We start from the raw sequence: 57,671 nt of genomic DNA, 5'->3' as shown, positions 1-57,671 counted from the left end.
TTGAGTGCTACGAAGCCAATATCTTCAAATGCACTTCCGATTTCATTTACAAATTTTTGTTTACGTTTCGGGTCGTCCGAAAGGAAATCACGCAAGTCAACACTAGGAATGTTTTGCATACTTTTAAATATTTTTTAATAACTTGAAGGTTAAAAACCTTGCAGATACAAATGTAAAGAATAATTTTATATCTGAATTTTAAAACTTATAAACAATATAAAAAAATATAACAAAATAACACTAAACTGTTATATTTTTTTATCTTTGAACCATACAATAAAATCGAAAAAATGACCTTTGACAGAAAAAATCTTACTGACGATCAATTATTAGATTTATACAAACGAATACTGAAACCAAGACTGATAGAAGAAAAAATGTTGATTCTTATCCGTCAGGGAAAAGTATCAAAATGGTTTTCTGGAATTGGCCAAGAGGCTATTTCTGTTGGCGTAACGGCAGTTTTAGATTCGGATGAGTACATTTTGCCAATGCATAGAAATCTTGGTGTTTTCACCGGAAGAGACATTCCGTTGTACCGCCTTTTTTCGCAATGGCAAGGCAAAGCCAATGGTTTTACCAAAGGTCGTGATCGCAGTTTTCACTTTGGAACACAGCAATACAAGATTATAGGAATGATTTCGCATTTAGGTCCGCAATTAGGAGTTGCTGACGGAATCGCTTTGGCCAATAAACTCAAGAAAAACGGAAAAGTTACTGCCGTTTTTACCGGCGAAGGCGCAACAAGCGAAGGTGATTTTCATGAAGCGTTGAATATTGCTTCGGTTTGGGAATTACCGGTTATGTTTGTGATAGAGAATAACGGTTATGGACTTTCGACTCCAACGAATGAACAATACCGTTGCGAAAACCTAGCCGATAAAGGAAAAGGATACGGAATGGAAAGTCATATTGTTGATGGAAATAATATTCTGGAAGTGTTTAATTTGTTATCTGAATTGAAAGCTTCGATGAAAGAAAATCCACGTCCTGTTTTATTGGAATTCAAAACCTTCAGAATGCGCGGGCATGAAGAGGCGAGTGGTACTAAATACGTTCCGCAAGAGTTAATGGATATGTGGGCGATTAAAGATCCGGTAGAAAATTATAGAAAATACTTAACCGAAAACGGAGTTCTTACTGCCGATTTTGACACGGCTTTGCATACTGAAATAAAGAAGGAAATTGATGAAAGTCTGGCTATTGCCAATGCGGAACCTGAGATTGAAGCTTATTTAAGTGAAGAACTAAATGATGTTTACAAACCGTATGCATTCGAGCAAGTTAACCCTTCAGAAGAAAAAGCAAATATTCGTTTTATAGATGCAATTTCTGCCAGTTTGAGACAATCAATGGAACGCCATGAAAACTCAGTAATCATGGGCCAGGATATCGCTGAATATGGCGGTGCTTTCAAAATTACAGATGGTTTTGTAGCGCAGTTTGGCAAAGAGCGTGTTATCAATACGCCAATTTGTGAAAGTGCAGTGGTTTCGGCAGGAATGGGATTGTCGATTAATGGATACAAAGCGATTGTGGAAATGCAGTTTGCCGATTTTGTTTCAACAGGATTTAATCCAATTGTGAATTTATTAGCTAAATCACATTATCGATGGTTAGAAAAAGCCGATGTTGTGGTCCGAATGCCATGCGGTGGCGGAACGCAAGCGGGACCTTTTCATTCGCAAACCAATGAAGCTTGGTTTACCAAAACACCAGGTTTAAAAGTGGTTTACCCGGCATTTCCGTATGATGCCAAAGGACTTTTGAATACTTCCATAAACGACCCGAATCCGGTATTATTCTTTGAGCACAAACAATTGTACAGAAGCGTTTACCAAGACGTCCCAACCGATTATTATACCATTCCATTAGGAAAAGCGGCTTTGTTGAAAGAAGGAAATGATGTTACAATTATTTCGTTTGGTGCTGCAGTACATTGGGCTTTGGATATTTTAGCAAAAAATCCTGAAATTTCGGCTGATTTATTGGATTTGAGAACCCTGCAACCTTTGGATACCGAAGCTATTTTTGCTTCTGTGAAGAAAACGGGAAGAGTGATTATTTATCAAGAAGACAGTATGTTTGGAGGAATAGCCAGTGATATTTCGGCAATGATAATGGAAAATTGTTTCAAATACTTAGATGCTCCCGTAAAACGTGTGGCAAGTTTAGATTCGCCGATTCCGTTTACAAAAGCATTGGAAGATCAATATTTGCCGAAAGGCAGATTCGAAAATGATCTGAAAGAACTCTTGGCATACTAATATAGAAATTATAATTAGGTTATTTTTAGAGTTTTAATTCTAAAAATAACCTAATATCCAATAGATAATTATAAATAATATAATTGTCCCAATGCAACCTCCGCCTAATTTTTTGGCTCCGTAACCTGCTAGTATTGTTTTAAAAAATCCGTTCATTATTTTAATTTTTAAGTATTCTTTAAAAGTAATGAATATTTTTTAAACGTAGTGTTTTAGTTTAATTCCAAAAATATTTTCTTAATCAAAGCTATTTCTTCGAGATATATTGTTTTTTTTCTGGTAGCGAAATAGAGCGTGTTTTTTAGTGGCGTTTTCCCTTCCCAAATCATTTTAATCGCACCATTGTCAATTTCTTTTCGGCAAAGAAAATCAGGAACCACAGCCAATCCCTTGCCACTGCTCAAACAACGGATTATTGAATTTAGATTTGGAACAATATAATTAGGTCTGAAATCAGGATGTTTATTGAAATTTAATTGCCAAAAACGACGTAAATGTTCCATATCCCCGGTAGTTCCATACCATTTTTGTTGTTTTAACCAAAGTTCGATTTCTTCTATGCTTTCCTTTTTTTCTATCAAATTGAATTCCAAATCGTCAATTTCGCTTCCGCCAACAAGTACAATAGTTTCTGATGAAAATGCCTGATATTCAATGGCGTTTTTAATCACCATTTGTGGTGTGATGATTAAATCAAGAATCCCTTTTTCTAAACTTTCGACCATTTCCGGATATTCACCAAATTGAATGATAACATTAAATGGCAAGGTTGAAATATACTGTTCCAGTGTAATTTGGAAAGTTTCAAAACACATTCCTACACTTATAGTTGGCGTATTTTTTTCGGTGCTTCTTTGAAAATTTTTTTCAGCTTCTTCCAGTTTGGTTAATGCTTCAATGATGAAATTGTAGAGCACTTTTCCTTTTTCGGTGGGAACCATTTTTCTTCCTGTCCGGTCAAATAATTTATAACCCACATAATTTTCCAATGAACTCAAATGCAGACTCACACCAGGTTGTGAAATAAATAATACTTCAGCTGCACTAGTTAATGTACCAGTTTTGTAAACCGCTTTAAACGTACGATACCATTCTAAATTGATCATAACTATTATAATTATGATACAAAGGTATGAATTAAGTTATTTTAATAATAGATTTTCTCGTTCTAACTTTGCACCATCAAATTAAAAATACAAATCATGACAAAAATATTTATAATCAATGGCGGACAAAAGTTTGGCCATTCTGGAGGACGATTTAATGAAACTATTTCGAATGAAACCTTGAATTTTTTCAAAAATAATACAGCTTTTGAAATAAAAACAACGAATATCAATGACGATTACAATCCTGTTGCTGAAGTTGAAAAATTTGTTTGGGCTGATGTGATCATTTACCACACGCCAATATGGTGGTTTCAATTGCCACACGGATTTAAAAAATACATTGATGTGGTTTTTACTGAAGGTCACGCCAAAGGGATTTACAAAAGTGACGGGCGTTCCGCAGAAAATCCAACCATTAATTATGGAACAGGAGGAATGCTTCACGGCAAAAAATATATGTTAACCACCTCTTGGAATGCACCAAAAGAAGCTTTTACTTTACCTGGAGAATTTTTTAATCAGCACAGTGTGGATGAAGGACCGTTATTTGGTTTTCATCGAATGAATGCTTTTACAGGCATGAAACCGTTACAAAGTATTCATTTTCATGATATTGAAAAAAATGCAGATGTTGAAAATGATCTTAAATTGTATCAAAATCACTTAACACAACTATTTTTAAATTAATTAGGTCAATACATCTAACAGTTATTCTAAAAAGTAAACCGGAAAGTGTGGAGATATTGAAATCTCTTTTACTGGATTTGGTTCAAAATTCGACTAAAGAAGCTGCTTGGAAGAAAAGAATTATAAGTTACAAAAAAGGAGGCTATTAGCCTCCTTTTTTATACAAAGTCTTATCGATTAATCAATTTGGCTTTTTCTTTAATAATGTCACTGATTTTTCGGTTCTCTATTTTGCTTTCGAGCCAAGAAATAATATCCAGATAAAGGAATGCCCTTTTTTCGTAGGTGTTTTTTTCCAATTCGATAAATCGTGCTCTCATTTTCACAAATTCCTTTTTGATATCTGTTGGATAAATGGAGTTTAGGTTTTTCAAAAACCGAATGATTTCTTTTTGCACTTCATGTAAATCATTCATTTTGATCAGGAATTTATAAGTGTTTTTTAACTGATTTTCCAGATAATAATCTTTACCTAATTCATAATGGGCAATCAAACACAGTATTCTGGCAAAACACATCAAATCTTCTCGCATGGAAAGATTTTTGTTATTTATGATTTTTTCTAAATAGAATATACATTCCGCATATTTTTCGTTCCCAAAATAAATAGAAGCAAATTTATAGTAAAACAACATTTCGTGATGTTCGTCAAGATGGTCCGTATGAATTTTTAATTTGTTTACTATTTCAGGAATTAAGTATTCGCTTTCGGCAAACGTACCTTCCAGAATATGATAATTCAACTTATTGTTATACAAATACAGGAATGATAATGATGCTATATTGTCATTCACCGGGAAACGAGGATCTTTTATAGTGTCCTCCAAAAGCAATAAATATCTTTTGAATTTTGATTTGTATTTAAGCATAAATAGGGATTCCAATAAATAATGGTTTCCTTTTAGGAAAAATACAGGATTTAAATAAATCATATTTGGGTTGTCATAAAAAAGTGTCACCCATTTTAAAGCGTATTTATAGCAGGAAAGAAAATCCTGCACTAAGAAACTTCGCCAGAGATTGGCATTATAAAACCAATATTTCTCTCTGAAACCAAACTTTTTCTCATCAAATTTAGAAATATGTTTATTGAAATAGTCGTCTATGTATTTATATTCTTCGTCACTTTTTACATAACCGGTTTTAAGCATAATACCATATAACTGCAGGGACAAATTAGATAATTTACTGGAAATGGTATTGCGGTAATTTAATTCTTTGGCCTGAATAACTAACTCATCAGCGCGTCCTTGAATACTTCGTGTTATGTATTGTGATTCAATAAGTTTTTCGAATTCTACAATTTCATAGGCCATGAGTTTTTCGTCATTCTCCAAGGCTAAAATCTTTGTTTTATCCAAGATTTTTAAACTCTGCTTGTATAATCCTTTATTGTACAATATGGCAGCAAAATCAATTTGTTCTCTAAGCTGATACCGAATGTTCTGGCTGGGAATATTCAATCGAATGCTCACTAAAATTTGTTTGTACAAATACGATTTAAGATTCGATAATTGCACTTTTTTAATGATGCCGCTTTTCAGAATCAGTTTCTCATCATAGACTTCTGATTTGTCTAAAATATTGAATAATTCGATGAATTTTGTATTGGAACTGGTTTCCAATCGGCTTGCAAAAATCTTGAATTGTCTTTTTTCAGATTTTGAAAGGGATTTTATTAATACAAATAAGAAATCTTTTTGATGGTTAGCCATTGTAAAATATAGTAGCTTAATGTGTTGTTTTTCAGTAGATTACAAAGTTATTGTTTGTTTTATAAGCAGTATATTTCATTAAATTGAGTTTTATATTAAAGTAATGAAAGATATTTTTGTTATCAAGTTGTGAAATTACATTAAATAAATGAAAATGAATAGAGAGAAAGTTCAAATTTTTGATACCACCTTAAGAGATGGCGAACAGGTCCCAGGATGTAAATTAGATACCAATCAAAAACTCGTTATAGCAAATCGACTGGACGAAATGGGTGTTGACATTATTGAAGCTGGTTTTCCTGTGTCTAGTCCAGGTGATTTTTTATCTGTTTCAGAAATAAGCAAGGTTGTTAAAAATGCAGTTGTCTGCGGATTAACAAGAGCGGTTAAAAATGATATTGATGTTGCTGCAGAAGCTTTAAAACATGCAAAAAGACCTCGTATACATACTGGAATAGGAACTTCAGATTCGCACATAATACATAAACTAAATACAACCAGAGAAGATATTATTGCCAGAGCAAAATTTGCCGTTTCACATGCTAAATCGTATGTAGAAGATGTGGAATTTTATGCTGAAGACGCTGGTAGAACGGATAATGAATTCTTGGCTCGAGTCTGTGAAGAAGTAATAAAATCAGGTGCTACCGTACTTAATATTCCGGATACAACGGGTTATTGTTTGCCGGAAGAATATGGTGCAAAAATTAAGTATTTAAAAGAAAACGTCAAAGGGATTGAAAACGTAATCTTGTCTTGTCATTGTCATAATGATTTAGGAATGGCAACAGCTAATTCAATAGCAGGAGCGGTAAATGGAGCCAGACAAATTGAATGTACCATAAACGGAATAGGCGAAAGAGCCGGAAATACAGCTCTGGAAGAAGTGGTGATGATTTTCAAACAACATCCGTATTTGAATTTGGATACCAATATCAATACACGTCAGCTGAATGAAATGAGCCGATTGGTTTCTGAAAGTATGGGAATGATGGTGCAACCCAATAAAGCGATTGTTGGTGCAAATGCTTTTGCGCACAGCTCCGGAATTCATCAAGATGGTGTGATAAAAAACAGAGCAACTTATGAAATCATGGATCCTTTAGAAGTAGGTGTCAATGAATCCTCTATAGTTCTTACCGCCAGAAGTGGAAGAGCAGCATTGGCTTACAGAGCCAAAAAAGTAGGGTACGAACTTACAAAAGTGCAATTAGATGTTGTTTATGTGGAGTTTTTGAAGTTTGCCGACATTAAAAAAGAAGTTCTCGATGACGATATTCATCAAATAATTGAAGCCTGTAAAATGAATAAGGAATTAATCCTTAACTAAAATATTTTGATTTCTATTAAAATCTAAATCTTACTATTATGAACTTAAAAATAGCAGTACTTTCAGGAGACGGAATAGGTCCGGAGGTAATCTTACAAGCAAAAAAAGCGTTGTATGCAATTGGTGTGGTTTTCGATCATGAGTTTGTTTTTGAAGACGCTCTTATTGGTGCTGTTGCTATTGAAAAAACAGGAAATCCTTTGCCGGAACAAACATTGAATCTTTGTTTGAACACTGATGCTATATTGTTTGGAGCTATTGATGATTCAAAATACGATACCAATTCAGATTCAAGATTACGTCCTATACAAGGATTATTAAAATTGAGACAAGCATTAGGATTGTATGCGAATATAAGACCTATAAAACCCTATAATGACTTATTGGATTTATCTCCTTTAAAAAGAAAAATAATTGAAGGCGTTGATTTTATAATCTTCAGAGAAATTTCGGGAGGATCTTATTTTAGTGAGAAAAAGATCAACGAACAAGGAACTTTAGCTTCTGATTTATGTGAATATTCCGAAGAAGAGATTATTCGAATCAGTCATTTAGCTTTTAGAACTGCTCAAAAAAGACAAAAAAAGGTGACTTTGGTTGACAAAGCCAGTATTCTTGAAACGTCACGATTATGGAGAAAAGTAGTGAAAGAAATTGGAGAAGGATATCCTGATGTAACCTTAGATTTTCTTTTTGTTGATAATGCTGCGATGCAAATAATCATTAATCCAAAACAATTTGATGTCATTTTGACTGAAAATTTATTTGGCGATATTTTATCTGATGAAGCAAGTGTAATTACGGGTTCAATAGGATTATTACCATCAGCATCTTTAGGAAATTCAAATGCTCTTTTTGAACCTATTCACGGTTCCTATCCGGAAGCAAAAAGAAAAAATATCGCTAATCCTATTGCTTCAATAGTATCGGCGGCGATGCTTTTGGAACATTTTGGTCTTCATATCGAATCGCAAAAAGTATACGAAGCAGTACAAAAAGCAATTGAATTGAATGTCGTCACGGCAGATTTGAATCCGTATTCAAAATTTGGAACAAATGAAGTGGGAGACTTTATTTCAAATTACATTTTAAGTAAAGACGATCTATATTTTAAAAGTGACAATGTCTATATAGGACAATCGACTATTGTTTAAGATATTTTGTTAAAGTTATGAAATTAATCACAAGAAGTGTTTGAAATGTTGAGATTTTGTTTTTTTAGTAGTATTAGTTTTTATACTTTTGCCACATCTAAAAAGAAAACATGAGAATTTCAATTATTATAACTTCTGTCATTAATGTCAATGTGATTATCACATATGCAGAGGGAATGGTATAAATATAATTGAAAAAATATTTAAAACCTCCCAATTATTTTGGGAGGTTTTTTTTTGGAATAAATTTAAAATACAGAAACAATCATATAATGGAATTAAATAAATACAGCAAGACTATTACTCAAGATCAAACGCAACCGGCAGCACAAGCGATGCTTTACGGAATTGGTTTAACTGAAGAGGATTTAAAAAAAGCACAGGTAGGAATCGTAAGCATGGGTTACGAAGGAAATACGTGTAACATGCACTTAAATGATCTTGCAAAAGATGTTAAACAAGGGGTTTGGAATGCTGATTTAGTCGGTTTGATTTTTAATACAATTGGTGTCAGTGACGGTATTTCGAATGGTACAGATGGTATGCGTTTTTCTTTAGTATCTCGTGATGTAATTGCGGATTCTATCGAGACAGTAATGGGAGCACAATGGTATGATAGTTTGATTGCAATTCCAGGTTGTGATAAAAATATGCCAGGAGCCTTAATCGCTATGGGCAGAGTAAATCGCCCAGCCATTATGGTATATGGAGGGTCAATTCACTCTGGAAAATGGAAAGGGGAATCTTTGAATATTGTGTCTGCTTTTGAAGCATTAGGAAAAAAATTCCAAAATACTATTTCAGATGAAGATTTTAAAGGAGTTATTCAAAATGCATGCCCAGGTGCTGGTGCTTGTGGCGGTATGTACACCGCAAATACCATGTCATCAGCTATCGAAGCACTGGGGATGAGTTTACCGTACAGTTCCTCGTATCCCGCTTTGAGCAAGGAAAAAAGACAAGAATGTCTTGAGGCTGGAAAAGCAATCAGGATACTATTAGAAAAAGATATTAAGCCAAGAGATATTATGACTCGTAAAGCTTTCGAGAATGCGATTACACTGGTAGCCGTTTTAGGAGGTTCTACAAATGCAGTAATGCACTTAATTGCAATGGCACATTCTGTTGATGTCGAAATTACTTTGGAAGATTTTCAAGCAATAAGTGATAAAACGCCTGTACTTGCTGATTTAAAACCGAGTGGTAAATACATGATGGAGGATTTACATGATGTTGGAGGTGTTCCTGCAGTAATGAAATATTTGTTAAAAGAAGGATTTATTCATGGAGACTGTTTAACCGTAACTGGAAAAACAGTTGCCGAAAATTTAGCTTCGGTTCCTGATTTGAATAATGGACAAGACGTAATTTATGAAATCCAAAAAGCATTAAAACCAACAGGAAATATTCAAATATTATATGGAAACCTTGCTTCAGAAGGAGCTGTAGCAAAAATAAGCGGTAAAGAAGGAGAATATTTTGAAGGAACCGCTGTTGTTTTTGAAAGTGAGTTCGATGTAATTCCAGGTATTCAAGCTGGAATGGTAAAACCAGGGGATGTAGTCGTCATCCGATATTGTGGGCCAAAAGGCGGTCCTGGGATGCCTGAAATGCTAAAACCTACATCAGCTATTATTGGAGCCGGATTAGGAAGTAGCGTTGCCCTGATTACAGATGGTAGGTTCTCTGGAGGTTCACATGGATTTGTGGTAGGTCACATAACACCGGAAGCTTATGATGGTGGTGGTATTGCTCTAGTTGAAAATGGTGATTTGATTACTATTGATGCGGTGAAAAACACTATCAATCTAAAAATATCTGACGCTGAATTTGCCAAAAGAAAAGCCAATTGGGTTCAACCAGCTTTGAAAGCGACAAAAGGAGTTTTGTTAAAATATGCCAGATCTGTTTCAAGTGCATCTACAGGATGTGTAACAGATAAATAAAAAGCAATAGCAATTTCAAAATTCAATATCAAAAAAAAACATTTTGATTGTTATTACCATTGAATTTTGAAATTGCCATTGATATTGAAATTGCTATTGCCATTGAATTTTTAAAAAGGCAGTTGCTAAAAAAAAATAAAAAATGAAAAATAATAAAATATCCGGCGCCGAAGCCGTTATTAGATGCTTATTAGAAGAAGGAGTAGACTTGGTTTATGGTTATCCTGGTGGAGCTATAATGCCAGTTTATGACGAATTATATAAATTTCAAGATCAATTGCAACATGTTTTAGTACGTCACGAACAAGGCGCAACTCATGCGGCTCAGGGATTTGCAAGAGCAACAGGAAAAGTGGGAGTTGCGATTGCAACTTCGGGTCCGGGAGCAACAAATTTAGTTACTGGAATTGCAGATGCGCAAATCGATTCGACTCCTATGGTTTGTATCACGGGACAAGTAGGGAAACATTTATTGGGATCTGATGCATTTCAAGAAACCGATATCATTGGAATTTCGACTCCGGTAACCAAATGGAATTACCAAATTACGGAAGCTTCAGAAATTCCTGAAATCATTGCAAAAGCATTTTATATTGCTAAATCTGGTCGGCCAGGTCCAGTATTAATTGACATTACAAAAAATGCTCAGTTTGACGAAATTGAATTCAGTTATAAAAAATGTACCAGTATTAGAAGTTACAATCCGAAGCCAACTTTAAATCTTGAAAAAGTGGCAGAAGCGGCGGAATTAATCAATAATGCCAAAAAACCGTACATTATTTTTGGTCAAGGAATTATTCTTAGCGAAGCGGAGGCCGAGTTAAAAGCGTTGGTGGAAAAATCAGGAATTCCGGCTGCTTGGACCATTTTAGGACTTTCAGCAATGCCTACAGATCATCCATTGAATGTAGGAATGGTAGGAATGCATGGAAATTACGGTCCTAATGTTTTGACTAATGAATGTGATGTTTTAATTGCACTTGGAATGCGTTTTGACGACCGTGTTACAGGAAATTTAGCCACGTATGCGAAACAAGCCAAAGTAATTCACCTTGAAATTGATCCTGCTGAAATAGACAAGAATGTAAAAACTACTGTGGCGGTTTTGGCTGATTTAAAAGAATCTTTAACAGCTTTGATTCCTTTAATCGAAAACAACACTCATGAATCTTGGCATAATGAATTCAAAGAGAAATACAAAATTGAATTAGAAGCGGTAATCAATGACGAGTTAAAACCAAAGAAAGAAGGAATTTCTATGGGAGAAACTATTGAAATGATTAACAAACATTCTAAAGGAGACGCCATTATGGTTTCGGATGTGGGACAACACCAAATGTTTGCTTGTCGCTACGCCAAATTTAATTCGACAAAAAGTAATGTGACTTCCGGTGGTTTAGGAACGATGGGATTTGCATTGCCTGCTGCGATTGGAGCCAAAATGGGAATGCCGGATCGTGAAGTCGTGGCTATTATTGGTGATGGAGGTTTTCAAATGACCATTCAGGAATTAGGAACTATTTTTCAAACCAAAGTTCCTGTGAAAATTGTGGTGCTAAACAATGAATTTTTAGGAATGGTACGTCAGTGGCAACAATTGTTTTTTGACAAAAGATATGCTTCTACGGAAATGATCAATCCTAATTTTATAGCCATTGCCGAAGGCTATTATATCAAAGCGAAAAAAGTAACCAAAAGAGAAGATTTAGATGCGGCTGTTGCCGAAATGATGGCTTCAAAAGAATCGTATTTCCTTGAAGTTATGGTAGAAAAAGAAAATAACGTATTCCCAATGATTCCAACAGGAGCATCGGTTTCTGATATCCGATTAAGTTAATATTATGGAAAATAAAACATTCACCATTTCTGTTTATTCAGAAAACAACGTTGGCTTATTAAACAGAATATCTGGAATATTCTTGAAACGCCACATCAATATTTTGAGTTTAAATGTATCCGAATCTGAAATTGAAAATGTTTCCAGATTTATCATTGTAGTGAATACAACCGAAAAATGGGTGCAAAATATAGTAGGACAAATCGAAAAACAAATCGAAGTCATCAAAGCATTTTATCATATTGATGAAGAAACTATTTTCTTGGAAAATGCACTATTCAAAATTGAATCGAGCTTACTTTTTGATGAAAAACAAATTCAGAATATAATTAAAGAAAGCCACTCCGAAATAGTTACGGTTGCGAGAGACTTTTTTGTGATTTCAAAATCAGGACAACGTGCTGAAATAGAATCGTTATACGAAAAATTAAAACCTTTTGGAATCATGCAATTTGTACGTTCCGGAAGAATATCAGTTTCCAAAGCAAAAATGGAAATTTCAACATTATTAGAAGAACTTAAACAGTAATTCGTTTAATTTTCAATTATTAAACCTATCAATTATTAAATTTTACAATCATTAAATAATAAAAAATGGCAAATTATTTCAATTCATTACCACTTAGATTACAATTAGAACAATTAGGCGTATGCGAATTCATGGATCAATCTGAATTTGTAGACGGAATTAAAGCTTTAGCAGGAAAAAAAGTAGTCATTGTAGGGTGTGGAGCACAAGGTTTGAACCAAGGTTTGAACATGAGAGATTCTGGTTTAGATATTTCTTATGCATTGCGTGCCGATGCAATTTCGGAAAAAAGAGCTTCGTTTAAAAATGCTTCTGATAATGGATTCAAAGTGGGAACGTATGAAGAATTAATCCCAACGGCTGATTTGGTTTGTAACCTTACACCAGACAAGCAACATACTGCTGTAGTAACGGCGATTATGCCTTTGATGAAAAACGGATCTACTTTAGCCTATTCTCATGGTTTCAATATCGTAGAGGAAGGAATGCAAATTCGTAAAGACATCACTGTAATTATGTGTGCTCCAAAATGTCCGGGATCTGAAGTACGTGAAGAATATAAAAGAGGTTTTGGTGTACCAACTTTGATTGCGGTTCACCCAGAAAATAATCCAAACGGAGAAGGATTTGAACAAGCAAAGGCGTATGCAGTTGCTACTGGTGGTCACAAAGCAGGAGTTTTAAACTCTTCATTTGTTGCCGAAGTAAAATCGGATTTAATGGGAGAACAAACCATTCTTTGCGGAATGTTACAAACGGGTTCTATCTTATGTTTCGACAAAATGGTTGAAAAAGGAATCGAGCCTGCGTATGCTTCTAAACTAATTCAATACGGTTGGGAAACAGTAACGGAAGCTTTGAAACACGGTGGAATTACAAACATGATGGATCGTTTGTCAAATCCTGCAAAAATTGAAGCGTATGAATTGGCAGATGAATTGAAAGACATCATGCGCCCATTGTTTCAAAAGCACATGGATGATATTATTTCTGGTGAATTTTCAAAAAATATGATGATTGACTGGGCTAATGATGATATCAATTTATTGACTTGGAGAGCTGCAACTGCAGAAACGAATTTTGAAAAAACAGCGCCAACAGCAGCACATATTTCAGAACAAGAATATTTTGACAATGGTGTTTTGATGATTGCCATGGTAAAAGCGGGTGTAGAATTAGCTTTCGAAACGATGACACAATCAGGAATTATTGAAGAATCGGCGTACTACGAATCTTTGCATGAATTGCCTTTAATTGCAAATACTGTGGCAAGAAAAAAATTATATGAAATGAACAGAATCATTTCGGACACGGCAGAATACGGTTGTTATTTATTTGATCATGCGTGTAAACCGTTACTGGCTGATTTCATGAAAAAAATTGAAACAAATGTTATTGGAAAACCTTTTTCAAAATCTAACGGTGTTGAAAATGCAGTGCTGATTGCGGTAAACAGTACTGTTCGTCAGCATCCAATTGAAGATGTAGGAGCGTGGTTGAGAGAATCAATGACGGCTATGAAAAAAATAGGATAATAAAATAGGAATTACCACACAAGAGGGTGTGTTGGGATTAGCACTATATCATTTGATTTCATAATATTTTGAATTAGTTAAAACTTATTAAAAAAGATAAATGGATATGGATGCTTTTACATTCACTCAACTTTAAACGAGCTTAAAGATGAGTGAAGTAATCCCTATGAAGCAGATGGGAAGTAGTAGCAATATCCATGTTTATTTTTTTTTTTTGAATAAATCAGTACAGAATATTTTAGTACTACGAGTTCTTGATTTGAACTGAATTATTTTGGTTAATTATAGTTTAAAAAATCATCGTTTATAGTCTTAAAATAATTGTTGTTAAATTTTGTTGATACAAAGGCGAGGTGGACTTAAATCTATCTTGCCTTTTTGTATTTTACTTATTTTGTAAAAAACGATAAGAATTAAACAGATTAACAGTAAAAGTGCTTTTTTATTTGATAATTCATTTTTTTTTGTAGGTATTTATAATTTAAATAATTTTAAGAATAGCGAGAGATTTAATACTTTTATAAAAAATTATAACATGAGCTACTATAAAATTCAAAATTTAGAACAATATTTTAAACATTATAATAAATCAGTTCGTGAACCAAGAAAATTTTGGGGAAAAATAGCAGAAGAAAACTTTACGTGGTACCAACAATGGGATAAAGTTGTTGATTTTAATATGGGGGAGGCCGAAGTGAAATGGTTTACTGAAGCAAAAGTAAATATCGTTAAAAACTGTATTGACAGGCATCTTGCAAAAAGAGGAGAAAAAACGGCCATTATTTTCGAACCCAATGATCCATCAGAAACAGCATTGCATATTACCTATAATGAATTACATCAGCGCGTTTGTAAAATGGCAAATGTACTGCGTGAACAAGGCATAAAAAAAGGAGATAGAGTTTGTATCTATTTACCTATGATTCCTGAATTAGCCATTACAACTTTGGCTTGTGCAAGAATTGGAGCAATACATTCCGTTGTTTTTGCAGGATTTTCGGCTTCAGCAGTGGCAACAAGAATAAATGACAGTGATTGTAAAATGGTTATCACATCTGATGGTGGCTATCGCGGTAATAAAACTATCGATTTAAAAGGAATAATTGACGAAGCACTGATAAACTGTTCTGGTGTTTCAACCGTATTGGTTGTCAAAAGAACGAATACTGCTATAAATATGCAAGAAGGTCGTGACCAATGGTTACAACCGCTTTTAGAGGAAGCTTCAGACAATAATGTAGCAGAAATTATGGATTCTGAGGATCCATTGTTTATTCTATATACTTCTGGTTCTACAGGAAAACCAAAAGGAATGGTGCATACCACAGCGGGTTATATGGTGTATACCGCTTATACCTTTAAAAATGTATTTAATTACGAAGAAAACGATATTTTTTGGTGTACCGCCGATATTGGTTGGATAACCGGACATTCTTACATTCTTTACGGGCCACTATTGAATGGTGCAACAACCGTAATTTTTGAAGGAGTTCCTTCCTATCCAGATTTTAGCCGTTTTTGGGAAACCATCGAAAAGCATAAAGTGACGCAGTTTTATACGGCGCCAACCGCTATCCGAGCCTTGGCAAAAGAGAGTTTAGATTATGTACAAAAATATCCTATGAAGTCTTTAAAAGTGATAGGATCTGTTGGAGAACCTATCAACGAAGAGGCATGGCATTGGTACAATGATCACGTAGGAGGAAAGCGATGCCCTGTTGTTGATACATGGTGGCAGACGGAAACCGGAGGAATAATGATTTCACCAATTGCTTTTGTAACCCCAACAAAACCTACTTATGCTTCCTTGCCATTACCGGGAATTCAACCTGTTCTTATGGATGATAAACGCAATGAAATAGAAGGCAATCAGGTTACGGGAAGTCTTTGTATTAAATTTCCTTGGCCTGGAATTGCCAGAACCATTTGGGGTGATCATCAACGCTATAAAGACACTTATTTCAGTGCTTTTCCAGGTAAATATTTCACTGGAGACGGTGCTTTGCGTGACGAAGTAGGTTATTACAGAATTACGGGACGCGTAGATGATGTGGTGATTGTTTCGGGTCATAATTTAGGAACTGCACCAATTGAAGATGCCATAAATGAGCATCCGGCCGTGGCAGAAAGTGCTATTGTAGGATTCCCGCACGACATAAAAGGAAATGCTTTATATGGTTTTGTTATTTTAAAAGAAACCGGTGAATATCGTGATAGAGAAAATCTAAGCAAGGAAATAAATCAACATATTTCAGATCACATTGGACCGATTGCCAAGTTAGACAAAATTCAGTTTGTTTCCGGTTTACCTAAAACCCGTTCCGGAAAAATCATGCGTAGAATTCTTCGCAAAATAGCCGAAGGGGATTATTCAAATTTTGGTGATATCTCAACACTTTTAAACCCTGAGATTGTAGAAGAAATTAAAGAAGGAAAATTATAAATTAATTAGGAGCCGTTTGTAACAAACGGCTTTTTTTTGAATAAGAATAGGAAAGTAGCGCTTATTTTATATCCAATAATTATGTAAGTTTTATATGAAATAATATAGCTGCATTCTCAAACAAATCCATAAATTTACTTCTCTATGAAAAACAATGAAGTTTTAATTATTGGTGGTGGTTTAGCAGGATTGACTGCGGCGATTCATTTGTCTAAAATTGGACTTCAGGTTACTGTAATTGAAAAAAACGAATTCCCAAAGCATAAGGTTTGCGGCGAATACATATCTAATGAGGTCTTGCCTTATTTCAATTGGTTGGATTTAAACATAGCCGATTTAAATCCCACAAATATCACAAAACTTGAGTTTTCAACAGCAAGCGGAAAAACAATTAAAAGTGTTTTACCTTTGGGTGGATTTGGAATTAGCCGTTATGCACTGGATGAGTATTTGTATAAAAAAGCAATTGCAAATGGTTGCGAAATTCTTCTGGATAGTGTTGAAACCGTAGTTTTTGATAAAAACGAGTTTACCATTACTACTTCAAATCAAACGATCTTAAAATCAGAAATTGTAATCGGTGCTTTCGGAAAACGTTCTAATATTGATCAGAAATTGAATCGCGATTTCATCCGGAAAAAGTCTCCTTGGTTAGCCATAAAGGCACATTATTCGGGAAGTTTTCCTAATGATTTGGTTGGTTTGCACAATTTTAAAGGAGGATATTGTGGTGTTTCTAAAGTCGAAAAGGACAGAATTAACATCTGTTATTTAGCAGATTACGAGACTTTCAAACAGTTTAAAAATATAGAGGAATATCAAAACAAGGTAGTTTTTCAAAATCCACATTTAAAAGCAATTTTCGAAAAAAGTAATTTGCTTTTTGAAAAACCTTTAACCATAAGCCAAATTTCTTTTGAGAAAAAACAAGCCGTTGAAAATCATATTTTAATGATTGGCGATACAGCAGGACTAATTCATCCTTTGTGTGGCAACGGAATGGCAATGGCTATCCACAGCGCCAAAATTGTTTCAGAATTAGTTACTAAATATTATACCAATGAAATTGAATACAGAAATGAACTAGAAGAAAAATACATTCAGGAATGGAATTTTAATTTCAAGAAAAGGCTTAAAACGGGCCGATTGTTATCGAATCTTTTGCAAAAACAAAAACTTTCAGTAACATTGATGTGTATATTAATTATATTTCCATTTTTATTATCCAAAATTATAAAGAAAACGCACGGAAATCCCATAACTTTAAATCTATAGATGTTTCTAAATACCAAATTCAGAACTGATACGCTTGAAACGATGGATAATTTTGCCATGGAAGGAGAAATCTTGCGTGATGCGTTGGATAAAATTGCCAAAATTAACCAACTTTTAGGAGGAAACCTCTTAACTTTACAAGGAGTTCAGGAATTGACAGCAAATATTCCTAAATCAAAAGGAATCACAATAGTAGATATAGGATGTGGAAATGGAGCTATGTTACGAACATTAGCCGATTATGGGTTAAAAAACAATTTGAATTTTCAATTAATTGGGGTTGATGCTAATAATTTTACCATTAATCATGCTCAGAAATTATCTGAAAATTATCCAACTATTAGTTACCGTTGTCAGGATATATTTGATAAACCTTTTGAGGAATTAAAATATGATATTGTACTTTGCACGTTAACGTTGCATCATTTTAAAGACAGTGAGATTATTGATTTATTGAATGTGTTTTATAAAAATTCGAATGTTGGAATTGTTATTAATGACTTGCATAGAAGCACCGTTGCATACCGATTATTTCAAGTACTATGTTTTGTGTTTAGATTGAATAGTGTACCGAGACAGGATGGATTAACTTCAATTCTAAGAGGTTTTAAAAAAGAAGAATTGGTTCTTTTTTCAGAAAAATTAAATTTTAAAAAATATAAAATTCAATGGAAATGGGCTTTCCGCTACCAATGGATTATATGGAAAGACTAAAAAGACAATAGACGAATAGATAATAGATTTTAAATTCGTGTTAATTTATATAATTCGGGGCTAAAAAATTATGAGTGTAAAAATAAAGTGTGTTACCAAACAATTACCCAAATATTCAAGGAATACAGACGAAATTATCCCATTTCTTGATGTTTGGCTCGAAGGTCAAGACGAGCGCTTTATCAGAAAAGTGAAGAAAATTTTTGAAGGCGCAACCGTTGATAAACGGTATTCTATTATGGATCCCATTGCGGTTTTTACTAAAACTTCTTTTGAAGAAAGAAACGATATTTATGTTCGTGAAGTAATTGATCTGGGAGAAAAAGTGTTGGATAAAGCGTTGCAAAAAGCCAATTGGAATCCTGAAGATTTAGATTACATCATTACTGTGAGCTGTACTGGAATTATGATTCCGTCATTAGATGCCTATTTAATCAATAAGTTGAAATTACGTCAGGATATTGTGCGTCTTCCGGTTACTGAAATGGGTTGTGCAGCAGGAATTTCGGGAATTATTTATGCTAAAAATTTCTTGCAGGCCAATCCGGGGAAACGGGCAGCAGTAATTGCAGTTGAAAGCCCGTCAGCAACGTTTCAATTGGATGATTTTTCGATGGCAAATATTGTTAGTGCGGCTATTTTTGGAGATGGAGCCGCTTGTGTGTTGCTTTCTTCCCATGAAAATGATGAAGGACCGGAAATTCTTGCTGAAGAAATGTATCATTTTTATGATAATATCCACATGATGGGTTTTAAACTAACGGATTCAGGTTTGCAAATGGTGTTGGATATTGAAGTTCCAGAAACTATTTCATCTCATTTCCCTGATATAATTCATCCGTTTTTAACAAAAAACAACTTAAAAATGGAGGATATCGACCATTTGATTTTTCATCCCGGTGGAAAGAAAATTGTCCAAACTGTAGAAAGCTTATTTTCTGATTTAGGAAAAAATATAAACGACACCAAAGAAGTTTTGCGTTTATACGGGAATATGTCGAGCGCTACTGTTTTGTATGTTTTGGAACGAATTATGGATGATAATCCAAAAAAAGGTGATAAAGGATTGATGCTGAGTTTTGGTCCCGGATTTTCGGCACAAAGAGTATTATTACAGTTTTAGACAGAAAAATGAGTAACGAAGAAATAATATCTCAATTACCGTATTCTAAACCCTTTTTATTTGTGGACGAAATCCTTCACATCAATGAAAATGAGGTTGAAGGAACGTATACTTTTGATGAAAATCTAGATTTTTATAAAGGACATTTTAAGGATATGCCAGTCACTCCAGGTGTGATTTTAACTGAGGTTATGGCGCAAATTGGATTGGTTTGTCTGGGAATATTTTTATTGGATGATTCATTTAATAAAACTGCTTCAATTGCTTTAACATCAACAGATATTGAATTTTTAAAACCTGTTTTTCCAAATGAAAAAGTAACCGTAATTTCGGAAAAAATATATTTTAGATTTGGGAAATTAAAATGTAAAGTCATCATGAAAAACGCAAAAGGTGAAGAAGTTTGTATGGGAACTATTGCGGGAATAATCCTCACCCCAACTCTCTCCAAAGGAGAGGGAGCTAAAACCGGATTAAAATAAATTAAGCAACAGTATAGTTGATTTTTTTCAATATTTTGTTACAATAGCACTTTATTTGAGTAGCATTAAAATTGAAATTATTTTTTTTTGCCATTGCCATTGCCATTATTATTGAAATTGTTATTGCCATTGAATATTATTTAACATTAAAAAATGAATAAAAGAGTAGTTATAACAGGTCTTGGTGTTGTTGCTCCAAATGGAGTAGGACTTGATGCGTTCATTCATGCCATCAAAAACGGAATTTCGGGAATCAAGTACGACGCTGAGTTGGAAAGATTGCAATTTTCCTGTCAGATTTCCGGAAAGCCTGAAATTTCTACTGAATTGTCATTGCAATACTTATCCGAATTAGAATTACGGAATTTTAACTCAACTGGTATTTTATACGGAGTAATTGCAGGAATAGACGCGTGGAAAGATGCAGGGTTATCGATGGAAATCAACGAGGAACCGGATTGGGACAGCGGAACTATTTTTGGAACAGCAACATCAGGAATCGATAAATTTCGAGAAAGCATCTACAAAATTGATGATTTACAAGTCCGAAAATTGGGAAGTACAGCTGTGGCACAAAGCATGAATAGTGGTGTTAGCGCTTATTTAGGAGGGAAATTAGGTTTAGGAAACCAAGTGACAACTAATTCCTCGGCTTGCACTACAGGAACCGAAAGTATATTGATGGGATATGAACGAATTAAAACAGGTCAGGCAAAAAGAATTTTAGCAGGAAGTACCAGTGATTCGGGACCTTATATTTGGGGCGGATTTGATGCGATGAAAGTCTGTACTTTTAAGCATAATGAAAATCCGGAACAAGGCTCAAGGCCAATGTCTGCTAGTGCTTCAGGATTTGTTCCTGGAAGTGGAGCAGGAGCTTTGGTAATGGAAGATTTAGAAACTGCGATTGCACGGGGCGCTACAATTTACGCAGAAGTTTTAGGTGGAAATGTAAATTCCGGTGGGCAACGCGGACTAGGAACAATGACAGCTCCAAATCCTATTGCTGTACAAAAATGCATCCAGAATGCTTTGAAAAACTCAGGAATTAACGCCAATGATGTCGATGCAATCAACGGACATTTAACAGCCACATCGAAAGACAGTTTAGAAATTCAGAATTGGAGTGAAGCTTTGGGTAGAAAAGGAAAAGAATTTCCATACATAAATTCCTTGAAATCAATGGTAGGTCATTGTTTGTCGGGAGCGGGAAGTATCGAAAGTGTGGCTTCGGTTTTGCAATTGCATCACGGATTTGTTTTCCCTAATATCAATTGTGCCGATTTACATCCTGAAATTACGGCAATAATTGATGAATCGAGAATACCACAACAACTGATTGAAAAAGAATTAAATATAATTGCAAAAGCCAGTTTTGGCTTTGGAGATGTGAATGGATGCGTAATTTTTAAGAAATTTAAATCTCTTCCCGAATCAAAGTGAGCCAAATCCGAAAATCAATAATTAACAACTGGAATTTAACTGTTAAAATATTGATTTTTAAGTTTTTTAATAACTGTAAACTAAATAACCAAGCAATATGAATAAAGAACAAACAATTGAAGAATTAAAAAATATAATAAAGCCGTATATCCAAAATCAAGAAGCTTTTGATGTGCTTACGGAAGATACTGATTTTATAAATGACTTAAAGATCAATTCTGCTAATTTAGTAGATGTTATTTTGGATATAGAAGAGAAATATGATATTGTAATTGACAATGAAGCTATGGAGCGCATGGTTAACGTAAAATCAGCATTGGAAATTATTGAAACCAAAATATCAGAAAAAAAATAGTGTATTTGCGGTAAAAAAGTCAGTAAAAAAATGATTGGAAACGACATAGTAGATTTGGCTTTGGCCAGAAAAGAAAGTAATTGGAAACGGAACCGGTTTTTAGACAAAATCTTTACTGTAAAAGAACAATTACTCATTGCTGATACCGAAAACTCTGAAATAATGGTTTGGAATTTATGGAGCAGAAAGGAAGCTGCTTATAAAATCTACAACAGAGAAACGGGAATTAGAGGGTATTTCCCTTTACAATTAGAATGTGTCTATGAAAATGAAATTTCAGGTTGGGTTTCAATAAAAGGGAATACGTATTTTACTAAAACTATAATTTCTAATGCATTTATACATACGATTGCCGTGGTGAAAAAAGAAAATTTTGATACTATAAAAAAATTAAATTCAAACGAGATAGTTAGTAAAGCTAATGGAATTCCTTTTATAATTGACGAGCAAACTAAAATAATTAAACCCGTTTCTATAAGCCATCACGGGCGATTTTGGGAAGGAATTACCTTGATTGATTAGAATAATATTATTTTATTCCCAGTTTTGATTTTAATTTTAAGAATAATAACGACGTTTTATAAGCATTTTCAGCAGAAGAATTTCGGTCACTTTTAGGAATATTATATACCGTACAAAGTTCATCAAGAGAAAATTGTTTATCATTAATATCATGCAGTTTTCTATGCATAATATCAACATCTAAAGCTTCGTTTTTTAATCTTCCACAGTCAAGTCTTTCTAATGCTGCGTTAATCATTTCAACATCAAAATCAATGTGATGACCCACTAAAACGGAATTCCCGATAAACTCTATCAATAATTTTATAGTATCGGGTTCGCCAAGTTTTTTCATTTTACTTTCCACCAAAAATTCATTTGAAAGACCATTATCATGAAGAAACTTGTATTGTAGCAATACCGCTTCAAAACTATCGCCAATAACAATACTGTCATCGATTACTGCAAATGAACCAATGGATAAAATAACATCTTTGACAGGATTCAAGCCGGAAGTTTCTGTTGATAAAACAACAAATCGGGTTGATTTCTTATCAAATTTAGAAAGATAGGTCTTCCAAAATTCGGGATATTCTTTATTAATGTTTTTTAACCAGTCTAACATAATTATGAAAATTGAGTAAGTTGAAATTTATTTTTTATTAATTCTTCCAATTCTCTCATAGGAGCTAAAGCATTTTTTAATTTTTCTTTATCAATTTTTGATAATTCTTCCAAATTTATAAATTGGCCTGAATTATCATTTTTTAAACCTTCCAATGTTCTAAATTTTGATAAAGTCAAAAAGGCTTCCGCAGAATTAAGATAAATTTCAGCATGTTTAGGATCTGCAATTGCTAACTGCTTGAATCTCTGAAAGGTGTTGTTGATTCCTCGTATGTCAAAACATAAGGTAAATAAACGGGCGCCATCAATCAATGGCATCAAAGCACGCGTTTTTATATCAAATTTATCTTTATTAGGGCCTTCTTCCTCAACATTGAATTTTTTGAAAAAACTTAAAGGAGAGTTTTTTCTCAACGCATCATTTCCTAAGAAATCAAAGAACAGGGTATTGTTTTTTGCATTTTTGAAGACTACGTTTCCAATGGCATCTTCAATTTTTTGTTCTCCAAAAATAATTTCATAATCAAAAAATATACTGCTCAAATCATTGCTGTTTTCACCAGGAGTATTCATCCAACTGTCGTATTGTTTAGACCAGTCTGTCAGTGATTTACACCAAAGCATGTTACTTCCCATGTGTCCGTTTGGACATAATTCATAACCAATTTTTTCAAGTGTTGCAGTTGTTCTTTTTCCAAGTTTAAGGAAGTAATCTTTGACCTCTCGATACTTGTCTGCCGAAACATCTTCGAAAATCAAGATGCTGTCCTGATCCGTTAACAATAACTGTTCTTTTCTTCCTTGGCTTCCAATACTCAACCAAGCAAAACGGGCAGGAGGGGAACCTAAATCTAAAATAGATAATTCTACAGAACGTTTGATAATGGCTAAATTAATTTCGCTGGCAATATTGAAAACGTGAGAAAGCGGTATGTTTTTAGAAATAGAGGTTTGAATCAAATCCGTTAAACGTTCTCGAATTTGTTTTAATTCCTTAGGGTTTTGTGAACGCTTAATCTCTTTAATTAAAACACCGGGATTATTTGCTTGGGCAACTATCAAATCATGTTCAGAAATGACTCCTTTTACATCAGATTTATCAGTTCCGTCTTGTGTTACGCATAAATGGGTTACATTATGCTTCAGCATTAGTAATTGAGCTTCAGCCAAGGAAACGTTCTCCACAACAGTAATAACTGGTGATGACATTATTTTGCCTACGGAAACTGTTACAGGAAATCGACCGGTTGCAATTTTGGAACGCATATCAGTGTCAGTCACAATTCCGATAGGAAAGTTATTGTCACAAATGATAATGTTGTTTTTTAATGTTTCAGTCATTTGCTGAGCAATATCTTGCACAACTGCTGTAATTGTTGCCTTTAATGGTGAAGTATTATAGGATAACGATTGAAAATACTGCATTTCAGATTGTTGGTCAGAATAGAAAACATTATCAGAGATAAGTTTACCTCTTAAATTTTCTTTGTCTTTTGGATTTCGCGTATTTGTTGCAAAACTCTCCAACAAAAAGTTCAAAACTTCTGAATTATTGACTACAAATGGGCGGAAAGTTGCGATTGGAATAGCGTAAACAATGCTTTCTTCTCTGGCTTTGGCCGTCATCATATAATTATTCTTGGCAAAAAATGGACGCAAACCAAAAATATCACCTTCATGACACTTATTTAATAACGTTTCTTCAGCATCTGAAATGACAGATAAATTGATAGTACCTGAAGCAACAACATAAAAACTGTCATGCAACACATCATTAATTTGAAATAATGTTTTATGTTTTTCTAAGTTTACAACGCGAATACTCACCGCTATTTGAGATAATTCTTCAAATGTCAAGTGATTAAATGGCGGATATTCCTTTAAAAAATCGGCAATGTGCTCAGCAATTGTATTCATAAGTTGGTCAAATAAATGGTGTATTGTTTGTAAAAATAATAAAATAATAAATTATAATGCTGTCATTATTGTAGTAAAACAACTAATTTATAAAGTTCTTAATTTTTTCTTAAAATTAAAGAGAATTATGCTAAATTAAATGAAGTTGTTTTATTTTTATAGGATAAACTAAATCATTTTAAATCATGAGATTACTAAAAAAAATACATCTTTTACTTATCGCATTTTTGATTGTAAATTCTTTAAATGCTCAAGAGAAACCTTCCAGTACAAAAGAGGTTGTTTCAGGGAAAATTAATGGCGCAACCATTAGTATCAATTATGGAAGTCCATCTGTCAGAGCCAGAGAAATCTGGGGTAAATTAGTGCCATTCAATCAAGTTTGGCGTGCTGGTGCAAACGACGCCACAACTTTCGAAACTGACAAAGAGCTAACTATTGACGGATCTAAATTACCTGCAGGTAAATATTCTTTCTTTATTATACCAAATGAAAAAGAATGTATTATCATCTTTAATAAAGAAGCTAAACAATGGGGAGCTTATAAATATAAAGAAAAAGAAGATCAGTTAAGAGTTACTGTTAAACAGCAAATTGCAAAATCAACAGCTGAAAAATTAGTTTATACAATTGATAAAAACAGTATTGCTTTAAGTTGGGATAACTGGAGCATACCAATTGCTGTACAATAAAATTATTTTTAAATTCTAAAAGGCATTACCAATAGGTGATGCTTTTTTGTTTTACTTAAATTGATTCTTTGGTTGTAATTAAAAAATCTATTTTACATAATATAAATTATAGTGCATTACTATATTTTACATTCCTGATAGTCAATTGTTTAACATTAATAATTATTATATGTTTAACACTGGCTTAATAGATTCGCTAAAAATACGAGTCAAGCTTGACAAAGTTCAGATACTCGACCAACGATTAATAACTGATTATATCGCTTATTATCCAAGCATACAGGAATTAGATAATGAAGGAATTGTAAACGAATATTTAGGCGATTCTTTTAGAAAAGCAGAACCATTTGTAAAAATAGTAAATGGTATAACTTACCGTATCTATATAAAAGCATTTATAGATGCAAAAAAAATGGCGCATGAATATGTAGTATTTCAAATTTCTGCTAAAATGCTGAAGCAAAATTATTTTGAGGGCATCACATATAAAAATTACGGTGCTATTGTTGACGATATAAATGATTTCGGTGTACTTAAAATATCCAAAAAAGATTTTTTACAGGGTCTAGTTTCAGACATTGACATATGTATTAATCAACTGATTGACTTAAAAAGCTTGAAAACGGCTTTTAGTTTTATTCTACAAAATCCAAATTCCGGAAAGCTTCCGCTCATTCATCACATTTCTCAATCGAACTCGCAAAAAAACACATTCAATTTAGGAATGGATTTTAATAAACGTGAAAAAGCTTCAAATACTGCCCCATACTGCAAAATCTATCACAAAGGTTTTGAATTGCTTTCAAAATCAATAGTTTTCTATAAAGCATACTTAGAACCTATGAAAACGTCAATAGTTGATAATTTGGTTCGATACGAATTTACCATTAAGGCACATAAACACAAAGAATATTTGATTAACAAAGGGTTTAAAGCTGACTTTAAAACCTTGTTTGATTTATTAAGTGCCAACCCCAAAGATTTAAAATTAATAGCGCAAAGTGGACTAAAACACTATATAGAACCAAAACAAAAGTCTAACGTAGATAAAGAACTAAGTCCTATGGATATAATGGTACAGTTTTATCAAGAAAATTTAATTAAACTCGGATTTGATGAGGAAAAACTTTTAGGATTTACTTATTTAATTGAGGATGCGAGTTCAAAGAGCAGAACAAAATCAAAAGCAAAAAAATTGATTGATGATTTAAAAAACAGAGATAAAAATTTAAAAGCAGAAATTCTGCAAAATGATAGAAGTGGTCATTTTTTGAAAAATCTTGGCGTATGAGTGATGTAAATATAGTTTTTAGTCCAAAAAATCAGATCTATAATTTTTCAAGGTTTTTAGTGTCAAAAAATACTTTACCAAAGTATATAACTCAAAAGAACGCAAATAAGGTTCTCTTAGCTATTAAAAATCAAAAAACAAATAAGATTACATTGAAATTTAGAAAGTACGGCAAAATTGAAATTTACTTAAAATAACTTAATAAAAAACTTAGGAACATGAAAAAATCAAAAACCATTAAACTACAAAATAAGCTAATTAGTAGCTATCAATTAATTTTTGAAATGGGGGTAAAAATGGAGGTAAAAAGCTCTTTTAATGAGGGTGATTTTACGGTAAGATTGGTACAAATAAATTGTCTCAGAAATCGCCTAAAATTATCACCTCCAAAATAGGCAAAATCCCGACTAATGATAGTCGGGATTCATTTAGCAGATTTGCTAATCTTAAATTTTAAAAACTATGACTGAAAAATGCGAAAATTGCTACTATTTCGATGGCTCAAAACACGAAAAAGATGCTCAAACGGCTCACGCTGGAATTTGCTCGAAATGGACGGAAATCGTCTTTAAATCGGAAACCTGCAAACAGTTCTTTTCAAATCAAAATAAAAGCGAAAAAGAGATTTTCATCCCTTTGGTAGATGTCTCAAAATTACCACCAATTAACCAACTAACATTATTTTAAATGACAAAACAAAAAATCAATGCTTTAATTTTTATTGCAATAACAATAATTGCAAGTATTACAATTCATCTTTTAACTCAATATCCATATAAATAAAAAGGGGAGTGTCCTACCACTCCCCTATTAAAAACCCCGAATCATGGCAGATACCAAAAATTACACGGATTATCAAAAATTATCATTCAAAGATATCGAATACCTACTGATTTCTATATCGGAAAGCACTGCAAAACAGTACTTAACGGACATTAAGAAGGAATACGGACTTAAAACCGTTCTTTTCTCCCACTTCAAACAATATTTTAAAATCACTTAAAATCTTCAAAAGTACCTAAAAATACTCAATAGTCTAAAAGCCGATATTCTCGGCTTTTATTATTTCAAAATTTGTGCCAATAATAATACTAATCAAATATGAAATAAACATGGAGTTATTCAATTCACAAGGTCAAAACGTAACGAAGTCCCCCGTATTACTTGTTACAAAATCAATCGGGGCTTTAATCATTTCCTCCACTCTAGATGTTGAAGCATTTACAACTGAGCAAATAAAAGTTGAAGTAGAAAAAGCAACAGGTAACGAAGAAATCACAAAAGGTTTCATGGGGTTAGCTGATTTCGTCTACTTGACCACTTTTAACGGGGATGCTGTGACATCAGACCCAATCTACAAAACAACGGCTGAATGTGAAATTTGCGAAGATGGGGCAATCCAACTGGGCGAAAAAGACGTTATCAAAATCCAATTGCAAGGTTTGAAAACTGCGGAAACGTATGTGATTAACGGTATTGAAATGCCCCAGACATCACACAAGACGCTTTCTTTCGAAAACAAGTCGATGGCTCAAGACGAAAAAAACAAAACATTTGAAGTGGTTGATTGCGATTTAGCTTTGCTTGACAATTCAAACACTATCGAAGAGGTTTCGTATACCTTTTTCAATGATGTGGTAGTAAAGTACACGTTGCATGAATTACGTGTGTTGTCTCGTTCAGTTGACCCAGTGGCGTATGTGAAACAAGACGGAACGATTAAAGGTGCCTTTGCTTCAAAATTACAACTTCCGTTGTTTGGTGTAAAAGCTATTGAAGTCAGAAAGATTCAAGGTGCTATCATCAACTTAATTGTAAGATTAGAAGCATAATGGGATTCTTTAAGAAATTAGGATCGGCGGTAAAAAAGGGAGTCAAGCAAATCTCCCTTAAAAACGTTGTCAAATTAGGTACTCCCCTATTGTCAATGATACCCATCGCAGGAGGATTAGCCCAGAATATAGTCGAGGGAGCAAGTGCTGCTCATGAGGCTAAAAAGCAGGCTAAATTAGCGGAACAACAAGGGAAACTTGAATTGGCACAAGCCTATGAAGCACAAGCTCAAGCATTAGCGCAACAATCGGGAGCGGTTGTAGGACAGCAAGCGGGAAGTGTTTTTAAAGCTTTTTCAAAAGGTGCTACTAATGAAATGATAGCTCAAACGTCACAAGCAACAAAAGAAGTAGCTGGAAACATTGGGGCTGAATTAGCTGACCAAAGTATTAAATCTTGGTTTAAAAAGCACATGACGGCTATCATAGTCGGAGGAGTCGCTTTAATAGGTTTAGCAGTAGTTTGGTTCAAAAAGTCAGGTCATCCAAGTCAAAAACGATGGAATATGCCTGTAAATAAGACAAGATGGTAAAGCCATTAATCGGAACGCTAGGAATCGGTTTAATAGAGGGGGTCCACAACATCCCCCCTGTTAACCAAACAACCGAAATAATAAAGATCGTTATACAAGTTATACTTGCAATTGGTACTTTATTTAAAATGTTTAAAAAACCAAAAGAGGTTATTAGTAACCAAAATGTACAACCAATAAATTAAAAAATATATGTCAACATATAAAGCAAGAATTACAAACGACCGTTTTGGGAACCCTTACCAAGTAATAGGCTGTAAAGACAAAAAGGGCACGGGATTTTCAAAAGGATACGTGGAATTAGGAGGGAAATTATACAAGCTTGAACCATCAAAAGCCACAAAAGATGGCGTTGAAGTTTGGATAAAAGTAACTGCTGTTAAGAAGCAGACACAGAGCTCAAGTATGTAAAATCACTATGCCCCTAAGGGGGCTTAGCAAAAAATCTCAATTATGAATAAAATCAACGGAATAGTAAACGGTCTAAAATTCGTTTTGAAATTTGGTGTTTACATCATGGCAATTGTCAAAATCGTCGAATTTGCAGTAGCTACACTGGAAGAACTGAAACCTCAAAAAAAGCTAGAAGATGAGTAAATCGTTTTTGAATAATCACACTGTCAGAGGCTTAAGAAACAACAACCCGGGTAACCTTAAAAGGACAAAAGATGCTTGGCAAGGTAAGATTCCTTTTCCTCAGAGTAAAGATAAAACCTTTGAACAGTTCAAAGATATAAAGCACGGTATTCGTGCCATGTTGAAAGACTTGATTCACGATATAAACAAAGGAAAAAACACCGTGAATGCTTTGATTAATGAATATGCCCCAACGTTCGAGAACGATACAAAGGCGTATATTCTAGCGGTTTGTAAAACATTAGGAGTACAACCAACTCAAAAGCTGACCACTATAAACAGTAAATTCCTTATCATTTTAGCCCGTGCAATTATGAAAGTCGAATTAGGTGCGTCACATACATTGGTGACCGATGCAGACATCGAAGAAGCTCTACAGTTGCTTGGTGAGGTTTCAACGCCTCAATTAACTGTAACCATTTCAAAAAGCAAATTGAAACCGCTAGTCCCTGTACTGGTTTTCTTAGGGGTTTTTTTTTGCTCAATTTATACACTAATCTAAAATCTAAAAAATCCAAATTATGGAAAAATTAAAAACATTCGCAATGGTGCATCAAGCACAAATTTTAGGAGTTTTAACTCTTGGTTTCTTAATCCTTGCTTACAAGGTTTTCGTTCCTCAAAAGCGCTAAAATGCCTTATTTATTACCACTATTAGCACTATGGCGGGAGATGAAGATTCTCTCGCTATTGGCTTTTTTAATCCTGTTGTATTTCGTTTCAAAACTATTCAAAGATGATAAAGAAAACCCAAAATAAAACCAATGTAGCAACTCAGGCAATCGAGTTTCTTAAAAAATACTGGCTATTCATTACGGCACTTTTGATAGGTATACCCTACTTGAAAAGATACATGGATGAACAGGCCGAAAAGACTAGGCAAGCTAAACTACAGTTACAAGTTGAGGGGAAAATTGCAAATGCTCAAGTAATTGTAGATAATAGACAGACAGAAAATCAAAATCCTTTAACTCAGGCACAAAAGAGATTGAAAATCACAGCTTCAAAAGAATTACATGCAGCTTCTCAAAAATTGGCTTCTGACTTTGGTTTTTTACAGCAGGCGAAGTTGGTTAATTGGTACGATTACCTCAATCCTTTAAACATTCAGACAGTTGCGGGTACTTTGTCCGAAAATGATATTGCAATTCGTGAAACTCTTGTTTTGTATCGCAATTATTTCGACAAACTAGAGAAATTATACTATGAGGTCGATACGAACAGTAGAAGTCTAAGGAAAGATATACTTCAATACTTAGATTCTAAAGAACTAAAATATTTACGTAAATACTTAAAAATTTAACTATGGTAACATTGGCTTACTTAACCCGAAATATGTCCTTAGAATTCATGCCTTTACCCGTTAAGGGTGAATGTGTGAGTTTGCCCGAGGATTTAATTTTTGTTGCTTACATGGATGGCACAACGATAGTAAAAGAACCTCTTGATTCGGTTCTTGAATTTTCAAAAGTCGAGCGTTTAATTATGGGGCTTTCAGCTTTTGATTTGTCATTTGTAAAAGATTCTGATTTCAGGAAACAAAACACAAAAATATGTCCTCGTCCTGTTGAAAAAGTAGCAATTCTCACAAATGTAAGTGTAACGGGTTTCACCCCCATTTTTCCTGCTGATGTTTCAAATAGAATGTATACTTGTTCGGGAATGTATAATCTTTCTATAAACAGGCAAAGATTCGATAATGGCTCAATTGTGGTCACTCCATTAGATTACTATTACGGAGGTCACTACGCTTTTCCTTTAAGTTTAGGTGATCAAATATGGATAACAGACAACTTAGGAGAATTTGAATATTCGGAAGTTCAGACTGTTTCTTAACCTTAAATGACTAAAGAAAATAATTTAACACAAATCAAAAAAATATGTATATTTGTCGTAACTTCAAGGAGAGATAATAAGTAGTGGAATACTTCTCTCGGCGATAAAAATCAAATATCATGTCAAAAATCATTAAGAACGCCTTAATAAAGGTAACTTTCGATAGAATATTAACTAACGGGAAAAACTTCTGTTGGTTCAAAGTAAAATCCACTTATCTAAGCTATATGGTAAAATATTGGCGCGGAAAAGTGGATTTTCGTTATTTAAAAATATACCCAAAAAATGAAGATGGCAGTTGCGGTTCTCAAATCGGATATATCACCCGAACAAAAGTAGAATTTTAGCACTAAATTATTAATTCGTTAACTGGCGTAGCCTATTGACCATGCGTAGCCGTTAACTTGCGTAGCTTCAAAAGCTTAACTATTAACCACAAAAAAAGAGGCTCAAACGCAGGTGGAACTGCTCGCCTCTCATTGATAAAAATCTATGGCAAATATACAAAAAAATCCTTTACATACTATAAATTATAGTGCAAAATAATAACATTATATTAAAGAATCAAAACCTCTGATTAGGATCTTAAATATTTACCTTTGCAAAATATTAAAAAAATTCATGACTGATACCGTAATGACAAAAACAAAATATATTAAATTAATTCTAATTTTAGGTTCACTGACTGCGCTCGGACCCTTTTCAATTGATATGTATTTACCTGGTTTTGCAGGAATTGCTAAAGATTTGAATACTTCTGTTGCTAATGTTTCCATGACTCTTTCCAGTTATTTCATTGGAATTTCTGCTGGACAATTGCTTTACGGACCATTATTAGACCGTTTTGGTCGAAAAAAGCCATTATTTATAGGTTTGTTAGTTTATATCTTGGCTTCATTAGGTTGTGTTTTTGTAACTGACATTGATACTTTTATTGGTTTACGATTCATTCAGGCTGTAGGCAGTTGTGCGGCAACTGTGGCTTCGGTTTCTATGGTTCGTGATTTATTTCCTGTAAAAGATATTCCTAAAGTATTCTCTTTATTGATGCTGGTTGTTGGGCTTTCGCCAATGTTAGCGCCAACTATTGGTGGTTATGTCACGGAAGATTATGGTTGGCATACTGTCTTTTTTATATTAATGTGCATTGGAATTGTCATTCTTTTAGCTGCTCAAATTGGTTTGCCAAATACGCACAAACCAGACACTTCAATTTCATTAAAACCCAGACCTATTATTTCCAATTTTATAAAAATTGTAAAAGAACCCCAGTTTTACACGTATGCTTTTACAGGATCTGTGGCTTTCTCCGGATTATTTACTTACGTAGCGGCCTCTCCCATTTTATTTATGGATATTTTCAAAGTAGACGCAAAAACCTACGGTTGGATATTTGCCTTTATGTCTTTGAGTTTTATTATTGCCAGTCAGCTAAATTCTGTATTGTTAAATAGATTCAAAAGTGAACAAATGATTTTTGGCGCTTTGATTACGCAGACAATTATCAGTGTTTTATTCCTCATATTGTCGATAAATGATCTTTTAGGCTTATATGAAACTATTGCTATGCTATTCTTATTTTTGGCTTGTTTAGGAATTTCAAATCCCAATACAGCAGGGCTTACCATGGCTCCTTTTGCTCGAAATGCAGGAAGTGCCTCAGCATTAATGGGTGCTATTCAATTAGGATTAGGAGCTTTAGCTTCATTTGCCGTTGGTGTTTTTGTAAAAAATTCTATTTTACCAATGGTTGTGATTATGACTGTTTCAACAATTTTGGCGTTAATCATTTTAATTCTTGGAAAACGAAACATAAAAAAAACTATTGTAACTTCTCACGATGAAGGAATTGCAATAGTTCATTAATTGTAGATTTGAATCTATTATTGTTTTGGTTCTGTTTTTACTTTTTTATCAGGTCTGATAATCATACGTAAAGATTGATCTTTTGCAAAATATGCAATCATCCAATTGAAGAATGTTTTCACCCTGTTGCGATACGTTATCAATGAAATGAGGTGAATGAAGAGCCATATTATCCAGGCAAAAAATCCTTTGAAATGCATTTTAGGTTTTGGTAAATCAACCACAGCCTTATTTTTACCAATTATAGCCATAGATCCTTTATCTTTATATTTAAAGGGTTTTAATGGCTTGTTTTGGTTTGTTAACTTAAAGTTATTCGCCAAATTTATTCCTTGTTGAATCGCAACTTGTGCCACTTGCGGATGACCATTAGGGAAATCGGAATCTGTAAGTTGAATACAAGTATCGCCGATTGCAAAAATATTTTCAGTACCATTAACTTTATTAAAAGCATCAGTTGCCATTCTTTTTCCACGACCATAACTTTCAGTTGGAATTCCTTCGAAAACTTTTGCAGAAACTCCCGCAGCCCAAATTAAATTTTTGGTTTGTATCGTTTCACCATCAGCAAAATATACCGTGTCATCGATATAATCCACAACAGTGGTATTTAATTTTACTACAACACCTAATTTTGTCAGCGCTTCAAGCGTATCTTCCTGTGAAGCTTTACTCATTGGAGATAATACGGCATTGGCACCATCAACTAGATAAATATTACTCGCTGTAGTACTTAATTCCGGGTATTCTTTCAGCAAAATATTTTTACGCATCTCAGCAAACATTCCCGAAACTTCAACACCTGTAGGTCCACCGCCGGCAACCACAATGGTTAACAATTTTCTGCGTTCGCGAATGTCTTTGCAAATGGCTGCCTTTTCTAAATTTTTAAGTAGTGTGTTACGCATTACAATGGCATCATTGAGCGTTTTCATTGGAATGGCATTTTTCTTTACGTTTTCCATTCCAAAATAACTGGTTTCAGCACCTGTGGCAAAAACCAAGTAATCGTATTCTAATTCTCCATTGTTAAGAATGATTTTATTTTCTGAAGAGTTTACTTTTAGTAAGTTTCCTAAACGGAATTGTAGATTTTTTTTACCCGAAAAAAACTTTCGAAATGGGTAACTGATACTTGAGGGTTCTAAAAAGGCAGTAGCAACCTGATATATTAGTGGTGGGAAGAAATTATAATTATTTTTGTCAACGAGTGTTACATTGATTCCTTTTTCATTTACTAGTTCTTTAGCAAGATTCAATCCTGCAAATCCTCCTCCTATTATTATAATTTCCATATCGTATTTTTATAGTCTAAAATAAAAAAAGCATCCATAAATATACACTATTTACGGATGCTGTTACAATATAAATTATTAAAAAAACTTTAAATATTAGTTCTTTTTTAGTTTTTTAACGGGCTTTTCTAAAGGTTCATTTTTGTTTTGAAGCATATAATTAGCCAATAATTTTTCAATTAATTCATCTTTAGTCAAATGATGAAAAACAGTTTTTATTTTTTCTTTTAATTCTGGAGCAACATCATGATTGGGTTTGGTTTTAAAAATTTGCTTGGCCCATAACAAGGTGTTATTTTCTTCGATGCTGGCAACCGTTGGTTTTTTGAACTGGGTGAATTTAATTCCTAATTCTTTTTCAAAATCAGCAATTTCCACTACTTCTTCGGGTTGTAAAACCGTCAAAGAAAGTCCCTTTGCTCCTGCCCTTGCGGTTCTTCCGCTACGATGTACATACGCTTCGTAAACATCCGGCAAATGATAATTAACTACATAAGAGATTTCTTTTACGTCAATTCCTCTTGCCGCTAAATCTGTCGCTACTAATATATTAATGTATCCTTCACGGAATTGCTCCATGATTCTGTCACGAATTCCTTGAGATAAACTACCGTGTAATGCGCCTGATGAAAATCGGTTGATGGCTAAGTTTTTGGCTAATTTATTGACCGCAGCTTTCGTTTTACAAAAGATAATTCCGCGTTCTCCTTCTTTAGAATTCAGGAAATGCATCAAAACATCCAGTTTTTCAATTGGATCCACCACAATATATTCATGGTCAATTCCTTGATTTCCTATCGTTTCCATGTTGGCACTAACTTGCACCACATTTTTATTCAAATAGTTCTGAATCAATTGTTTGATAGTTCCAGGCATGGTTGCCGAGAATAAAAAAGTATTATGATTTTTAGGTAATTCAGCTACAATTTCGTCTAAGCTTTCTTTTAAAATAGTCACCATTTCATCCGCTTCATCGAGCACAAGGAATTTGGTTTCTTTTAGATTTATGGCTTTGCGCTGCATCAAATCAATTAATCTTCCGGGAGTTGCCACAACGATATGTGTTGGCAATGAAAGTCTTTCGATTTGCGGTTTGATTGGAATTCCTCCACAAGTTACCGCAATGGAAACTTGAGGTAAATGTTTTGAAAAATCTTCTAAATTCCTGAAAATCTGGTGTCCTAATTCACGCGTTGGAACCAAAATAACAGCTTGTATAACTGGCAAATTAGTGTCAATTAATTGTAAAATAGGCAATCCAAAAGCTGCCGTTTTTCCTGTACCGGTTTTAGCAAGCCCAACCAAATCCGTAGTATTTGATAAAAGTAACGGAATCGTTTTTTGCTGAATCTCTGTGGGCACAACAATTTTCAATTCGGTAATCGCTTTTAGTATGGGTGCTGAAATTCCTAAATCAGAGAATTGTTTTGGCATTTTTTTGGATTTTATAATTTTATAAAAAAGTTGTTTTGTAAACGTAATTTTTAGCCCCGATAGCAGTGAAAATCCTTTTATTTTTTCTTTAAAAATAAAAGATTGTAACGAATAGCGGGATTAGCTCCTGGAAAAAAAAAATTAATCTTCATCCGGTTCGTTCATGATTTTTTCCCGATATTTTTTCCCGGTTAACAATACCAGTTTTAATTTGTAATCATCAACAAGCCACTCGCGGTAATTTTTACTGCATTGGCTCAGACATTTAGAATAGCGTTTGATGCGACAATCGATATCATCATCTAACAGTTTTCCTAATATTTTAGCTTCTTGTAAAGTTTCGGAATTATCAACACACATAGCAGCATGCTGATCCAATGATTTTTCCAGCACTTCTTTTGAACGTAAATTTTGTTTGATGATGAGTTTATGTTCTTCATCGACATCAAAAGTTACGACTTCCGTTTTACTGAATTTAGCACGTAATTCCGGTGGCATGCTGTATTTAAAATACAATTCAATTTCGGTATCATCACGTAAATTTTCTAAATAAAATTCAGGTGATTTGAAGATGTGTTGCCAGTTTACCGGCTCACTCCACAATCCAAATCGTGCAGCATTATTTCCTAAATCGATAACATTAAAAGTGTCTTTGTTAGGTAGTTTTCTGGAACCACGACCAATCATTTGATAATATAATGTCAACGATTTTGTTGCTCTGTTCAGGATAATGGTTTCTACGGTAGGTTCATCAAAACCTGTGGTAAGAATCCCAACTGATGTTAGAATGGCATCGGGCGTATGCTTGAACCAATGTAAAATATCCTTTCTTTCTTCGTTATTACTGGTGTTATCCAAATGACGAATCGCATAACCGGCTTCTCTAAACGTTTCATATACATATAATGATGTATTGATACCATTATTAAAAATCAAGGTTTTCTTTCCTAACGATTTCTCTGTATACGCATGCAATAATTTTTCCTGCATGGCCATATTAGTATATAAATCATCCGATGATTTCACGGTGTAATCACCATTGATACCAACTTTTAACGATGTCAAACCTACATCATAGCTATACGTGACTGCCTTTGCCAAAAATCCGTTTGCAATCAATGAACTAATGGTATCCCCTACGATTAATTCATCGTAGCTTTCGTGCATGGGTAATTTAATATTCGAACTTAAAGGCGTTGCTGTAACTCCTAATATAAAGGCATTCTTGAAAGAGCTTAATAATTTTCGGAAGGAGTTGTAATGCGCCTCATCGATAATTACCAGACCTACATTATCTAAATGTAATTTTTCGTCATTTATACGGTTTTTTAAGGTTTCTACCATGGCCACAAAACAAGAATAATCGTTTTGGTCCGGAAGTTCTTTTACTTTACTGTTGATAATTTTGTTTTTAACATCAAAACCCTTCAACATTTTTGAAGTTTGTTTACACAACTCAATTCGGTGTGTTAAAACAACTACTTTTTTATCGTGTTGTGATAAATAACGACGCACAATTTCTGAAAACACTACTGTTTTACCACCACCAGTAGGCAATTGGTATAACAAATGATGTTGCGGAGGTGCATTGTCTATGCGCTCAAAGATGGCGTCTATATCGCCTTTTTGGTACGCATAAAGTTCTTTTTTGTCTTCGATTTCTATTTCTAAAGTGTTTTGGGACATTGCTTATTGTTGGATTTTTGCAAAAATACACCTAAAAAACAGTTTAATTGTGAATTTTAATTAAAAAAAATACGATTGATTAAATAAAATTGAATTATGCAACTATTCAATATTCAAATCGCTCCATAATGGCATTAAACTCGGGTTCGTTGTACCACTTTTGTATAATGGTTTGATTATGTATGGCTATAATTCTTGGCTTGAAATCATTGAGTATTCCATTTGCAATCAGGAAAATTACAGCTTGCTCAAAAGAATTGAATATACTTTTAAAAAATAAGTCATTCTTTATAGTATTTTCAGATGAAAATGTTTGTGCAATTTCAATGTTATAGAGCATTACATCCGCAATTATAAAAGGATCCACGCCCAAAAGAAGAAAATGCTTGATGTATTTTTGGGCAACGGAACGCCTCATTTTTGGCTTGCTGCGTCTTCCTAATTTTTTTACCGGATAGTATTCATTTGAAATTTTGAGTTTGCATTCCTGCAAAAGTGTTTCTTCCTTTGGATTGAAAACAAAATTATAATAAACTTTTATGGGGGCAAATTTCTCGTACAATTCAATAATTTGTTCTTCGAGTTGCTCCTTATTAAGTTCGGCTAAATATTTTTTTAAATCGCGTTTGCTCATTATCAAGGTTTAGAGTTACAAAAGTAAATTAGTTTACGATGCAATACTTCAAAAATCAATGATAATACTTAATTTTGCTTAAAATCAAGGTTAGAGGTTAAAAGTTAGACGTTATACGTTTAGAAACGAAGTAACTATTAACTCTTGACTTTTAACTCTTAACGCTTAACTCCCAAAACATGCTTAAATTTTTCAAGGTTATCGCTTTACTCGAAGGAGTTTCTTATTTGGCTTTATTTTCGAATATGCTTTTTATAAAACCTACCAATCTCACTCTTTATAAAACATTATTATTCCCAATAGGAATGGCACACGGACTTTTGTTTGTTAGCTATATTATTTTGGCTGTAATGCTAAAATTTGAGCAAAATTGGGATTGGAAAAAATTTGGCATTATTTGTCTGGCATCAGTAGTTCCTTTTGGGACTTTTTATATAGAAAGAAAATATCTGAAAAATGTATAAATACATAGAAAAAATATTCAATTTTCTATATCCTGTATTCAGAAAATGGGGATTGGGAAGCAGTTTTGCTTCTTATCTGAGTCTGATTATAAATATTGTTGTGCTTTGCGTATTGGCGTATTTTATTTATGTGGTCTTTCGTCTTATTTTAGTAACGATTATGGCGGTAATCGCCCAAAAAACCAAAACTAAATTTGATGATTTATTGGTAACCAATAAAACGGCAAAATACATTGCACATTTAATTCCATTATTATTTATTTATAAATCAGTGCCAATAATCCTTGATAAATATGAATATTGGGAAGGCGTTTTTGGGAAGCTGGTCGGAATTTATATTGTAATGCTTGTTTTATGGATTATCCGCACTATTTTCAATGCATTACGTGATTATTTAAAACTAAAGCCCAGATACAGCGACAAACCTATTGACAGTTTCATTCAGGTAATCATGATTGTGCTTTGGGCTGTTGGGATTACGGTTATTATTTCTAAATTATTTGATATTGATCAAAAACAGCTCTTAACCATTTTAGGAGCTGTTTCAGCAGTGATAATCTTGATTTTCAGAGATACCATTTTAGGCTTTGTATCCAGTGTCCAAGTCTCTATAAATGATATGGTTCGCATCGGGGACTGGATTACGATGGATAAATTTGGTGCCGATGGTGATGTGATTGAAATCAATCTGGCTACCGTAAAAGTTCGAAATTTTGACAATACCACTACCACTATTCCAACGTACAGTTTAAGCTCCGATTCGTTTCAAAACTGGCGCGGAATGTTGAATTCAGATGGGCGACGTATCAAAAGACACATTCTTATTAAAACAAGCAGCATTCGATTTTTGGAAGAAGCAGAATTAAACGACTTGAACAAAATCCATCTGATATCGGATTATATTGACACCCGAAAATTAGAAATAGACAAATATAATTTCAGTAATAAAATTGACAAATCAATTGCTATTAACGGACGAAATTTGACAAATTTAGGTTTGTTTCGAAAGTATATTACGGAATACTTATTCAATTATCCCGGATTAAATAAAGAGATGCTGATGCTTTGTCGTCAATTGCAATCCACTTCACACGGTGTTCCGCTTGAAGTTTATGCCTTTTCGCATGACAAACGATTCGAGAATTACGAGTACATCATGTCAGATATATTCGATCATATAATTGCTTCAGTGCACTATTTTGATTTGGAAATTTTTGAAACTGTTTCAGAAAATGATTTTAAAGTATAAGAGCAACTTTTTGTTTTTACTTTCTTAAAAATGCAAGGAAAATTACAATCGGTCCTTTACAAATTCTATAGCTGTTTTTCCGTGTGCTTTTGGTTTTCCTTCAGCATCTAAATTTACCATTGTAGTGTGATCTATAGTGATAATTGTTTCGCGTGTCATCATATTTCTAGCTTCACATTTTAGCGTTAGCGAAGTATTTCCAAATTTTAAAACATCAATGCCAATTTCTATAATATCACCCTGTTTTGCTGAGCTTCTAAAGTTAATTTCTGACATGTGCTTAGTAACAATTCTGGTGTTCTCTAATTGGATAATGGTGTATAAAGCCAATTCTTCATCGATCCAAGCCAATAATTTACCTCCAAATAAAGTTCCGTTAGGGTTTAAATCTTCTGGTTTTACCCATTTTCTAGTGTGAAATCGCATAATTTTTCTTTATATATGCAAAAATAAACTTTTCTTATGGCTATTTTCTTTATTTTTAAAGAAAAAAACATGAACGAGCGTGATACTTTTTTAAAAGAATTCCGTGGACAGACCATAGGCTCTGTTACCACACAATCTTCTTCTGATGAATCGTTTCAAAATGAAGTGCTTAGACCAATATTGAAACTACAAAACGATTTTTTTGTGGCCTCTTTTATCAATTATATTGGTAAATACAAAGCTGATTTTTATACCCATACTGTTGAAAAAAAAATGTCGATAATAGAAAATGCGATCCAAAAAGACATCAAATTCAGGAATGCTTTAAAAGGAATGATAATCGGGTTATTTACCTCAGATGAATATGCTGTATACATACAAAACTCTTCCAGTCTCAACAAAAGAATGATGGGTATGCTCATTGAAAGACTAAAAAGTCAAGTACAATTATTTGAAATAAATGTGAATTCATAATTCTTTAAAATAATTACCTTTCAAAAGTAAAATTAAATTGATTCCTGACAGGAATAACGTATTCACAAATAAATGGAAGTCTTTTTAATACTATTATGAGCTTTTGACAAAGAAAACGATACAATATAAATGGCTGCATTTTGCTTATAATTTAAAAAAGGAGTGCTTATTTATGTAAATATTACAATTTCATTACTATTTAATAATCGGTATTGTTTTTTATAATAATTATTGGTTAACCTTGATTATTTATGTTTTTTGCTTAATTTTTTTCATTATAATTGTTAAAAATAAAGGCATGAAGGAAGAGTATTTCAAATGGCATTCACCCCACCTTAACAGGGATATTGAAATGTTAGTTTTTGGACACGCAGGATACCCTATTATTTTATTTCCTACTTCCATGGGCAGTTACCATGAAAATAAAGATATGGGATTGATTGACTCTGCAAGGTGGTATATTGAGCAGGGTTTAATCCAGATATTTTGTCCCGATAGTATTGACAAAGACAGTTTTTACAATAAAAATATTCATCCCATACATCGCATAGAAAATCACGTCAGATACGATAAAATGATTTGTCATGAAATCGTTGAAAAAGTGAAAAACAACACTTCTTCCGGAAAAGTTGTTGTGGCAGGTTGCAGTTTTGGCGGGTATCATGCCGCTAATTTTGCCTTTCGCCATCCGGGATATGTCAGCCATATGTTCTCGATGAGCGGTGCTTTCAATATCAAAAGTTTTATGGATGGTTTTCACAATGATGATGTGTTTTACAACAGTCCTGAAGATTATTTATACGGTCTAAATGATTATGAATTATGGAATATGGACATCGTTTTAGGAACTTCTAATTGGGATATTTGTTTCGATGCCAATCTAAAATTAAGCAAAATTCTAAGCGACAGGAACGTTCACCATTGGTTAGATATTCGTCAGGAACGCAAGCACGACTGGCCGGTCTGGAAAGAAATGTTTCCGCATTATTTATCAAGAATTAAATTTTTTTAAAATTACAAACGTATCAAGATGAAAAAAATTGGAATTTTATTTGGAATGGAAGACACCTTTCCGCAAGCATTTATTGATCGGGTTAACTCAAAAAACGAAAAAGGAATCATTGCGGAAGCGGTTGCTATTGATAAAGTAGTTCAAAATCAAGACGGAGAATATGCGGTAATTATTGACCGAATTTCCCAAGATGTCCCTTTTTACCGTGCTTATTTAAAAAATGCCGCTTTAACAGGAACCAATGTAATTAATAATCCTTTTTGGTGGAGTGCTGATGATAAATTTTTCAACAATGCTTTGGCAGATACTCTTGGAGTTCCGCTTCCTAATACGGTGATTCTTCCTTCGGCCGAACATCCTACTGATACCACCGAAAAATCTTTCCGAAATTTAAAATATCCAATGGAATGGCAAGGAATCTTTGATTACATTGGCTTTCCGGCTTATATGAAACCGTATGCTGGTGGCGGTTGGAAAAACGTGTATCGATTAGAAAACAAAGAAGAGTTTTGGGAAAAACATAAGGAAACGGGACAATTAGTGATGATGTTACAAGAAGAAATTGTTTTTACGGAGTATTTTAGGGTCTATTGTTTGGGTTGTAAAGCCGTGCGAATTATGCAATACGAACCAAGAAATCCGCATCATTTGCGGTATGTAATTGATGGACCTCTAGTTGATAAAAAATTATTAGCCACAGTAAAAGACTATACTTTACGTCTTTGTAAAGGTTTAGGATATGACTTTAATACGGTCGAATTCGCAGTTAGGGACGGAATTCCGTATGCCATTGATTTTGGAAATCCAGCACCAGATGCAGAGTTAACTTCGGTTGGTGCTGAGAACTTTGAATGGGTGGTGGAAGAAGCCGCAAAAATGGCTATCGCTGCCGCAAAAAAACAAAAACCAGGGAAAATAAATTTGACTTGGGGAACTTTTATAAAAGATGCCGCCGGAGGAAAGTAATCAGTATTCAGTTTGTCATTCCGAGGAACGAGGAATTTCAACCATAAGGAACAGCAAACAGAGATTCCTCGTTCCTCGGAATGACAAAGGGGAAGAAAAATGTAATTTTAAATAAAAGTTTTGTTGATTACGAAATGCCCTAGCCCCGATTAAAGTGAAAATCCTTTTTTGTCCTGAACTTTTTCAGGACAAAAAAGATTGCAACGGAAAGCGGGTCCCGATAGCTATCGGGATAGCTCCTAAAAAAATAAATTAATGAAAAAATTACCCGTTTTTACACTCGGTGTAGAAGAAGAATATCAAATTATAGATCCTGAAACAAGAGATTTGCGGTCGCATTTGTCAAAAATTGTGGATGGTGCAAAAATAATTTTAAATGAGCAGGTTAAAGCCGAAATGCACCAATCGGTGGTGGAAGTGGGTACTAATATCTGCAGTAATGTCAATGATGCCAAAAATGAGATTCGATTTTTACGGTCTAAAATTGTTGAATTAGCGGATAAACAAGATCTTATTGTTGGTGGAGCCGGGACGCATCCATTTTCAAAATGGCAGGATCAGCCCATAACTGACGATCCCAGATACCACGATATTGTCAATGAATTGCAGGATGCAGCACGTTCCAATTTGATTTTTGGAATGCATTGTCATGTGGGTATTGAAAACCGTGAAATTGGGTTGCAATTGATGAATCAAGCCACGTATTTCCTGCCTCACATATTTGCACTTTCAACAAATTCCCCTTTTTGGGAAGGCAGAAAAACAGGTTATAAGTCCTTTAGAACTAAAGTTTTTGACAAGTTTCCAAGAACGGGTTTGCCGGAATATTTTGATTCGGTAAGTTCCTATGAGAACTATTTAGATACTTTGGTAAAAACAAATTGTATTGATAATCCTAAGAAAATTTGGTGGGATTTACGCTTGCATCCGTTTTACAATACGATTGAATTCAGGATTTGTGATATGTGTTTAACGGTAGATGAAACCATTTGTATTGTAGCAATTATTCAGGCAATTGTGGCTAAACTTTACAAGCTTAACATGAATAATACGAGTTTTAATATCTATCGATTGGCATTGGTAAAGGAAAATAAATTTCGCGCGGCTCGTTATGGAATTGATAATAATATGATTGATTTTGGATTACAAAAAGAAGTGGAAACCAAAATGCTTATCTTGGAATTGTTAGACTTTGTCGATGATGTTGTTGATGAATTGGGAAGCCGCGAGGATATTAATTATGTTCATGAAATTTTGAAAAACGGAACCGGGGCAGACAAACAACTAACTGTTTTTGAAGAAACAGGGGATCTTTCCAAAGTGGTAGACTTTATAACTGGCGAATTTACCAAGGGATTATAAAATATAAATTAACTTTACGCATTATCTTTTTTTAAATAGTTATGTCGAATAAAATTATAAAAATAGCGCTTTTAGATATGTACAAAGGGGAACCTAATCAAGGGATGCGCTGTATAATTGATGTTGTAAACAGGTTTAGTCCAGTAGTTAGTTTTGAAATATTCGATGTTCGGGTAAAATGTGAATTGCCGGATATCAAAGAGTTTGATATTTACATTTCAACCGGAGGTCCAGGAAATCCATTAATTGGTGATGGAAATTGGGATGTGAAATATTATGCGTTTATAGATTCATTGCATAAATGGAATACTGAAAATGCAATTAAAAAGCATGTGTTGTTCATTTGTCATTCTTTTCAAATGGCTTGCTTGCATTTTGGGTTGGCCACGGTGACCCGAAGGAATGATACTTCTTTTGGTGTAATGACCATTCATAAAACCAAAGAAGGGCTTACGGATCCTTTATTTGAAGGGTTGGCAGATCCTTTTTATGGGATTGATTCCAGAGATTATCAAGTGGTACAGCCTAAGCTTAGTATTTTTTCTAAAAAAGGGGCTAAAATTATTTCGTTAGAAAAAATAAGGGATAATGTACAATACGAGCGTGCAATTATGGCGGTTCGTTTTACCGATTATTTTGTAGGGACACAATTTCACCCGGAAGCCGATCCGGTAAGCTTTATCTCGCATTTGAGAAACAAACAGGCGAAAGAAAAAATCAGGAATATGAAAGGGAAAAGAAAGTTTCGAAACATGCTGGAAGATTTATTGGATGATGATAAAATATACAGAACCAATGAAACTTTGATTCCTAATTTCCTTCGAATAGCGATTAATGACTTAATGAAAACCAAGAGAATGCTTTCTAATTAATACATTTATTTTAAGATGATTTCAAAATATCGGGAGTTATTTAATGCTCAATTTACAGAAAAAAAATATCAGGAATTTAAGGATGATATTGCTTCCGATTTTAATTACATGCCTACTTTTCGATTAGGTGAAACCCCTTTTTTTATTTCAAATGAGTTAAAAGCACAATTGATTGAAGGCTGTAATCAAGTTATAGCTTTTATTCAAAAAGAAGACTTTAAAATACTTACAAATAAATCATTAGAATTAAATCATAAAGTTCCAAATGAGGATGAACACACCACTTTTTTAGCAATTGATTTTGGGATTTGTGAAGAAGACGGAGCTGTTATTCCTAAACTAATTGAAGTACAGGGATTTCCTTCTTTGCATAACTATCAGATTAATTTGTATGAAAAATTCAAGAATCATTATCCTTTTCTTAGCGAGTTAACACCGTTTATCACCAATATTGAACCACAGGAATATTTCGATATTTTGGAAGAAGCGATTTGCAATAAGCATCCGAAAGAAAATGTTATTTTGCTTGAAATAGAACCCGAAAAACAAAACACCAAGATTGATTTTTATTATTGCAGAAGAGATATTGGTCTACCGATAGTTTGCGTTACTGAACTCCTAAAGAAAGACAAACAACTGTTCTATATAAACGAAAAAGGCGATGAAATTCGGGTAAAAAGAATCTATAATCGGGTTATTTTTGATGAATTGGATTTGCGAACCGATTTAAAGTTGAATTTCCATTTTTCAGATGAACTTGATGTAGAATGGGCTGGACATCCCAATTGGTTTTTTCGAATCAGTAAATTTATTTTACCTTTTCTAAAAGGAAAATATTTCATCGAAACTACTTTGTTGAGTGACTTAAAAGAAATCCCTCAGGATTTAGAAAATTATGTTTTAAAACCTCTATTTTCTTTCTCAGGAACAGGCGTTATTTTTCATGTTAAAAAAGAAGATATCGAAGCAGTAGTCGATAAAGAGCTTTATATTCTTCAAAAAAAGATAAACTACATTCCTATTGTACAATCTCCTGATGGGAAAGTAAAAGCCGAAGTGCGTGTGCTTTGTGTTTGGAAAAAAGAGGATGCAGCTCCTACTCTACTGTGCAACTTGGTACGATTGAGTCGTGGTGAAATGATTGGCGTTAAATTCAATAAAGATAAAGATTGGGTTGGCGGAACACTTGGATTATTTGAAAGGTAAATCCTTTTATTAAATCAAGTTTAAAACTTTCTAATGTGTACTTTTTTCAAAATTATTTTTTATTTGATTTCTAATTTAGAGTATAATTATTTAGCTTTTTATTCTATTTTTTTGAACTTTTATCCTATTGTAAACAAACACTACTTATTATTGTTGCAATACCGTATTTAGGTACACTAATTAAAATTCATTTTTAAGTTTAATTTTTGATAATAATGTCATTTTAACGCATTGGAGTACGAGAAAGTGAAAATTGAACACTTTTTTATAGCGTAATACGTGTTAAAAAATAATAAAGTTAGCTATAAAAATATCACTCACCTGAACTGTTATTTTTAAAATTTAAGTTTTTTCTTGTTTTAGCTGATTATGGATAGTGTTTAATGAATTTTTAAAACCTACACTCTTAATAATTTACAAATTATTTAATTCTATAATAATTTAACATTTAAAAAAATAATCTGTCTTTTTTTTATTTATTATTGTAAGGATGTAATTCAAAACTACTAAATATTTTAGCAAATGAATAGAAGAGAAGCACTTAAGAGCGTTGCGTATTTGATGGGAAGCGCAATTTCAGCAACTACGATGGGCGTTTTATTTGAAAATTTTACTTTGCCAGAAAAGGAGAAAAATAAAGTACCTTTTTCGGCTACTGATGAAGAAGTTTTAGCTGAATTTGCCGATATCATTATACCGACAACAGCATCTTCGCCAGGAGCAAAAGCTGCAGGACTTGGTGCTTTTATTCCCATGATAATTAGAGATTGTTATCCGGCAAAAATGCAGCAGATTTTTGCATCCGGAATGAAAGATATGCAAGCAAAATGTTTGAAAGACTTCAATAAAGATTTCATGACTATGACAATGGATGAGCGTCAGAGATTAATGGGAGAATTAAAAGACGAAGCAATTGCTACAGAAAAAGCACCTTCTTTCTTTTTGATTGCCAGAGATTTAACCATTCTTGGATATTTTTCATCAGAAATAGGTTGTACACAAGCTCGTGAATACCTACCCGTTCCCGGTAAATATGATGGAAACGTAGAGTATACCCCAGGTCAAAAAGCTTGGGCAACATAATGGTATTAACCCTTTTGACTTTAAAAATATCTTTAAAATATAAAAATACTACACGTGAATATAAATACCAATTTAAAAGAACAAAATACATATGATGCTATTGTGATAGGATCAGGAATTAGTGGTGGTTGGGCAGCAAAAGAACTTACTGAAAAAGGTTTAAAAGTTTTGATGTTAGAGCGAGGTATGAACATTGAGCATATTAAAGATTATGAATCTGCCATGAAAGCCCCATGGGAATTGGAGCATGCAGGCAAACTTACCGTAGAACAAAAAAGAACACATCCAGTACAAACTCGTGATTATCCATACAATGAAGCTACCGAAAAATGGTGGGTTAATGATTTGGAATGCCCGTATACAGAAGACAAGCGATTTGACTGGTACAGAGGATTTCATGTTGGAGGAAAATCTTTAATGTGGGGTCGTCAAAGTTACCGTTTTAGTGACCATAATTTTGAAGATAATGCTAAAGATGGGTATGGTAATGACTGGCCTATTCGTTATAAAGATCTTACGAAATGGTATGATTATGTAGAGAAATTTGCCGGAATTAGTGGGCAAGTCGAAAACTGGCCACTTTTACCGGATGGGAAATTTTTGCCTCCAATGGATTTAAATTGTGTAGAAAAATCAGTTAAAGAAAGATTAGAAAAACATTACAATAGAACCCGTATCCTTACTATTGGCCGTACGGCAAACTTAACGGTTCCTCATAAAGGTCGTGGTAGCTGTCAATATAGAAATTTATGCAGTCGTGGTTGTCCGTTTGGAGCCTATTTCAGCACGCAATCTTCTACATTACCTGCTGCTATGGCGACTAATAGATTAACGGTAAGACCCTACTCTATTGTGAATCATATCATTTATGACAAGGACACAAAAAAGGCAAAAGGGGTAATGGTAATTGATGCAGAAACCAATGAAACTATGGAGTTTTATGCTAAAATTGTTTTTGTAAATGGCTCCACTTTAGGATCAACTTTCATCTTATTGAATTCAACTTCTGAAGCGCATCCGGAAGGAATGGGTAACGCTAGTGGGCAATTGGGACATAATTTGATGGACCATCATTTCCGTTGTGGTGCTGAAGGAACTGCTGAAGGTTTTGAGGATAAATATACATACGGAAGAAGAGCCAATGGTATTTATATTCCAAGATACCAAAATGTAGGTAATGATAAACGAGATTATTTAAGAGGTTTTGGCTACCAAGGAGGTGCCAGTAGAGGATTATGGCATAAAGAAGTTGCCGAATTGGCTTTTGGTGGTGATTTCAAAGATACGATGTCACTTCCAGCAAATTCCTGGAGTATGGGATTGGGTGGCTTTGGAGAAATGTTGCCTTATTATGAAAATAAGGTTTATATCGACCATACCAAAAAAGATAAATGGGGACAACCCGTTTTGGCCATTGATTGCGAATATAAGGAGAATGAAGCCAAAATGCGAGAAGACATGATGAATGATGCCGCCGAAATGCTCGAAGCATCTGGAATCAAAAATGTAAAAACGTATGATAACGATTGTTATCCTGGCATGGCTATTCACGAAATGGGAACAGCCAGAATGGGTAACGACCCTAAAACTTCTGTTTTAAACAAATGGAATCAAATGCATGAAGTCAATAATGTATTTGTTACTGACGGTTCCTGTATGCCTTCGATTGCCTGCCAAAATCCATCATTGACATTTATGGCATTAACAGCACGTGCCTGTGATTATGCTGTCAAAGAATTGAAAAAAGGCAATATTTAGCACCAGAAAAGCATGAGAAAATTAAAAATGGGTATGGTTGGCGGTGGGCAGCATGCTTTTATCGGAGCGATTCATCGTATTGCAGCCAACATAGACGGATTAATTGAATTGCATTGTGGGGCTTTTAGTTCCAACCCAGAAACATCAAAAGAATCAGGAAAAGAGCTGTTTCTGCCGGAATCAAAATGTTACGGCTCTTATCAAGAAATGTTTGTAACCGAAAGTGGTCTTCCAAAAGAGCAACGGATGGATTTTGTAACCATTGTTACTCCTAATTTTGCTCATTTTGCTCCGGCAATGATGGCTTTAGAGTATGGTTTTCATGTTGTTATAGACAAACCGATGACGCTAAGTCTTGGTGAAGCCAAACAATTGCAACAAAAAGTGAAAGAAACCGGACTTATTTTGTGTCTTACACATACCTATTCCGGTTATCCAATGGTAAAACAAGCCCGAAAAATGGTGACTGACAACCAGTTTGGGAAAATTAGAAAAGTAATGGTAGAATACCCGCAAGGCTGGTTGAGTACCTTGACCGAAAGCGAGGGAAATAAACAAGCGCTTTGGCGTACCGACCCTTCAAAAAGTGGTATTAGCGGATGCATGGGAGATATTGGAACCCACGCAGCACAACTGGCAGAATACATCTCAGGATTGAAAATTTCTAAGTTGTGTGCAGACATCAATATTGTTGTTGAAGGAAGAAATCTGGATGATGACGGTAATGTATTACTCAAATTTGATAATGGTGCCAATGGAATTTTGGTGGCTTCACAAATTGCTTCCGGAGAAGAGAACAGCTTGAAAATTAAAATTTACGGCGAAAAAGGAGGTTTAGAATGGCATCAGATGAAACCCAATACCTTATTGGTAAAATGGCCGGATGCCCCAGCACAAATTTACCGTGCAGGCAATGGATATTTATCGAATATCGCCACATTTAATTCCCGTACACCTAGCGGTCACCCGGAAGGTTATCTGGAGGCTTTCGCTAATTTATACAAGAATTTTGCTTTGACATTACTATCAAAATCAGAAGGAAAAGAACCAACCGAGGAAATGCTTGATTTTCCAAATGCTGATGATGGAGTTCGGGGAATGGCTTTCATAGAGAATGTAATAGCTTCGGGGAAATCAGATCAAAAATGGTTTGATTTTAATATTTAAAAAAGAATAAATGACAACAATACAAGGTCCTGCGGTATTTTTAGCTCAATTTATTAGTGATGAAGCTCCTTTTAATTCCTTAGATGGAATTTGTAAATGGGCCGCTGATTTGGGATTTAAAGGTATTCAAATGCCAACATTAGATACTCGATTCATTGATTTACAAAAAGCAGCAGAAAGTAAAACGTATGCAGATGAATTAAAAGGTACAATTGCTTCTTACGGATTAGAAATCACAGAATTATCAACACATTTACAAGGTCAGTTGGTTGCGGTTCATCCTGCTTATGACGATTTTTTTGATGCCTTCGCTCCGGTAAACGTACATGGTAATTCTAAAGCAAGACAGGAATGGGCGGTACAACAGTTGAAATATGCAGCAAAAGCATCCCATAATTTAGGTTTAAATGCACATGCTACCTTTAGCGGTTCTTTACTTTGGCAATATTTTCATCCTTGGCCTCAAAGACCACCAGGTTTAGTTGAAGATGGTTTTGCTGAATTGGCTAAACGCTGGTTGCCTATCTTAAATGAATTTGATCAAAATGGGGTCGATCTGTGTTATGAAATTCATCCCGGCGAGGATTTATTTGATGGGGAAACTTATGAAATGTTCTTGAAAGCGGTGAACAATCATTCCAGAGCTTGTATTTTATATGATCCGTCACATTTTGTTTTGCAACAGTTGGATTATATACAATACATCGATTTTTATCATGAACGGATAAAAGCTTTTCACGTAAAAGATGCCGAGTTTAACCCCACAGGAAAACAAGGAACTTTTGGAGGATACCAAAGTTGGATAAACCGTGCGGGGCGTTATCGTTCTCCTGGAGATGGTCAAATTGATTTTAAAACTATTTTCAGCAAATTAGCACAATATGATTTCAAAGGTTGGGCCGTGATGGAATGGGAATGTTGTCTTAAAAATCAAGAAGATGGAGCACGAGAAGGGGCTGAATTTATAAAAAATCATATTATAAAAGTTACTGACAAAGCATTTGATGATTTTGCAGCTGTCGAAACTAATCAGGCTTTTAATAGAAAAAACTTAGGATTATAAAACTTAAATACAATGAAAATGAAATTAAAATATTTGCTTTTTTGGGCAGCATTAATTAGCTTAACCTCATTTACCAATGATACTTTAGATGCAAAATATAGCAAACCTACTAAAAAAACAAACGCCATTTTTCAAACATCAGATGGTGAAAAATTAATTGCTAAATCAGATTGTATTGGATGTCATAAATTAGATAAAAAACTTATAGGTCCCTCCTATTTAGATATTGCAAAAAAGTATCCTGTCAATGAGAAAAACGTTAGTTATTTATCTGGTAAAATAATTAAAGGAGGTTCTGGAGTTTGGGGAACAATCCCTATGGCAGCACATGGATCTCTAAAAAAAGAAGAAGCAAAATCAATGGCAAAATATATTTTGTCCATAAAAAAATAATATAAAAAAAATGTCTGTTTTTTCTGTTTCACTATAGAACATTTCAGAGCACCCCATTTGTTGATCTAATTTATTACTATTAACTAACCGTATTAAAAATAAATGAAACAAAAAGAAGAAGAAAATAAAATCACAAATAACCGTCGTGATTTTATAAAAACGACTGCTATTGCAGCTGCTGCCTTTATGATTGTTCCCCGTCATGTTTTAGGAAGAGGATTTGTTGCCCCTAGTGATCGTTTATCAATTGCCGGTATTGGTGTTGGTGGAAAAGGAAAGTCAGATATTGCTATGTTTGCCAGCAGTGGAAAAGCTGACATTTCATTTTTATGTGATGTAGATACCAGAAGAGCCGCTGGAAGTGTAAATGCATTTCCTAAAGCTAAATTTTACAAGGATTGGCGTGAAATGTTAGACAAAGAACATAAAAACTTCGATGCTGTTTCAGTGTCTACTCCGGATCATAATCATGCGATTCAAGCTCTCGCAGCCATGCAATTAGGGAAACATGTGTATGTTCAAAAACCAATGGCACATGACATTTACGAAGCTCGTATTTTGACTCAAGCAGCCAAGAAATACAAAGTGGTCACCCAAATGGGGAATCAAGGTGCCTCAAATGATGGTACCCGAATCATGAAAGAATGGTATGAAGCCGGTTTAATTGGTGATGTACACACTATTCATGCCTGGACAGACCGTCCGGTATGGCCACAAGGTATTCCTTGGTCAACTAATATAGCTGAAATTCCTATGGAATTAGATTGGGATTTATGGTTGGGTACAGCTCCAAAAAAAGAATACGTAAATAAATTAGTACCATTCAACTGGCGCGGATGGTGGGATTACGGAACTGGTGCCTTGGGTGATATGGGCTGTCATTTGCTTGAAGCTCCTTTTAGTGTATTAAACTTAAAATATGCAAAAGATGTTCAATGTAGTGTTGGTTCAGTTTATGTAGATGAATTCAAAAGAGGGTATTTCCCAGAAAGTTGCCCCCCTTCAAGCCATGTAACATTAACTTTTCCAAAAACAGAAAAAACAAATGGTGACGTAAAAGTACACTGGATGGATGGAGGAATTCAACCTGAAAGACCTGCTGAATTAGGTTCAAATGAAATTTTTGGAGACGGCGGAAATGGAACATTATTCACTGGTACGAAAGGGAAAATGATGTGTGATACCTATGGTTTGAATCCTCGTTTGCTTCCTCTTAGCAAAAATGAAAACCTTAAAATAGCTCAAAAATATGCCAGAGTAAAAGATGGTTCGAATGGACATTACAAGCAATGGGTTGAAGCGGCAATTGCAGGTTACGGAAAGAATGAGCTGAGTTCTCCATTTGAAATTGCAGGTCCTTTAACGGAAGCTTTATTAATGGCTAATTTAGCTATCAGAGGATATGATGTGATGAGAGAAGAGCTTGGAGAAGAAGTCTATCCGGGACGTTCTGCAAAATTATTGTGGGATAATGACAACATGAAAATCACCAATTTTGATGAAGTGAACCAATTTGTAAAACGAGACTACCGCCAAGGCTGGAAAGCGTTGACGTTATAAATTCAAAAACTAAAAACACTAAAAATGATTAAAAATATTTGTACTTCATTACTTCTAATGATACTGATTCAAACAGCAAATGCACAAACATTACCAAAAGGATTTAAATCAATATTTGATGGACAAACCACAGCCGGATGGCATTCTTATGGAAAAAAGACTGCCGGTTCAGCTTGGAAAGTAGCAGATGGTGTTTTGCATTTTGACCCAACCGCTGCAAAAGATGGTCAAGGCGGTGATTTAGTAACTGATGTAGAATACGCTAATTTTCATTTAAAACTAGAATGGAAAGTGGCAGCAAATGCAAACAGCGGTATTATTTTCTATGTAAACGAGGATGTAACAAAATTCAAAAATACGTATGAAACGGGTTTAGAGATGCAAGTATTGGACAATGACGGTCACCCTGACGGAAAAATTGAAAAACACCGAGCAGGTAATTTGTATGATTTGATCAAAAGTTCTTCAGAGCCTGTAAAACCAGTTGGAGAATGGAATTCTGTTGATTTAGTATGTAAGTATGGAAAACTGACCATGTTACTTAATGGAGTAAAAGTTGTTGAAACGACGCTTTGGGATGCCAATTTTAAAACTCTAGTTGCTGGAAGTAAATTTGCTACTTGGCCGGGTTTTGCTGCATTCAAAAAAGGTAAAATCGCATTGCAAGACCACGGAGATAATGTGTGGTTCAGAAACATTATGATTAAAGAATGGAATTCAATGGAAATAACTACTGGATGCGAAAACGGTATGTAGTATCTAATAGTAGCCACCAAAAAAAATAATTTTCAACCAATCTTTTAATCAATAATTAAATGAATACTATTGTCAGAATTAAACTATCGGCCATGATGTTTTTCAATTTCTTCGTTTGGGGAATTTGGTTTGTAACTATGGGAACCTATTTAACCAAGGGAGGCATAATGGCTTCCGGTACACAAACAGGTTTAGCATACGGTACACAATGTTTAGGAGCAATAATAGCCCCTTTTATTGTAGGTATGATTGCCGATAAATTTTTCGCCGCTCAAAAGATTTTAGGTGTTCTGCATCTTGTGGGAGCCATTATTTTATACCTGATTTCTACCCAAACCGATTTTGATTCGTTTTATTCATTGCTATTAGTTTACATGATTCTTTTCATGCCAACTTTGGCTTTAGTCAATTCAATTTCCTTAAATCAGATGACTAATGCAGAAAAAGAATTTGCAAGTATTAGAGTTTGGGGAACTATAGGTTGGATTGCTGCGGGTTTAATAATTGGCTGGATGGCTTGGGAATCTTCGCCAGAAAGCTTGAATATTACCTTTTTGATTTCTGCTATAGTTTCTGCCGGATTTGGAGTATATTGCTTCTTTTTACCAAACACACCACCGCCAAAAGCAGGAAAAAAAGTAAGTTTTTCAGAAACAATTGGTCTGGATGCACTCAAAGTTTTGGCAGACAAAAACTATCTGATTTTCTTTATTGCATCGATATTAATCTGTATTCCATTAGCATTTTATTATGGACAGGCGAATCAATTTTTGAATGAAGTTGGTATGCAAAGCGCTGCTGCAAAAATGACTATAGGACAAATGTCTGAAACTTTATTTTTGTTCTTAATGCCGCTGTTCTTTTTGAGATTTGGAATAAAACAAATGCTTTTGATAGGAATGCTTGCTTGGGTTTTACGCTATTTATTGTTTGCTTATGGCGATGCCGAAAGTAATATTTGGATGTTATATGTTGCCATTGCTTTACACGGTATTTGTTATGACTTTTTCTTCGTAACAGGTCAAATTTACACAGACCAAAAAGCAGGTAAGGAATCACGTTCCTCTGCACAAGGTCTAATTACATTAGCGACTTATGGTGTTGGAATGTATATTGGTTTTTATGTTGCCGGATTAATTGTCGATCAAAATTCAATGGAAGCCGGTATGCACAATTGGAATAAAATTTGGATTTTTCCATGTTTGTTTGCAATAGGAATTTCGTTACTGTTTTTTGTATTTTTTAAAGAGAAACATAAAATAAAGATCGAAGAATAAATTCGAGTAATTTAAATAGAAACAAATGAGCGCTAATTTGAATAGAAGATCAGCAATAAAAGGATTACTTGCGACAACAGCAGCTTTTGGAATTCCTTCTGGATTTTCTGCTTTGGCTATGCAAAAAAATGAATCAGAAACACAATTAGGTATGTTGAAAGGAAATATAAACCATTCCGTTTCCCGCTGGTGTTTTAGTGACATCGATTTAGACACGTTATGCGTCGAATCAAAAAAAATGGGGATTACCGGGATTGATTTAGTTGGACCAAAAGATTGGCCAACTCTAAAAAAATATGATTTGGTTTCCACAATGTGTAATGGTGCCGAAATTAATTTAGTTGATGGTTTTAATGACATTAAATTTCATGAAACACTCCTAAAAAATTACACTGAAATGATTCCGCTTGTCGCAAAAGCGGGTTATAAAAATCTAATTTGCTTTAGCGGAAGCCGAAGAGGCAAAACGGATGAAGAAGGTTGGAATAATTGTGTTATTGGTTTACAAAAACTAATTCCTTTGGCCGAAAAGCACAATATAATCCTTGTCATGGAATTGCTGAACAGTAAAATTGACCACAAAGATTATCAATGCAACAGAACCTCATGGGGAGTGGAATTAGCGAAACGATTAAATTCTGAAAATTTCAAGTTGCTTTATGATATTTACCACATGCAAATTGATGAAGGTGATGTGATTAGAAGCATAAGAGATAACCATCAATATATTGCACATTACCATACTGCAGGCGTTCCGGGACGAAATGAAATTGACGGAACTCAGGAACTAAATTATGCTGCAATCATGAAAGCGATTGCGAAAACTGGTTTTAAGGGATTTGTAGGGCAAGAATTTATTCCTAAAAATCCGGATAAACTAGCTTCATTGAAACAGGCTATCGCAATTTGTGATATTTAACGAATCTAAAAAATAACTCATGATAAAAAGAAGAGAATTTTTAATTAATGCCGGTTTAGCATTAGGTGCATTAGCCATTGCGCCTACATTTGCTTTTGGCACCAAAAAACGAAATATTGGATTACAGCTTTATTCTTTGAGAGAATCATTACCAAAAGATGTGAAAGGCGTTTTGGAGCAAGTAGCAAAAGCCGGTTTTAAAGAGGTGGAGACTTATGGTTTTTCTGCAAAGGATGGTTTTTTTGGTACATCTGCAAAAGACTTTAAAGCAATTTTATCCGATAATGGATTAAAAGCAACCAGCGGCCATTATGATTTTAGTTCTTTCATAGATAAGAATAATTCCGACTTTTTAAAGGCTTCAATTGAAACCGCGAATATCCTTGGAAGCGAATATCTAACAATTCCTTGGTTATCAGAGTCCGTGAGAACTAATGCTGATGGTTACAAGAAAACGGCTTTAAAGATAAATGAAGCCGCAATACTTTGTAAAGATGCAGGTTTAAAATTAGCCTACCACAATCATGACTTTGAATTTAAGACTTTTGGAAATACAACGGGCTATGAAATTCTGTTGAATGAAACTGATAAAAAATTAGTCGATTTTGAATTGGATTTGTATTGGGCGGTTCGTTCCGGAAATAATCCGTTAAAATTATTTAAAGAAAATCCAGGACGTTTTACAATGTGGCATGTAAAAGACATGGATAAAACGGATCCAAAATTAAATACAGAAATTGGGAAAGGTACGATTGATTTTAAAGCCATTTTTGCTGAAGCGAAACTTTCAGGAATGAAACACTTCTTTGTGGAACATGAAACTAATTATTATCCAAATCCAATAGAATCTGTAAAAACAAGTTGTGCTTATGTAGAAAAGCATTTGTTGTAAACCATACTTTCTTTAACTAAAAAAGATGCATTCTAATTATTAGAAATG

Annotated in this window: 57 protein-coding genes (1 of these 57 only partly in view); 47 read left to right on the top strand and 10 right to left on the bottom strand. The window is 34.1% G+C overall.

Annotated elements, in window-relative coordinates:
• Positions 1–119, bottom strand: partial view of an isopenicillin N synthase family dioxygenase gene (locus ACNQGX_RS00780; RefSeq protein ID WP_417973130.1) — the 5' portion only. Its footprint begins 832 nt before the window's first position; the window shows 119 of its 951 coding nt (coding positions 1–119); it begins with the start codon at positions 117–119; the stop codon falls past the left edge of the window.
• 171 nt (positions 120–290) lie between these two features.
• On the opposite strand from ACNQGX_RS00780, the gene ACNQGX_RS00775 reads away from it, so the two are divergent.
• Positions 291–2,267, top strand: a complete 1,977-nt coding sequence (locus ACNQGX_RS00775; RefSeq protein ID WP_417973128.1) for an alpha-ketoacid dehydrogenase subunit alpha/beta — start codon at positions 291–293, stop codon at positions 2,265–2,267.
• A gap of 212 nt (positions 2,268–2,479) precedes the next feature.
• On the opposite strand, the gene ACNQGX_RS00770 is transcribed toward ACNQGX_RS00775, so the two are convergent.
• On the bottom strand, positions 2,480–3,373 hold the full coding sequence (locus ACNQGX_RS00770; RefSeq protein WP_417973126.1) for a LysR family transcriptional regulator: 894 nt from the start codon (positions 3,371–3,373) through the stop codon (positions 2,480–2,482).
• 96 nt (positions 3,374–3,469) lie between these two features.
• Between ACNQGX_RS00770 and ACNQGX_RS00765 the strand changes: the two genes are divergently transcribed.
• Positions 3,470–4,063: an NAD(P)H-dependent oxidoreductase gene (locus ACNQGX_RS00765; RefSeq protein WP_417973124.1), complete on the top strand. Its 594-nt coding sequence runs from the start codon at positions 3,470–3,472 to the stop codon at positions 4,061–4,063.
• 170 nt (positions 4,064–4,233) lie between these two features.
• Here the strand turns inward: ACNQGX_RS00765 and ACNQGX_RS00760 are convergent, their stop codons facing one another.
• The gene (locus ACNQGX_RS00760) at positions 4,234–5,778 is read right to left on the bottom strand and encodes a hypothetical protein (protein ID WP_417973122.1); all 1,545 of its coding nucleotides are present in this window, start codon (positions 5,776–5,778) and stop codon (positions 4,234–4,236) included.
• 154 nt (positions 5,779–5,932) lie between these two features.
• Here ACNQGX_RS00760 and ACNQGX_RS00755 point away from each other — a divergent pair, with 154 nt between their 5' ends.
• From ACNQGX_RS00755 to ACNQGX_RS00690, 14 genes are all read left to right on the top strand, one after another.
• The gene (locus ACNQGX_RS00755) at positions 5,933–7,108 is read left to right on the top strand and encodes a 2-isopropylmalate synthase (RefSeq protein ID WP_099716341.1); all 1,176 of its coding nucleotides are present in this window, start codon (positions 5,933–5,935) and stop codon (positions 7,106–7,108) included.
• Between the two features lie 38 nt (positions 7,109–7,146).
• Positions 7,147–8,262 carry a 3-isopropylmalate dehydrogenase gene (gene leuB / locus ACNQGX_RS00750; RefSeq protein ID WP_417973120.1) on the top strand — a complete coding sequence of 372 codons (1,116 nt, stop codon included), beginning with the start codon at positions 7,147–7,149 and terminating at the stop codon, positions 8,260–8,262.
• 272 nt (positions 8,263–8,534) lie between these two features.
• Positions 8,535–10,208 carry a dihydroxy-acid dehydratase gene (ilvD, locus tag ACNQGX_RS00745; RefSeq protein ID WP_417973118.1) on the top strand — a complete coding sequence of 558 codons (1,674 nt, stop codon included), beginning with the start codon at positions 8,535–8,537 and terminating at the stop codon, positions 10,206–10,208.
• A gap of 142 nt (positions 10,209–10,350) precedes the next feature.
• The gene (ilvB, locus tag ACNQGX_RS00740; protein WP_417973116.1) at positions 10,351–12,045 is read left to right on the top strand and encodes a biosynthetic-type acetolactate synthase large subunit; all 1,695 of its coding nucleotides are present in this window, start codon (positions 10,351–10,353) and stop codon (positions 12,043–12,045) included.
• A 4-nt stretch (positions 12,046–12,049) separates the two neighbouring features.
• Positions 12,050–12,574, top strand: a complete 525-nt coding sequence (gene ilvN / locus ACNQGX_RS00735; RefSeq protein WP_099715558.1) for an acetolactate synthase small subunit — start codon at positions 12,050–12,052, stop codon at positions 12,572–12,574.
• A gap of 65 nt (positions 12,575–12,639) precedes the next feature.
• Positions 12,640–14,109 (top strand): ketol-acid reductoisomerase, encoded by a 1,470-nt coding sequence (gene ilvC, locus ACNQGX_RS00730; RefSeq protein WP_417973114.1) that lies wholly within the window; start codon positions 12,640–12,642, stop codon positions 14,107–14,109.
• A gap of 535 nt (positions 14,110–14,644) precedes the next feature.
• Complete coding sequence (gene acs / locus ACNQGX_RS00725) at positions 14,645–16,552, top strand: acetate--CoA ligase (RefSeq protein ID WP_417973112.1); 1,908 nt, start codon at positions 14,645–14,647, stop codon at positions 16,550–16,552.
• A gap of 144 nt (positions 16,553–16,696) precedes the next feature.
• Positions 16,697–17,827: an NAD(P)/FAD-dependent oxidoreductase gene (locus ACNQGX_RS00720; protein WP_417973109.1), complete on the top strand. Its 1,131-nt coding sequence runs from the start codon at positions 16,697–16,699 to the stop codon at positions 17,825–17,827.
• Complete coding sequence (locus ACNQGX_RS00715) at positions 17,828–18,541, top strand: methyltransferase domain-containing protein (RefSeq protein ID WP_417973107.1); 714 nt, start codon at positions 17,828–17,830, stop codon at positions 18,539–18,541. It begins immediately after the preceding gene.
• A 70-nt stretch (positions 18,542–18,611) separates the two neighbouring features.
• Positions 18,612–19,664, top strand: a complete 1,053-nt coding sequence (locus ACNQGX_RS00710) for a type III polyketide synthase (protein WP_417973105.1) — start codon at positions 18,612–18,614, stop codon at positions 19,662–19,664.
• An 8-nt stretch (positions 19,665–19,672) separates the two neighbouring features.
• On the top strand, positions 19,673–20,146 hold the full coding sequence (locus ACNQGX_RS00705; RefSeq protein WP_417973103.1) for a 3-hydroxyacyl-ACP dehydratase FabZ family protein: 474 nt from the start codon (positions 19,673–19,675) through the stop codon (positions 20,144–20,146).
• A 153-nt stretch (positions 20,147–20,299) separates the two neighbouring features.
• Positions 20,300–21,589, top strand: a complete 1,290-nt coding sequence (locus ACNQGX_RS00700) for a beta-ketoacyl-[acyl-carrier-protein] synthase family protein (RefSeq protein WP_417973101.1) — start codon at positions 20,300–20,302, stop codon at positions 21,587–21,589.
• 97 nt (positions 21,590–21,686) lie between these two features.
• A complete protein-coding gene (locus ACNQGX_RS00695; protein WP_417973099.1) occupies positions 21,687–21,944 on the top strand; it encodes an acyl carrier protein in 258 nt (85 codons plus the stop codon).
• 30 nt (positions 21,945–21,974) lie between these two features.
• On the top strand, positions 21,975–22,466 hold the full coding sequence (locus ACNQGX_RS00690; protein ID WP_417973097.1) for a 4'-phosphopantetheinyl transferase family protein: 492 nt from the start codon (positions 21,975–21,977) through the stop codon (positions 22,464–22,466).
• 7 nt (positions 22,467–22,473) lie between these two features.
• On the opposite strand, the gene ACNQGX_RS00685 is transcribed toward ACNQGX_RS00690, so the two are convergent.
• Both ACNQGX_RS00685 and ACNQGX_RS00680 read right to left on the bottom strand, forming a co-directional pair.
• Positions 22,474–23,070, bottom strand: coding sequence for a 3'-5' exonuclease (locus ACNQGX_RS00685; RefSeq protein WP_417973095.1), 597 nt, complete (start codon positions 23,068–23,070; stop codon positions 22,474–22,476).
• Between the two features lie 2 nt (positions 23,071–23,072).
• Entirely contained in the window at positions 23,073–24,989 is a 1,917-nt protein-coding gene (locus ACNQGX_RS00680) for a DUF294 nucleotidyltransferase-like domain-containing protein (protein WP_417973093.1), read from the bottom strand.
• A gap of 185 nt (positions 24,990–25,174) precedes the next feature.
• Between ACNQGX_RS00680 and ACNQGX_RS00675 the strand changes: the two genes are divergently transcribed.
• From ACNQGX_RS00675 to ACNQGX_RS00615, 13 genes are all read left to right on the top strand, one after another.
• Complete coding sequence (locus ACNQGX_RS00675) at positions 25,175–25,681, top strand: DUF2911 domain-containing protein (RefSeq protein ID WP_417973091.1); 507 nt, start codon at positions 25,175–25,177, stop codon at positions 25,679–25,681.
• 145 nt (positions 25,682–25,826) lie between these two features.
• A complete protein-coding gene (locus ACNQGX_RS00670; RefSeq protein WP_417973089.1) occupies positions 25,827–26,972 on the top strand; it encodes a hypothetical protein in 1,146 nt (381 codons plus the stop codon).
• 462 nt (positions 26,973–27,434) lie between these two features.
• Positions 27,435–27,659 carry a hypothetical protein gene (locus tag ACNQGX_RS00665; protein ID WP_417973087.1) on the top strand — a complete coding sequence of 75 codons (225 nt, stop codon included), beginning with the start codon at positions 27,435–27,437 and terminating at the stop codon, positions 27,657–27,659.
• 139 nt (positions 27,660–27,798) lie between these two features.
• Positions 27,799–27,975 (top strand): hypothetical protein, encoded by a 177-nt coding sequence (locus ACNQGX_RS00660; protein ID WP_417973085.1) that lies wholly within the window; start codon positions 27,799–27,801, stop codon positions 27,973–27,975.
• A gap of 109 nt (positions 27,976–28,084) precedes the next feature.
• Complete coding sequence (locus tag ACNQGX_RS00655) at positions 28,085–28,804, top strand: hypothetical protein (protein WP_417973083.1); 720 nt, start codon at positions 28,085–28,087, stop codon at positions 28,802–28,804.
• A 95-nt stretch (positions 28,805–28,899) separates the two neighbouring features.
• Entirely contained in the window at positions 28,900–29,337 is a 438-nt protein-coding gene (locus tag ACNQGX_RS00650) for a hypothetical protein (protein WP_417973081.1), read from the top strand.
• 192 nt (positions 29,338–29,529) lie between these two features.
• The gene (locus ACNQGX_RS00645) at positions 29,530–29,748 is read left to right on the top strand and encodes a hypothetical protein (RefSeq protein ID WP_417973079.1); all 219 of its coding nucleotides are present in this window, start codon (positions 29,530–29,532) and stop codon (positions 29,746–29,748) included.
• 42 nt (positions 29,749–29,790) lie between these two features.
• Positions 29,791–29,934: a hypothetical protein gene (locus tag ACNQGX_RS00640; RefSeq protein WP_417973077.1), complete on the top strand. Its 144-nt coding sequence runs from the start codon at positions 29,791–29,793 to the stop codon at positions 29,932–29,934.
• Positions 29,927–30,475: a hypothetical protein gene (locus ACNQGX_RS00635; RefSeq protein WP_417973074.1), complete on the top strand. Its 549-nt coding sequence runs from the start codon at positions 29,927–29,929 to the stop codon at positions 30,473–30,475. The genes ACNQGX_RS00640 and ACNQGX_RS00635 overlap by 8 nt, the downstream gene beginning before the upstream one ends.
• Before the next feature lie 234 nt (positions 30,476–30,709).
• Positions 30,710–31,276: a DUF1110 domain-containing protein gene (locus ACNQGX_RS00630; protein WP_417973072.1), complete on the top strand. Its 567-nt coding sequence runs from the start codon at positions 30,710–30,712 to the stop codon at positions 31,274–31,276.
• Positions 31,277–31,278: 2 nt separating this feature from the next.
• Entirely contained in the window at positions 31,279–31,809 is a 531-nt protein-coding gene (locus tag ACNQGX_RS00625) for a hypothetical protein (RefSeq protein ID WP_417973070.1), read from the top strand.
• A gap of 119 nt (positions 31,810–31,928) precedes the next feature.
• Entirely contained in the window at positions 31,929–32,156 is a 228-nt protein-coding gene (locus ACNQGX_RS00620; protein ID WP_417973068.1) for a hypothetical protein, read from the top strand.
• Positions 32,157–32,445: 289 nt separating this feature from the next.
• Positions 32,446–33,675 (top strand): multidrug effflux MFS transporter, encoded by a 1,230-nt coding sequence (locus tag ACNQGX_RS00615; RefSeq protein ID WP_417973381.1) that lies wholly within the window; start codon positions 32,446–32,448, stop codon positions 33,673–33,675.
• A 17-nt stretch (positions 33,676–33,692) separates the two neighbouring features.
• Here the strand turns inward: ACNQGX_RS00615 and ACNQGX_RS00610 are convergent, their stop codons facing one another.
• The 4 genes from ACNQGX_RS00610 to ACNQGX_RS00595 form a co-directional block, all read right to left on the bottom strand.
• Positions 33,693–34,970, bottom strand: a complete 1,278-nt coding sequence (locus ACNQGX_RS00610; protein ID WP_417973066.1) for an NAD(P)/FAD-dependent oxidoreductase — start codon at positions 34,968–34,970, stop codon at positions 33,693–33,695.
• Positions 34,971–35,066: 96 nt separating this feature from the next.
• Positions 35,067–36,404 (bottom strand): DEAD/DEAH box helicase, encoded by a 1,338-nt coding sequence (locus tag ACNQGX_RS00605; protein WP_417973064.1) that lies wholly within the window; start codon positions 36,402–36,404, stop codon positions 35,067–35,069.
• Positions 36,405–36,545: 141 nt separating this feature from the next.
• The gene (locus ACNQGX_RS00600; protein ID WP_417973062.1) at positions 36,546–38,090 is read right to left on the bottom strand and encodes a DEAD/DEAH box helicase; all 1,545 of its coding nucleotides are present in this window, start codon (positions 38,088–38,090) and stop codon (positions 36,546–36,548) included.
• Between the two features lie 106 nt (positions 38,091–38,196).
• Positions 38,197–38,724 (bottom strand): DUF6155 family protein, encoded by a 528-nt coding sequence (locus ACNQGX_RS00595; RefSeq protein WP_417973060.1) that lies wholly within the window; start codon positions 38,722–38,724, stop codon positions 38,197–38,199.
• Between the two features lie 179 nt (positions 38,725–38,903).
• On the opposite strand from ACNQGX_RS00595, the gene ACNQGX_RS00590 reads away from it, so the two are divergent.
• Both ACNQGX_RS00590 and ACNQGX_RS00585 read left to right on the top strand, forming a co-directional pair.
• Positions 38,904–39,188 (top strand): DUF3817 domain-containing protein, encoded by a 285-nt coding sequence (locus ACNQGX_RS00590; protein WP_417973058.1) that lies wholly within the window; start codon positions 38,904–38,906, stop codon positions 39,186–39,188.
• Positions 39,181–40,437 (top strand): mechanosensitive ion channel family protein, encoded by a 1,257-nt coding sequence (locus tag ACNQGX_RS00585; protein WP_417973056.1) that lies wholly within the window; start codon positions 39,181–39,183, stop codon positions 40,435–40,437. The genes ACNQGX_RS00590 and ACNQGX_RS00585 overlap by 8 nt, the downstream gene beginning before the upstream one ends.
• Before the next feature lie 42 nt (positions 40,438–40,479).
• On the opposite strand, the gene ACNQGX_RS00580 is transcribed toward ACNQGX_RS00585, so the two are convergent.
• Positions 40,480–40,863 carry an acyl-CoA thioesterase gene (locus tag ACNQGX_RS00580; RefSeq protein ID WP_131916634.1) on the bottom strand — a complete coding sequence of 128 codons (384 nt, stop codon included), beginning with the start codon at positions 40,861–40,863 and terminating at the stop codon, positions 40,480–40,482.
• 69 nt (positions 40,864–40,932) lie between these two features.
• On the opposite strand from ACNQGX_RS00580, the gene ACNQGX_RS00575 reads away from it, so the two are divergent.
• The 16 genes from ACNQGX_RS00575 to ACNQGX_RS00500 all read left to right on the top strand — a co-directional run bounded on the left by ACNQGX_RS00575 (position 40,933) and on the right by ACNQGX_RS00500 (position 57,623).
• Positions 40,933–41,337 (top strand): glyoxalase, encoded by a 405-nt coding sequence (locus ACNQGX_RS00575; RefSeq protein WP_417973379.1) that lies wholly within the window; start codon positions 40,933–40,935, stop codon positions 41,335–41,337.
• A 298-nt stretch (positions 41,338–41,635) separates the two neighbouring features.
• Positions 41,636–42,349, top strand: a complete 714-nt coding sequence (locus ACNQGX_RS00570) for an esterase family protein (RefSeq protein ID WP_417973054.1) — start codon at positions 41,636–41,638, stop codon at positions 42,347–42,349.
• An 18-nt stretch (positions 42,350–42,367) separates the two neighbouring features.
• Complete coding sequence (locus ACNQGX_RS00565; RefSeq protein ID WP_417973052.1) at positions 42,368–43,315, top strand: ATP-grasp domain-containing protein; 948 nt, start codon at positions 42,368–42,370, stop codon at positions 43,313–43,315.
• Positions 43,316–43,570: 255 nt separating this feature from the next.
• Complete coding sequence (locus ACNQGX_RS00560; protein WP_131916638.1) at positions 43,571–44,677, top strand: carboxylate-amine ligase; 1,107 nt, start codon at positions 43,571–43,573, stop codon at positions 44,675–44,677.
• 41 nt (positions 44,678–44,718) lie between these two features.
• Positions 44,719–45,549 carry a type 1 glutamine amidotransferase gene (locus ACNQGX_RS00555; protein ID WP_131916639.1) on the top strand — a complete coding sequence of 277 codons (831 nt, stop codon included), beginning with the start codon at positions 44,719–44,721 and terminating at the stop codon, positions 45,547–45,549.
• Between the two features lie 15 nt (positions 45,550–45,564).
• Positions 45,565–46,755 (top strand): hypothetical protein, encoded by a 1,191-nt coding sequence (locus tag ACNQGX_RS00550; RefSeq protein ID WP_417973049.1) that lies wholly within the window; start codon positions 45,565–45,567, stop codon positions 46,753–46,755.
• Between the two features lie 522 nt (positions 46,756–47,277).
• Complete coding sequence (locus ACNQGX_RS00545) at positions 47,278–47,838, top strand: gluconate 2-dehydrogenase subunit 3 family protein (RefSeq protein WP_417973047.1); 561 nt, start codon at positions 47,278–47,280, stop codon at positions 47,836–47,838.
• 54 nt (positions 47,839–47,892) lie between these two features.
• The gene (locus ACNQGX_RS00540; protein ID WP_417973045.1) at positions 47,893–49,596 is read left to right on the top strand and encodes a GMC oxidoreductase; all 1,704 of its coding nucleotides are present in this window, start codon (positions 47,893–47,895) and stop codon (positions 49,594–49,596) included.
• A 12-nt stretch (positions 49,597–49,608) separates the two neighbouring features.
• Complete coding sequence (locus ACNQGX_RS00535; RefSeq protein WP_417973043.1) at positions 49,609–50,763, top strand: Gfo/Idh/MocA family protein; 1,155 nt, start codon at positions 49,609–49,611, stop codon at positions 50,761–50,763.
• 10 nt (positions 50,764–50,773) lie between these two features.
• Positions 50,774–51,826, top strand: a complete 1,053-nt coding sequence (locus ACNQGX_RS00530) for a sugar phosphate isomerase/epimerase family protein (RefSeq protein WP_417973041.1) — start codon at positions 50,774–50,776, stop codon at positions 51,824–51,826.
• Between the two features lie 12 nt (positions 51,827–51,838).
• Positions 51,839–52,219 (top strand): c-type cytochrome, encoded by a 381-nt coding sequence (locus ACNQGX_RS00525; RefSeq protein ID WP_417973039.1) that lies wholly within the window; start codon positions 51,839–51,841, stop codon positions 52,217–52,219.
• Between the two features lie 102 nt (positions 52,220–52,321).
• On the top strand, positions 52,322–53,779 hold the full coding sequence (locus tag ACNQGX_RS00520) for a Gfo/Idh/MocA family protein (protein ID WP_417973037.1): 1,458 nt from the start codon (positions 52,322–52,324) through the stop codon (positions 53,777–53,779).
• A 24-nt stretch (positions 53,780–53,803) separates the two neighbouring features.
• Positions 53,804–54,535, top strand: a complete 732-nt coding sequence (locus ACNQGX_RS00515) for a 3-keto-disaccharide hydrolase (protein ID WP_417973035.1) — start codon at positions 53,804–53,806, stop codon at positions 54,533–54,535.
• A gap of 59 nt (positions 54,536–54,594) precedes the next feature.
• Positions 54,595–55,812: a nucleoside permease gene (locus ACNQGX_RS00510; protein WP_417973033.1), complete on the top strand. Its 1,218-nt coding sequence runs from the start codon at positions 54,595–54,597 to the stop codon at positions 55,810–55,812.
• Between the two features lie 25 nt (positions 55,813–55,837).
• Complete coding sequence (locus tag ACNQGX_RS00505) at positions 55,838–56,731, top strand: hydroxypyruvate isomerase family protein (RefSeq protein WP_417973031.1); 894 nt, start codon at positions 55,838–55,840, stop codon at positions 56,729–56,731.
• A 19-nt stretch (positions 56,732–56,750) separates the two neighbouring features.
• Positions 56,751–57,623, top strand: coding sequence for a sugar phosphate isomerase/epimerase family protein (locus ACNQGX_RS00500; protein ID WP_417973029.1), 873 nt, complete (start codon positions 56,751–56,753; stop codon positions 57,621–57,623).
• Positions 57,624–57,671 lie beyond the last annotated feature (48 nt).

The sequence above is a fragment of the Flavobacterium glycogeni genome (assembly GCF_048286775.1).
Classification (GTDB): domain Bacteria; phylum Bacteroidota; class Bacteroidia; order Flavobacteriales; family Flavobacteriaceae; genus Flavobacterium.
This window is presented reverse-complemented; position numbering and strand designations above follow the sequence as displayed.

Excerpts from the sequence above, each read along its gene's own strand:
- ACNQGX_RS00530 (WP_417973041.1), top strand. The coding sequence starts at position 50,774 with ATGACAACAATACAAGGTCCTGCGGTATTTTTAGCTCAATTTATTAGT.
- ACNQGX_RS00755 (WP_099716341.1), top strand. The coding sequence starts at position 5,933 with ATGAATAGAGAGAAAGTTCAAATTTTTGATACCACCTTAAGAGATGGC.
- ACNQGX_RS00600 (WP_417973062.1), bottom strand. The coding sequence starts at position 38,090 with ATGTCCCAAAACACTTTAGAAATAGAAATCGAAGACAAAAAAGAACTT.
- ACNQGX_RS00500 (WP_417973029.1), top strand. The coding sequence starts at position 56,751 with ATGATAAAAAGAAGAGAATTTTTAATTAATGCCGGTTTAGCATTAGGT.
- ACNQGX_RS00620 (WP_417973068.1), top strand. The coding sequence starts at position 31,929 with ATGTCAAAAATCATTAAGAACGCCTTAATAAAGGTAACTTTCGATAGA.
- ACNQGX_RS00635 (WP_417973074.1), top strand. The coding sequence starts at position 29,927 with ATGAGTAAATCGTTTTTGAATAATCACACTGTCAGAGGCTTAAGAAAC.
- ACNQGX_RS00775 (WP_417973128.1), top strand. The coding sequence starts at position 291 with ATGACCTTTGACAGAAAAAATCTTACTGACGATCAATTATTAGATTTA.
- ACNQGX_RS00545 (WP_417973047.1), top strand. The coding sequence starts at position 47,278 with ATGAATAGAAGAGAAGCACTTAAGAGCGTTGCGTATTTGATGGGAAGC.
- ACNQGX_RS00765 (WP_417973124.1), top strand. The coding sequence starts at position 3,470 with ATGACAAAAATATTTATAATCAATGGCGGACAAAAGTTTGGCCATTCT.
- ACNQGX_RS00625 (WP_417973070.1), top strand. The coding sequence starts at position 31,279 with ATGGTAACATTGGCTTACTTAACCCGAAATATGTCCTTAGAATTCATG.
- leuB (WP_417973120.1), top strand. The coding sequence starts at position 7,147 with ATGAACTTAAAAATAGCAGTACTTTCAGGAGACGGAATAGGTCCGGAG.
- ACNQGX_RS00550 (WP_417973049.1), top strand. The coding sequence starts at position 45,565 with ATGATTTCAAAATATCGGGAGTTATTTAATGCTCAATTTACAGAAAAA.
- ACNQGX_RS00760 (WP_417973122.1), bottom strand. The coding sequence starts at position 5,778 with ATGGCTAACCATCAAAAAGATTTCTTATTTGTATTAATAAAATCCCTT.
- ACNQGX_RS00590 (WP_417973058.1), top strand. The coding sequence starts at position 38,904 with ATGCTTAAATTTTTCAAGGTTATCGCTTTACTCGAAGGAGTTTCTTAT.
- ACNQGX_RS00660 (WP_417973085.1), top strand. The coding sequence starts at position 27,799 with ATGGCAGATACCAAAAATTACACGGATTATCAAAAATTATCATTCAAA.
- ACNQGX_RS00705 (WP_417973103.1), top strand. The coding sequence starts at position 19,673 with ATGAGTAACGAAGAAATAATATCTCAATTACCGTATTCTAAACCCTTT.
- ACNQGX_RS00720 (WP_417973109.1), top strand. The coding sequence starts at position 16,697 with ATGAAAAACAATGAAGTTTTAATTATTGGTGGTGGTTTAGCAGGATTG.
- ACNQGX_RS00690 (WP_417973097.1), top strand. The coding sequence starts at position 21,975 with ATGATTGGAAACGACATAGTAGATTTGGCTTTGGCCAGAAAAGAAAGT.
- ACNQGX_RS00645 (WP_417973079.1), top strand. The coding sequence starts at position 29,530 with ATGTCAACATATAAAGCAAGAATTACAAACGACCGTTTTGGGAACCCT.
- ACNQGX_RS00585 (WP_417973056.1), top strand. The coding sequence starts at position 39,181 with ATGTATAAATACATAGAAAAAATATTCAATTTTCTATATCCTGTATTC.
- ACNQGX_RS00570 (WP_417973054.1), top strand. The coding sequence starts at position 41,636 with ATGAAGGAAGAGTATTTCAAATGGCATTCACCCCACCTTAACAGGGAT.
- ACNQGX_RS00595 (WP_417973060.1), bottom strand. The coding sequence starts at position 38,724 with ATGAGCAAACGCGATTTAAAAAAATATTTAGCCGAACTTAATAAGGAG.
- ACNQGX_RS00700 (WP_417973101.1), top strand. The coding sequence starts at position 20,300 with ATGAATAAAAGAGTAGTTATAACAGGTCTTGGTGTTGTTGCTCCAAAT.
- ACNQGX_RS00505 (WP_417973031.1), top strand. The coding sequence starts at position 55,838 with ATGAGCGCTAATTTGAATAGAAGATCAGCAATAAAAGGATTACTTGCG.
- ACNQGX_RS00565 (WP_417973052.1), top strand. The coding sequence starts at position 42,368 with ATGAAAAAAATTGGAATTTTATTTGGAATGGAAGACACCTTTCCGCAA.
- ACNQGX_RS00615 (WP_417973381.1), top strand. The coding sequence starts at position 32,446 with ATGACAAAAACAAAATATATTAAATTAATTCTAATTTTAGGTTCACTG.
- ACNQGX_RS00580 (WP_131916634.1), bottom strand. The coding sequence starts at position 40,863 with ATGCGATTTCACACTAGAAAATGGGTAAAACCAGAAGATTTAAACCCT.
- ACNQGX_RS00650 (WP_417973081.1), top strand. The coding sequence starts at position 28,900 with ATGATACCCATCGCAGGAGGATTAGCCCAGAATATAGTCGAGGGAGCA.
- ACNQGX_RS00515 (WP_417973035.1), top strand. The coding sequence starts at position 53,804 with ATGATTAAAAATATTTGTACTTCATTACTTCTAATGATACTGATTCAA.
- ACNQGX_RS00610 (WP_417973066.1), bottom strand. The coding sequence starts at position 34,970 with ATGGAAATTATAATAATAGGAGGAGGATTTGCAGGATTGAATCTTGCT.
- ilvD (WP_417973118.1), top strand. The coding sequence starts at position 8,535 with ATGGAATTAAATAAATACAGCAAGACTATTACTCAAGATCAAACGCAA.
- ACNQGX_RS00510 (WP_417973033.1), top strand. The coding sequence starts at position 54,595 with ATGAATACTATTGTCAGAATTAAACTATCGGCCATGATGTTTTTCAAT.
- ACNQGX_RS00715 (WP_417973107.1), top strand. The coding sequence starts at position 17,828 with ATGTTTCTAAATACCAAATTCAGAACTGATACGCTTGAAACGATGGAT.
- ACNQGX_RS00555 (WP_131916639.1), top strand. The coding sequence starts at position 44,719 with ATGTCGAATAAAATTATAAAAATAGCGCTTTTAGATATGTACAAAGGG.
- ACNQGX_RS00685 (WP_417973095.1), bottom strand. The coding sequence starts at position 23,070 with ATGTTAGACTGGTTAAAAAACATTAATAAAGAATATCCCGAATTTTGG.
- ACNQGX_RS00640 (WP_417973077.1), top strand. The coding sequence starts at position 29,791 with ATGAATAAAATCAACGGAATAGTAAACGGTCTAAAATTCGTTTTGAAA.
- ACNQGX_RS00605 (WP_417973064.1), bottom strand. The coding sequence starts at position 36,404 with ATGCCAAAACAATTCTCTGATTTAGGAATTTCAGCACCCATACTAAAA.
- ACNQGX_RS00525 (WP_417973039.1), top strand. The coding sequence starts at position 51,839 with ATGAAAATGAAATTAAAATATTTGCTTTTTTGGGCAGCATTAATTAGC.
- ilvN (WP_099715558.1), top strand. The coding sequence starts at position 12,050 with ATGGAAAATAAAACATTCACCATTTCTGTTTATTCAGAAAACAACGTT.
- ACNQGX_RS00560 (WP_131916638.1), top strand. The coding sequence starts at position 43,571 with ATGAAAAAATTACCCGTTTTTACACTCGGTGTAGAAGAAGAATATCAA.
- ilvB (WP_417973116.1), top strand. The coding sequence starts at position 10,351 with ATGAAAAATAATAAAATATCCGGCGCCGAAGCCGTTATTAGATGCTTA.
- ACNQGX_RS00695 (WP_417973099.1), top strand. The coding sequence starts at position 21,687 with ATGAATAAAGAACAAACAATTGAAGAATTAAAAAATATAATAAAGCCG.
- ACNQGX_RS00710 (WP_417973105.1), top strand. The coding sequence starts at position 18,612 with ATGAGTGTAAAAATAAAGTGTGTTACCAAACAATTACCCAAATATTCA.
- acs (WP_417973112.1), top strand. The coding sequence starts at position 14,645 with ATGAGCTACTATAAAATTCAAAATTTAGAACAATATTTTAAACATTAT.
- ACNQGX_RS00655 (WP_417973083.1), top strand. The coding sequence starts at position 28,085 with ATGGAGTTATTCAATTCACAAGGTCAAAACGTAACGAAGTCCCCCGTA.
- ACNQGX_RS00680 (WP_417973093.1), bottom strand. The coding sequence starts at position 24,989 with ATGAATACAATTGCTGAGCACATTGCCGATTTTTTAAAGGAATATCCG.
- ACNQGX_RS00575 (WP_417973379.1), top strand. The coding sequence starts at position 40,933 with ATGAACGAGCGTGATACTTTTTTAAAAGAATTCCGTGGACAGACCATA.
- ilvC (WP_417973114.1), top strand. The coding sequence starts at position 12,640 with ATGGCAAATTATTTCAATTCATTACCACTTAGATTACAATTAGAACAA.
- ACNQGX_RS00630 (WP_417973072.1), top strand. The coding sequence starts at position 30,710 with ATGATAAAGAAAACCCAAAATAAAACCAATGTAGCAACTCAGGCAATC.
- ACNQGX_RS00770 (WP_417973126.1), bottom strand. The coding sequence starts at position 3,373 with ATGATCAATTTAGAATGGTATCGTACGTTTAAAGCGGTTTACAAAACT.
- ACNQGX_RS00535 (WP_417973043.1), top strand. The coding sequence starts at position 49,609 with ATGAGAAAATTAAAAATGGGTATGGTTGGCGGTGGGCAGCATGCTTTT.
- ACNQGX_RS00665 (WP_417973087.1), top strand. The coding sequence starts at position 27,435 with ATGACTGAAAAATGCGAAAATTGCTACTATTTCGATGGCTCAAAACAC.
- ACNQGX_RS00520 (WP_417973037.1), top strand. The coding sequence starts at position 52,322 with ATGAAACAAAAAGAAGAAGAAAATAAAATCACAAATAACCGTCGTGAT.
- ACNQGX_RS00675 (WP_417973091.1), top strand. The coding sequence starts at position 25,175 with ATGAGATTACTAAAAAAAATACATCTTTTACTTATCGCATTTTTGATT.